This window comes from Haloglomus halophilum (genome assembly GCF_024298885.1).
In the GTDB taxonomy this organism is placed as follows: Archaea; Halobacteriota; Halobacteria; order Halobacteriales; family Haloarculaceae; genus Haloglomus; species Haloglomus halophilum.
The window spans coordinates 896152-952944 of the sequence record NZ_CP101166.1 but is presented as its reverse complement, the minus strand read 5'-3'; the positions used below and the strand labels follow the sequence as shown (position 1 = coordinate 952944).

Here is a 56793-nt window from a genome sequence, read left to right as displayed (position 1 = left end):
TTCGTCGCTGGCGCCGCCGAGGATTGGGATGACCTCCATCCGGACGTTCCACTCCCGCGGGACGATGACCTCGGCGCCGCCGAACAGCGCGACGGTGTTGACGGTCGCGGGGCGGCTGGCGAGTTCGGCCTCCCGGAGGTCCAGTTCCGCGCCGCCGAAGACGGCCGTCAGGTCCGCGCCGGTGAACGCCTTCGAGGTGTTCCGCCGCTCGACGCCGCCGAACGCCGCGAACAGCGAGTTGTACGAGTCGTCGGTCGCGCGCGCCTTCGAGCGGTAGGTTCCGAGGACCACCGAGAGGCCGAACGCGATGATCAGGACGGGCCAGAACGCGACGACCGCGCCGACGGTCGTGTAGCCCAGCGCGACGGCCTGCCACGCGCCGGCCACCACGATGAGGACGGTCGGGCCGACGAAGCCGCGCAGTCCGGCGCGGACGAGCGCCCACACGCCGAGCAGGACGAACAGCGACGGGACGTAGACGAGGTAGTCGTCGACGCGGAACACGCCGGTCGTGTCCAACAGGAGGAGGACACCCAGCAGGACGACGATGGCGCCGAACAGGACCTGTACGGACGGGAACCGCCGGGGAGACGTGGTGGTACTCATGATTTATATACGCCGATGAAAGATATAAATATAGACGCTAGTGGCCGGGCTTCGGGAAGCACCGTCCACTCCCGATGCGGGCCGCCCGAAAGCGTAATCGGCCGTCCGGACGCCTCCCGCCCATGCGCATCCCCTTCGTCCCCTCGCTCCCTGGGCCGGCCCCCGCGGTGGTCCGCCGGTGGCTGGCCGACGGGGCCCTCGCCGACCGGGAACGGCTCCCCCGACCGCCGGCACCGGGCGTCGCGTCGGCCACAGCCGACAGCCCGGGGCGTCACGGACCGGGTCGTGACAGCCCGGGCGCCGACCCCCGGCTCGCGACGCCCCCACTCCGGGTGGACCGCTCCTCCGACGCCGACCGGAACCCCGTCCTGACGGCCGGCGACGTGGACGATGTCTCGCACGTCTCGTTCGTCGCGGACCCGTTCGTCGTCCGGGCGGGGTCGGACGAGAGCGACGACATCCGCGACGACGGCCCGTACCACTGCTTCTTCGAGGTGAAGCGCCGCGACCGCCACCCGCTCCTGGGCCTGCGCGACACCGGGGCGCGGTTCGACATCGGCCACGCCACCAGCCCGGACGGCCGGGACTGGTCGTACGAGGGCGTCGTCCTCCCGGCCGCGCAGGCCGAACACACCTACCCGCACGTCTTCCGCCACGACGGTGACTGGCTCATGGTCCCCTCACCCGCCGGCTCGACGCCGAACGAACTCCGGATCTACCGCGCGACCGACTTCCCGACCGACTGGGAACTGGTTGACACCGCGCTCGCCGGCGCGGTCCGCATCGACCCGACACCCTTCGAGTACGACGGGACGTGGTTCCTCGTCCACCAGGCGCCGGACTACACCGTCCGCCTGCGCTGGAGCGAGCGACTCGTCGGCGGCGACTGGGAGGAGCATCCCGCCAGCCCGCTGTTCGCCCCCGGCGGGAACGACATCGCCCCCGGCGGCCGGCCGCTGGTCGACGCGACGGCGGGCACCGTCGACCTGTTCTTCCGGCGTGGCGACCCCGGCATCGTCGAGGCCTGGCGCGTCGTCGACCCCTCGCGCGAGGACTGGCCGATGCACGAACTCCCCACGTCGCCCGTCGTCTCCGGGTCGGGCGAGCCGGGCGCCTGGGACGAGCGCAACGTCCACCACGTCGACGCGGGGCTGGCCCGGGCGACGGGTAGCGACCTCGTGCTCGTGGACGGGCAGGACGCCGCCCGCGACTACCGGCTCGGCGTGGCCCGGACCCGCGAGTTCGGCGGCGGCACGGAGGGCGTGGAACGGGCAGCACTGGCCAGCCGCACGGTCCATCCGGGCGAGCGGGCCGTCCTCTCCGTGACGGGGACGCTCACCGTTCCGGAGGGCGGCTGGTACCGCGTGTCGGTCCGGCCGCAGGTCGAGAGCCCCGACCCGGTGGCCGTCGAGACGACGTGCTCCGCGGGAGCTGCGAGCGCGAGCGGGACGTTCGACGTCGCCGCGGACGGCCGCGGCCACGTCGCGCTGGGTCCGGTTGTGCTGGCACCCGGTGACCGTCCGGTCGTCGAACTGCAGCACGACGGCGGACGGCCCGTCCGCGTGACGGGTGGGGCTGTTCGGCTCCGGGGCTGGTGAGCCCGAAGAGGGGCGCGTGGGCGTCTCGGCGGTGGTCGGGGGACCGGTCCCCGGCCGTCTCACGCCGCGGTGGCGTTGTACGCGACCCGTCCGACCAGCACGAGGAGGTACACGACCGCGAGCCCGACCGTCACCGGCCCGCGCCCGAGGAGGGCGATACAGGCGACCACCAGCGGCCCGGTGAGCAACAGGAGGTCGAACACCCTGTCGTCGGGACCGACCCGTCGCAGCGCCCCGAGGACGGGGATATCGTCCGGGGTCATCGACCCAGCCCTCCGTAGAGGAGCCCCCGGAGGAGGACCAGCACCGGGATTATCTCCAGCCGGCCGATCCACATGTTGAACAGGAACATCGTCTTCGTGGCGTCGGGCATCCCCGGGCCGGTGATGCCCGAGGAGAGGCCGACGTTGCCCTGGGCACTGGCCACCTCGAAGACGACGTTCGCCAGCGTGTAGTCGTCGGGGAGCGCCAGCAGCAGGGTCAGCGTCCCGACGCCGAGGAACAGGAACCAGAGGAAGGCGACGATGGCGGCCTCCTCGAACTCGCGGGCGGCCTCCTCCTCCGACAGGGCCCGCCCGTTCAGCCGGAAGTACCGGACGGCGTCGGCGGGGTAGAACACGCCCGCGATGCGGAACAGGATACCCTTCGACAGGGTGAGCGCACGCACGAGCTTGATGCCCCCGACGGTGGACCCCGCGGCCGCACCGAGGACCATCCCGAGCGAGACGGTCAGCTGTGCCTCGGCGGTCCAGTCCGTGCCCAGGCCGCCGGCGGTCTGGAACCCGGTACAGGACATGGCGGAGACGAACTGGAACGCCCCGTAGCGGACCGCCGCCTCGACCGAGTCGTAGGTGCCGTTGACAACGAGCAGCCCGACGAGCACGGCGGTCCCGACGGTGAACGAGAGGAACACCCAGCGGGTCTGGAGGTCCTCGTACAGGTGCGAGAGGTCCCCGCGCAGGACGAGGTAGTGGATGGGGAACGCGATGCTCCCCAGCGTCATTATCGGCAGCAGGGCGTAGTCGATGAGCGCGCTGTCGTAGGTGGCGATGCTGTTGTCGGTGATGGAGAACCCGCCCGTCGCCAGCCCGGTCATGCCGTGGTTGATGGCGTCCCAGAGCGGCATCCCGACGAGCCACAGCAGCAGCACCGAGCCGAACGTGAACAGCAGGAAGATCCACCAGATGGTCCGCACCGTCGAGACGATGCTGGGGTGGATCTTCTCGCTGCGGGCCTCGGACTCGTAGAGCGTGAGCGAGCCACTGCCCGGGCGCGAGAGGATGGCGGTCGTCAGGACGATGACACCGACGCCGCCGACCCACTCGATGAACGAACGCCACCACTGGAGCGTCCGGGGCAGCGCCGCCTCGTCGTCGGTCATCGTGAGGCCGGTGCCGGTGAAGCCGGACATCGACTCGAACAGCGCGTTCAGTGGGTGTTCGAACGCCGCCACCGTCGACGCCGCGCGTCCGGTGAGCGTCGGCGCATCCAGCATCATCGGGTCCAGCCGGATGGTCCACGCCACCAGCACGAACGGGAGCGAGCCGAACACCGCGACGACGAACCAGCCGGACGCCGCCACCACCATCCCGTGGAACCGGTCCGGGTTCTTCGCGTCACGGTACCGGCGGGCCAGCAGCGTGCCCAGCGCCAGTGGCACCGCAGCCGAGACGAGCATCGCCGGAACCGCCCAGAGTTCCATCCAGACCATCGGAATCGCCACCGAGACGAGCATCAGCCCGGACAGCGCCTGCAGCATCCGGCCCAGGTCGCGAGCGACCGTCCGGGGATCGCCCAGCGTCCCGAAGTGGCTCATCGCGTCGGCCCTCCGTTGCCCGGCACACGACTGGGCAGACCCTCACCGGCGGATACAACCGCCGGCTCGTGGATCGGAGTGTGAGACTCCGTCCGCACGGTTCACTCCCTGACGCGGCCGATGAATTCCCAGCGCAACCGCTTCTCGCCCGCCTGCGTCGGCGCCGTCCGGACGTGGTAGAGGTACGGCCCGTGGGGACAGCCGGCGCAGTCCTCGCCGCACGGGACCGCCTTCACCACCTCCACGTAACCGTCCCGCTTCTCGACGCGGACGAGTTCCTCGCCGGGATTGGCCTCGATGTCCTCGAGCAACTGCTCGTCGTGGTACTGGAGGAGGTCGCCGCTGAAGGACATGAGCTCGCGGAGCTGGTGGTCCGACAGCTCCCGGACCGTCTCGACGAGCGAGGACGGGAGGGCCGGCGACGGCTCCGGTGCCTCGTCGGTCATGTGGTCGCCCCCTGGGGGTCGAACCGGGCCAGCACCTCCGGTGCGAATCCCGTCCTCGAGAAGACCGTCACCAGGTCGCCGGCCAGCACGGTCGTGTCCCCCCGTGGGGTGAGGACATCGTTGCCGCGCTCGATGGCGACCACCAGCAGGTCGTCCTCCCCGAGCAGGCCCTGTTCGTCGGCTTCGGCCAGCGAGAGCCCCGCCAGCGGGGCGTCCTCGGCGACGGTGATCTCGAAGATCTCCGCCTCGCCCGCGAGGTGGAGCACGTCCTCCACCGAGGGCTGCTTGACCGCCCGGTAGAGGTGGTCGGCGATGAGCTGCTGGGGGTTCTCCATCGTGTTGACGCCGATGCGTTCGAACAGCCCCATGTGCTCCTCGTCGTGGACCACGGAGACCCGCGTCGGGATGCCGAGCTGGTCGGCGAGCAGCATCACCATCACGTTCGTCGCGTCGCGGTCGGTGGTGCTCACGATAGCGTCGGCCTCGTCGGCGCCGGCCTCCTGGAGCGTCTCGGCCACCGTCGCGTCCCGGTTCAGCATCAGGCAGTCGAACGCACGGGCGGCTGCATCGGCTACGTCGGGGTCCTGCTCGACGACGACCACCTCGTTGGCGTCCGCGGTCGCGAGCTGGATGAGCGGCATCCCGATGTTGCCGGCGCCGACGATGATCAGGTACACCGACCCACCTCCGGCGACGGGCGACGGGGCGTACCCTCTGGTCCGTCCATGCCACGGTCGTGTGGGGCACTTGGTAATAAGATATCCGCTATCTATCGGCTATCCTGATATAGTTTATATACTCTGCTACTGAATCAGTATTCTCCACCGAACCAGTTATGATGTTCCCGTCTATCGCCGCAGATATGCAAGCACGCACGTCGGTCCACTCGGCCGTTCTCGGGGCGGGTCACGGGACGGTGACAGCCACATGACGGGGGGACTGCTACGTCGCGTCGTCGTTCCCGTCGCCGACCCGGACGACGCCCGTGCGACGGCCCGGGCACTCCGGGACGCACCGCTCCCGGACGATGCCTCCGTGCTCGTGGTGTTCGTCGTCGAGAAGGCCGGCGGTGCACCGGACAAGGCATCCGTCGAGCAGCGCGAGATGTACGGCCGCGACCTGTTCGAGGCGTTCGAGACGGCGTTCGATTCGGACGCGGCGACGGTCGAGAGCGACATCCTCTACGGGACCGACGTCGCGGAGACCATCGTCACGGCGGCCCACGAGACCGACGCCTCCGCCATCGCGTTCACGCCGCGTGGCGGGAGCAGGTGGGTCAAACTGCTGACCGGCGACGTCGCCACCTCGCTGGTGGAGGGGAGCGACATCCCGGTCGTCGTGCTCCCGGACGTCGACGAGGCGGCGACTGACGGCGGGCCGGCGCCGGGTGGTACGGATGAGTGAGGCCGAGGGCGCGGGTGACCAGGAGCTGGCCCGCGACCTGGGCTTCCTGGAGGCGTACACCATCGGCCTGGGGACGATGATCGGCGCGGGTATCTTCGTCCTGCCGAGCATCGCCGCCGACCAGGCCGGACCTGCGAGCATGGTGTCGTTCGCCATCGGCGGCATCGTGTCGCTGCTGGCGGCGCTCTCCCTGTCGGAACTCGCGACCGGGATGCCCCGGGCCGGCGGGAGCTACTACTACGTCAACCGGGCACTCGGGCCGTTCTTCGGCAGCATCGTCGGCTGGGGGATGTGGGGCGGGCTGATGTTCGCCTCGGCGTTCTACATGCTCGGCTTCGGCCGGTACCTCACCTTCTTCCTCCCGATGGGGGCGACCGGCGTCGCCATCGCCGCGCTCGTGATGGCCGCCATCCTGACGCTGGTCAACTACGTCGGCGTGAAGGAGACCGGTGCGCTCCAGAACGTCATCGTCATCGCCCTGGTCGGCATCATCATCGTCTTCATCGCGTTCGGCCTGCTGAACTACGACGCCGCGACGATGGGCGAGTTCAACCCGTTCGGCTGGGCGCAGGTCGCCGCTACCGCCGGGACGATCTACGTCACCTTCATCGGGTTCGAGGTCATCGCGACCAGCGCCGAGGAGATAAAGAACCCCAGCCGGAACCTGCCGCTGTCGATGCTCGCGGCGGTCGTCACGCCGACGCTGATGTACGTCCTGGTGATGTTCGTCAGCACGGGGAACATCAGCCGGGAGCTGCTCATCAACTCCCGCATCCCCGTCGCGGAGGTGGCGGCGGTGTTCTCCGACATCTCCCTCGCCGGGTTCAACGTCGGTGCGGCGGCGATGGTCGTCGGGGCGGTGCTGGCGACGGTCTCCAGCGCCAACGCCTCCATCCTGTCGGCGGCCCGGGTCAACTTCGCGATGGGCCGGGACCGCATCCTGACGAACTGGCTGAACCAGGTCCACAGCAAGTTCCGGACGCCGTACCGGGCCATCCTCGCCACCGGCGGGGTCATCCTGCTGCTCATCGCGCTCAACGTCGAGATCGGGACGCTGGCCGAGGTCGCGAGCTTCTCCTACCTGGTGACCTACGCCCTGGTCCACGTCGCCGTCGTGGTGATGCGTCGGGCCGACCCGTCCGACTACGACCCCGCGTTCCGCATCCCGGACCCGCTCTACCCGGTCGTGCCGGTGCTGGGCCTGCTGGCCTGCGTCGCCATCCTGTTCCAGATGGACCTCGTCGTTCAGGTCATCGGCGTCGTCATCGTCGGCGTCGGCATCGCCTGGTACGCGCTCTACGCCCGGTCCCGGTCCCGGACGGAGGGGCTGATGGGGGAGGCCATCTCCCCGGAGCCGGCGACGGTCCCCGACGGTCGCGGGACCTACCGCGTCGTGGTGCCGGTCTCGAACCCCGTGACCGAGTCGGACCTGCTGCGGCTGGCCGCCGCCAGCGCCCACGCCAACGAGGACGGCAACGCCGAACTCGTCGCGGTGAACGTCATCGAGGTCCCCCAGCAGACCTCGCTCTCGCAGGACCTCGCCTTCGAGGAGGAGCGGGTCCAGGCCCAGAGCGACCTCCTGGAGCAGGCCCGGGAGGTCGCCGGGGGTCTCGAGGTCGGCATCCGGACCCGCGCGGTCGTCGGGCGAAGTGCCGCCAGGGCCATCCTCGACATCGTCGAGGACGAGGCCGCCGACCAGGTGCTGCTGGGCTGGACCGGGAAGCGGAGCCGCCGCGAGCACGTCCTCGGCTCGACCATCGACCCCGTGGTGAGCCGGGCGCCGTGTGACGTGACGCTGGTCAAGCTCGGTCCCGAGGGGAGCCGCGGCGAGGGCGACATCGCGGCGCTCGCCGGCCAGGGGCCCCACGCGCCGGTCGCGGCACGCCGGGCCCACGAGTTCGCCGACGCAGCGGACGGGTCGCTCACGCTCCTCAACGCGCAGGTGCGCGACGACGCCGAGGACGAAGGCAAGGGCGAGGACGACTACCACGCCGCGGGGATGGAGACGGTCGAGTCGGTCGCCGAAGCGGCGGGACTCGAATCCGACGATTACGAAGCCGAGGTCGTGCCGGCGACGGACCTCGAGGCGGACCTGCTGGCGGCGCTGGAGCGGTTCGACACGGTCTGTGTCGGCGCGACCCGGACCGGCACCGTGTCGCAGGCGCTGTTCGGGTCGCTCCCCGAGACGGTCGGCAGCGAGGTCGAGGGAACGGTGGCCATCGCTCGCGGCCCCGAGGACTCGCCGCGCTCCGTCCGCGAAGCGCTCGTCGAGCGGCTCCAGCCGTAGGCGTATCGGCGGAGTTTTCTCTTAACTGTCGCGATAACCTACATATTCTGCTAAATGTGGGGTAATCCTACCGCTATGCAAAGTATGTCCGCTGACTGGCCGGTAACGGGGGAGCGAGCGGTTGTCGCCCGGGCGTCACTCGCCGCCGAACGCGGCGATGGTCTCGCCCGAGGACGGCTCGCGTGAGAACAGCGTGATGATGTCGCCGGCCTGGATGCGTGTCTCGCCCTTCGGTGTCACCACGTTGTCCCCGCGCTCGATGCCGACCACGAGCGTCTCGTCCGGGAGGACCCCGTCCCGCTTGGCTTCCTCGAGTGTCATCCCGAGGATGGGGGCGCCGACGGAGGCCGTCAGTTCGACGATCTCGGCGTCGCCCGTGAGGCTGATGAAGTCGTTCAGGGACGGGAACTCCCGGTCGCCGTTCGGGCCGAACGGCTCGTACGGCTGGGTCACCTCCTGCTCGACCAGGCGCTCCTCCTCGATAGTGAGCCCCAGCTCCGAGAGCTGGGTGGCGATGCGGGTCAGCTCTCGCGACCCGCCCCCGACCACCGTGACGTGGAGGTTCCGCTGCCCGGCCGTGAGCTGCCGGACGTTCACCACGCCCGACAGGTTGAGCGCCTGGTTCGCGAGGCGTTCGCGGTCCGCGACCGGGGCGGTGCAGACGAACAGGTTCGTCAGCCGCCCCTCGACGCGCTCGTAGTCGATGTCGGCGTGGTAGCCCCGGATGATGCCGGCCGTCTCCAGCTGGTCGATGCGGTTCCGGATGGTTCCCGGCGAGACGTCCACCTGCTCGGCGATCATCGGTGCCGAGGTCCCCCGCGCGTCCCCGGCGAGGGCGTACAGGATGCGCCGGTCCACCTCGTCGACGCGGTCGTCCATACCCGTGGTAGGCCGGGGCGGTATATCGGTGCTCGGGTTCCGCCGGGCGCTGCCCCGGAACCACCACGAGCCTCCCGCCCCGGGCGGTGGCGCGGTGTGCGTCGCGACATCCTGTCGCCGGTCATCGAACGGTAGACGTTTTGGGCCCCCCCGACACACACCCGCCGTGTACCTCATCATCGTCGGGGCGGGCGACATCGGGACGCCGCTCATCGAGATCGCGACCGCCGGCGGCAACGAGGTGGTCGTCGTCGAGCAGGACCCCGAGCGGGCCGAGCGAGCGGCCCAGCGGTTCGACTGCCTGGTCCTGCAGGACGACGCGACGGTGAAGGAGACCCTCGAGGACGCCGGTGCCGGCCGCGCGGACGCGCTCATCTCCACGACGGACCGCGACGCGACGAACGTGATGGTCTGCCTGCTGGCCGAGGAACTCGACGTCCCGGAGATCGTCTCCGTCGTCCACGACCCAGAGCACATGGCGCTGTACCGGCGCATCGGCGTGAACACCATCGGCAACCCCCAGCGCCTCATCGCGGAGTACCTCTACCGCGCGGTCAAGCGGCCCGCCATCGTCGATTACATGCGCATCGGTGAGGAGGCAGAGGTGTTCGAAATCGCGGTGGCCGACGACGCCCCGGTCGCCGGGATGACCGTCGCCGAGGCCGCCGACGCCGGCCACGTCGGTGACGAGCTGCTCATCGTCGCCATCGAGCGCGAGGGGCACGACGACCCCATCACCCCGAGCGGCCCCACGGAACTCCGAGTCGGTGACCTGCTGACGGTCTACTCCGCCTCGGGTGCGACCCCGGAGGTGACGGACGTGTTCGGGGTGTACGGCGACCACGACGACCCGGAGACGCGCCCGGAGCCGGACGACGAGGACGAGAACGGAGGCGCGGGTGGGTAGCGTGGCACGGCAACCGGACCGGTTCGGTGGGTTCCCGGCGGACCTCGCGACGGTCCTCCGGGACGTCGGGTCGCTGCTGCTCATCGAGGCGCTGGTGATGACCGTCACCGTCGGCGTGGCGCTGCTGGCGGGCGAGTTCTACCCCGCACTCGCCTTCCTGCTGGCCGCCGGGGTCACCGCCGGCGTCGGCTCCCTCGCGCGCCGGACGTTCGCCGACGCCCCCACCCCCGTGATGAAACACGGGATGGTCATCGCCGCCGGCGGCTGGTTCACGGTCGCGCTGTTCGGGGCCCTGCCGTTCTTCCTGACCGCACATCTCACGCCGCTGTCGACGATGGCGACGTACGTCCCCGCAGGAGCGGCCTACGACCCTGTCACCGTCGGCGGGCCGGCCACGCAGTCCAGCCTGGGTTACTTCCGGTCGCCCCTGCACGCGCTGTTCGAGTCGATGAGCGGCTGGACCGGCAGCGGCCTGACGATGGCCGTCCACGAGCCGTCGCTCCCCCGGACCATCCAGTGGTGGCGGTCGGTCATCCAGTGGGTCGGCGGCATCGGCGTCATCGTCCTGACTGTCTCCATCCTGGCCCGGCCCGGCTCCGGCTCGGGCAGCTACGCGCTCTACCGCTCCGAGGCGCGCGAGGAGCGCATCCACCCGAGCGTCGTCTCCACCGTCCGGACCATCTGGAAGATCTTCGTCGGTTACACCGTTCTCGCCATCGTCCTGTTCTTCCTCGCGCTCCACTTCTCGGAGTACGGGTCGACGCTGACGCTCGGCGAGCAGGCGTGGCAGTCGCTCAACCACGCGATGACCGGGCTCTCGACGGGTGGGTTCTCGGTCACCGACAACTCCATCGGCACCTACAACGCGCCGCTCATCGAGGGCATCCTCCTGCCGGTGATGACACTGGGGGCCATCGCCTTCCCCGTCCACTACGGCGTCCTCCACGACCGCGACTACCGGGAACTGTTCGGTGACCTCCAGACCCGGTGGCTGTTCGTGCTGCTCGGCCTTGGGACGCTGATACTGGTCGCCCAGAACCTGCTCACCGCGCCGACGAGCGACTACGGTGCCAGCGTCGCCGTCCCGTACGTGGACCGGCTCGCCGCGGACGCCACCCGCGATGCCGTCTTCCAGCTCGTGAGCGCGCTCACCTGCACGGGGTTCCAGTCCTCCCCAATCGGGTCGTGGAGCGACGGCGGCAAGCTCATCATCTCCGTGGCGATGGTCATCGGTGGCGCTGCCGGCTCGACGGTCGGCGGTATCAAGATCATCCGCGCCTACACCGTCGCGCGGGGCATCCGGTGGCAGTTCAGCCGTGTGTTCCTGCCGGCGAGCGCGGTCGTCTCCATCGACATCGACGGCCGCCGCCTCGACCGCGAGGAGATGGAGCGGGAGTTCTCCGAGGCCGCCATCATCAGCCTGCTGTGGGTACTGTTGCTGGCTGCCTCCAGTCTCGTTCTGGTCAACGTCGCGGGCGCCGACTTCGGCTACGCCGACGCGCTGTTCGAGGTCGCCAGCGCCCAGGGCAACGTCGGCCTCTCCTCGGGCATCACCGGCCCCTCGATGCATCCGCTCGCCGAGGCGATGTTCGTCCTCAACATGTGGATCGGTCGGCTGGAGATCATCCCGGTGCTCGTCTTCGGGCGCGCGCTGGTGAAGGGGCTCGACCCCTGAGTGGACGTTCTCACCCCGGGTACTCGCTCGGATGTGGTGGTAGAGGTAGGGGATTGCTTTGTCAGTTGGTCTGATGGATCTGCTGCTGGAAGGAACGTCTTGGAAGCCCCTGGCTGCTCGGCTGTCCGGGTCTCGCTGTCTTCGAAACTCGGAGATTTCTGAGGACGACGTAAGTACCGCAGGGAGCGAAGCGACCGAGGACCGCAGCGAGCCGCGGGGCCCCTCAGCGCCCCGGGGCTTTCTACCGGTTGCTGCTGTCGCCAGGAACACCAAACAAATCGGTACACACGCACGCTCGTTCTCACAGATGCCGAGGGGCCCGAGGAGAGATCCAGAATCTACGACTTCCAGTACCCGCTCGTCAGCAGCACCAGCACCGGCAGGATCTCCAGCCGGCCGATCCACATCAGGAACACCATCAGCAGTTTCGACGTGGCGGGGAACTCCAGATACGAGCCGAACGGGCCGAGCGAGCCAAAGCCCGGACCGACGTTGCCGAGCGTCGCGGCGATTGCACTCATCGCCTCCAGCGTGTTGATGTCGTAGCCGACGCGGGAGACGTCGAGACTGATGAGTACCGTCCCGACGGCGAACAGGAGCAGGTAGAGGAGGGTGAAGCTCATCACGCCGCGGACGGCGTCCTCGTCGACGACCTCACCGGCGAGCCGGATCGGCCGGACGGCCTCCGGGTGGGTGGTCGTGAACAGTTCCCGTCGCACGACCTTCACGATGACCACCCAGCGGACGATCTTGATGGCACCGCCCGTCGAGCCGCCGGAGCCACCGATGAACATCGCGAACAGCAGCAGGTACTTGCCGGCCTCGGACCACTGGGCGAAGTCGCTGGTCGCGTACCCGGTCGTGGTGACGAGACTGACCACCTGGAAGATGGACTGCCGGAGGGTGTTCTCGACGTTCCCCTGGACCACGCCGCCGAGGTCGCCCAGCGGGGGCGCGCCGCCGACGAACAGCACGCCCGCGAGTATCGCCGACAGGACGCCCATGATGCCGGCGTAGGCCCGGAACTCGGCGTCGTCGACCAGCTTCCGGATGTCACCGCGGAAGACGGCGTAGAACAGCGCGAAGTTGGTGCCGGCGACGACCATGAACGGGATGACGACCCACTGGACGGCCGCGGAGAAGGCCGCGATGGAGTCAGCCTCCGGGGAGAAGCCACCGGTCGGGAGCGTCGTCAGGCCGTGCGCGACGGCGTTGTACGCGCCCATGTTCGGGGCCAGTTCCATCCCCAGCAGCGGGCCGGCGAGGTGGAGTCCGTACAGGAGGCCGATCTCCAGCGCGGTGAACGCGAAGTAGGCGATCCAGAGGACGCGGGCGGTCTCGGCGATACGGGGCGTGAGCTTCTCGATGCCGACCCCGGGCGCCTCAGCGTCCATCAGTTGCGCGCCACCGACCGATAGCTCCGGGAGGATGGCGATGGCGAGCACGATGATACCCATGCCGCCGAGCCACTGGGTGAGCTGACGCCAGATGAGGATGGCGTGGGAGTGCCGATCCAGCGAGATCTCGCCCAGCAGCGTCGCCCCGGTCGTCGTGAACCCGGACATCGACTCGAACAGGGCGTTGACGGGGTTCGCGAGCGTCGAAGCTGGCGAGCTCGGCGGCAGGATGCCCGGCACGCCGCGGGCCGCCAGCAGGTACGGCACCGCGGCGACCAGCGCCACGCCGAGCCAGGCACCGGCGACCATCAGGAACCCCTCGCGGGCGCCCAGGTCCGGGTCCGGGTCGAGCCGTTCGAGGCCGGTCCCGACGAGGAGTGTGAACAGTGCGGTCAGGAGGAAGACGAACACGTCGTCGCCGTATACGACCCCGACCAGTAGCGGCACCATCAGCGGCACGGCGAGGTACTTCAGAACGGTCCCGACGAGGCTCAGTGACGCCCGCCAGTCGACGCGGAGGCTCCCTCGTCTGCCGTCCGTCACGCCGAGCAGTGGCACGCATCCGGGATTTCACGGCGGGCGAATCAATCCATCGCTTCCGGTCCCCGGCCCGGCGGTGCTCGTCCGGCGGCGCGTCGCCGGCGAGCGCGGGCGTGCTCCCAATCGTCGGTCTCGACGGCTCGTCGGGGCGTCTCAGAGCAGCTGTGTCATCTGTTCGAGGCTGTCGGTCTCGACGAAGACCACGACATGGTCGCCCACCTCGACGACCGTGTCACCCCGTGGGACGACGAACTCGCCGTTCCGAGTGATGGCGCCGACCACGACGCCGTCCGGGAGGTCCGAAGCGGCCTCGCGGATGGTCCGGTCGGCGAAGACGCTCTCGGCTTCGATTTCGACCTCCAGCACTTCCGCGCGGTCGCCGTCGACGATGGAGACGTTCTCGGCGTGACGGCCCCGCGTGAAGCGGGTGATCTCCTCGGCGGTCGCCTCGCGCGGCGAGACCGCCACGTCGACGCCGACGGCCTCGAACAGTTCGGCGAACTCGACGGTGTCGACGATGGCGACGGCCCGGCCGGCCCCGAGACGCTTCGCGAGCAGCGTCGCGAGAAGGTTCTGCTGGTCGTTCTCCAGGGCCGCGATGACGGCGTCCGCGCGGCCGACGTTCTCGCGTTCGAGAAAGGAGCGGTCGGTGGCGTCGCTCTCCAGCACGGTCGTCTTCGGGAGCTGCTCGGCCAGCCAGCGTGCCCGCCCGGGGTCGTGCTCGACGAGCCGGGGGGAGAAGCCCCGCTCCTCCAGCAGCCGCGCGGTCTGGTAACCGACCTCCCCGCCGCCGACGATGACGATGTCGCTGGGGCGGTTCTCCTGGGGCGCGATGGCCGAGGAGAACGCCCGCGTGCTCTCCGGGCTCCCGATGACCACCACGTCGTCGCCGGCCTCGATGGTCGTGCCGCCGCTCGGGACGATGATGTCGTCCTCGCGGATGATGCCGACGAAGGTGAGCGAGTCGAACCGGTCGGCCTCCTGGACGGTCTGTCCGGCGACCGGCGACTCGGCGGGGATCTCGAACTCGGCCATCTGGACGGCGCCGTCGGCGAACATGTCCACGTCCTGCGCGGTGGGCAGCCCGATGACGCCGACGATGGTCCGGGCGGCCAGCAGGTCCGTACAGACCATGAAGTCGACCCCGAAGGCGCGGTTGTCCCGCTCCCAGGTGTGGAGGTACTGGGGGCTCTTCACGCGGGCGATGGTGAACGGGTCGCCGCCGACGGCAGCGGTCCCGCAGGTGACGATGTTGGTCTGGTCGTCGTCGGTGGAGGCGATGAGCATGTCCGCCTCCTCGATGCCGGCCTCCTGCAGGACGTCGAGGCTGCAGCCGTCGCCCTGCAGGGCGAGGACATCCAGTTCGTAGGTGAGCGTCTCGACGCGGTCGGCGTCGACGTCGATGACGACCACGTCGTGTGCGCCGGAGAGACTCTCCGCGATGGCGGAGCCGACCTCGCCGGCCCCGACGATGATGACGCGCATTCGTCGGTGGTGTGCGGCCCGGAGGCAAATCCGTTTCCATCCCTCCGGCTGCCCCGTTATTGAACGCCTCTGTTAAACACTCCGCGGACAGCCCAAGAAGCTGCTGTATTCGGTGTTACCGTGGACGATTGGACGGTATTGTCAGAACCTCCTTACCTCCACTGACTGATGATTTAGTCACAATGCCTGGTGACGACTCCGGCGTTCCGCGCCGGACCTTCCTGAAGGGTATCGGACTGACGGCGGCCGCGGCGGCCGTCGGCCCGGGCCTGGGGAGTGCCGAGCGGACGAGCATCGACGAGCGGTTCCTCAACTGGCGGGCCGTCGAGGCCCGGAAGGTGTGGGAGCGCGGCCTGCGGGGGCGGCGCGACCGGACGCTCGCGGTGACCGACTCCGGCGTCGACGGGCGCCACCCCGACCTCGGCCCGTGGAACGGCGTCCGGGCCGAGATTCAGGACGGCGAGTTCACGCTGACCCGCGGGGCGGGTGGCGACGGTGGCGCCGCCGAGTTCGAACCGGTGACGGACGACGCCGGCGAGCCGCTCACGGAGTCCGACAGCGGGACGTTCACGCCGGGGGTCTTCGCGGCGCCGAACGAGCAGCTCTCCGAGGTCAGGGGCGCGACGTTCAGGGCGGATGTGACGAGCAAACTGGACGCCGAGCTGTCGTGGACGCCGCCAGGCAACGACCTGGAGTTCCGCATCGACGACGTGACCGACGAGCGGACGGAAGTGGGGCGCGCCGCGACCGCCGACAATCCCGAGACGCTCCGCGTGGACGTCGAGGCCGACCGCGAGTACCAGTTCGTCGTCGAACTGTACGCCAGCGTCGCCGGCCAGTACACCGTGAGCGCGACGTACGTCCGGAAGGTGGGTGGTGAGACCACCACGGATGTCTCGGCCGGCGATATCGAGCCGTTCGCGGGGGTCGGCGACCCGCTCGCGCCCGACGCCGATACGCCGAAGACGCTCGGCTGGTACACCAGCGGCGACTACGGCGGCTTCGAGGAGCCGCTGGACCAGAACGGCCACGGGACGCACGTCTCCTCCATCATGGCCGGCTCCGGACGGGCCAGCACGGTCGAGACGAGCGAGGTCCACGAGCCGAACGCGACGCTCCTGCCCGGCGACTTCCTCACGTACGAGGTCGAGGCCGACGCCGGACAGAGCGTCTGGGCCTCCGGCTTCGGCACCAACGTCAACATCTACATCCTCGACCCGGAGGGGCGCGAACTCGACCAGTCGCCCGTCCGGAAGGACTCCATCATCGTCGAGCACCCCGTCGACGAGTCCGGCACCTACACCGTCCAGGTCCGGCCGCGGGAGACGGAGGTCGTGGTCGAGGGCGCTGCCGAGCAGGCACAGGCGGGCAACCCGACCGGGGGGACGCTGGAGCGCATCGCCGTCGGCGCGACCGCACACGCCGAGACGACGACGGGCCAGGCCGACCCGGACACCGACGTGCAGTCGCTCCACCCGGGCGTCGCCCCGAACGCCGGCATCGTCGGGCTCCAGGGACTCGGTGCCCCCACGACCACCCTCGGCGAGCACGCCGAGGCGTTCAAGCAGGCGTTCAACATCCGGTCGGTGAACATGTCCTGGGGGCCGCTCCAGGGCCTGCCACTCGGGCAGGTCGAGCAGCTCTCCTCCACCCGCGCCGACGTGCGGAAGATCACCGAGGGCGGGATACTGGTCTGTGCCTCGGCCGGGAACTCCTTCACCCCGGCCAACGGGAACGGCGGGCCCGCGGCCGCGGACGAGGCCATCTCGGTGGTCGCGACCGGCCCGTTCGACGGTATCGCGACGTACTCCTCCGGCGGCATCGGCGGCGTGGACGAGCAGAGCGACGAGTCGGCCGAGTCGACCCCGGCCTACACGAAACCGGATCTCACGGCGCCGGGTGGCGATATCGGGCCGGACGCGCTCGCGAACATCGGCCTCGGGCTGGCGACGAACCCGCCGGTCGTCGGGAGCGCTATCGACCTCCCTGTCGGTGTCAACTACCCGGTTCCCTCCATCTACGAACTGGCCCGGGCGGCGAAGAACGGTGACCCGTCGACGGCCTACGGTGACGCGGACGGGACCGCCGACGCCGGCGCCGACGAGCCGTTCGCCCCGCGGGACTACACGGACAAGGCCGGCACCTCGATGTCCTCGCCGTACACGAACGGCGTGGCCGGCCTCGTGGCACAGGCGATGGAGGACGGCCTGCCGGGCCAGGGTGAGCGGCCCGACCCGCTGACGCTCCCGGAACCGGCCGCGACCGAGGAGGCCGACGTCTACCGGCTGAAGGCCCTGTTGCTCGCGACCGCCAGCGAATCCGTCTTCACGGCCGCGCCGTACCACGCCGCGCAGAACCCGCCGAAGGCACCCACCTACGACTTCGGCGGCCGCGACCCCTTCGAGGGGTACGGTCGCGTCAATCCCGATGCTGCCGTCGACGCGGTCACGCGCGACCTCACGCCCGCCGTTGACGACGATGGTACCGGCGAGGCGACCACCAGCGAGGAGCTGGGGCTGTACGTCCCCGATGACTCGCGGGCCGTGGCGGGGTACGTCGAGGCGCCCGCGGGCACGCTGGACGTCTCGGTCGAGCTATCGCACCTCTCGGGCGGGAACCGAGGGATGGCAGCGGACGATCCGCACATCGACCTGTTCGTCTACGACCCCGCGAACCCGAGCGCGCGCGGCGACCCGACCATCGTCGCCCGGGCACAGGGGCTCACTGGCGCCCCCTCGACGACCGTGACCGTGCCGGGCGCCCCCGGCGAGACGACCACCTACGTCGTCGTCGCGAAGCTCGTCAACATTCCCGGCGTCGTCAACGGGCACGACGTGCAGAGCCACTTCGACCTGACCGTCGGCGTGGACGCGACCCTGGAGCGGTTCGGGGTCGAGAGCGGCTCGCGAACCGACGACGGCCGCGTCTTCACGGCCGGCGCCACCGACCAGGTCGACCTCGCGGTGACGAACCCCGACGAGACGGCGACGGTCCGCGATGTCGTCCCGGCGGCGTGGGAGGTGGTCGGCGGCGATGTCGACCGCGTCGAGCAGTCCGCCGAGAACGGCCCGCAGTACGTCTACCTCGACGGCGACGCCGCGCCCGACGGCACGACGGAGTACACCTACTTCGTGGAGGCGCCCGACGCCCTCGCGGACTCGAACCGGTACACGTTCGGCCCGGCCGAGGCGCAGCCGGTGGACGCGGCGGCCGACACGCCGTGGGCGACCATCCCCGGCACGTCGGATACGAACACGGTCGTCGCGGTCGGCACGAGCGCTCCGAGCGGCGACGACCTGCCGAGCGGTGACGACCTGCCCGGCGGCGCGCCGCTCTGAGCCGGGCGCCAGCCCACCGCGCACGGAGGCGTACGGCCCCACATCCCCTTGAGGGCCCGCAGACCGAAGGGGCCGGGTTTATGCACGCGGAGCGGTTCCCCGGGAACGTATGTCAGACAACACGCCGGTCGTGGTTCAGGCGTACCGTACGCCCCAGGGCAAGGAGGACGGTGTCTTCAGCGAGGTCCGGAGTGAGGACCTCTCCATCCCGCTCATCGACGAGATGCTCGCCGAGACGGGCCTCTCGGGCGAGCAGGTGGACGACCTGATGTGGGGCTGTGCCCAGCAACGGAGCGAGCAGGGCAACAACATGGCCCGCGTCATCGCGCTGATGAGCGACCTCGGCGAGAAGACCCCCGCGACGACCATCAACCGCTGGTGTGCCTCGTCGGCCCAGTCCATCATCTCGGCCTCCGACGCCATCCGCGCCGGCCAGCGCGATGTCATCATCGCCGGCGGCGTCGAGAACATGTCCCGCGTGAAGATGGGGCAGAACAGCGCCATCCACCCCGGCCTCAACGACGAGCACAACATCGCCTCGCTCCAGATGGGGATGACCGCCGAGGAGGTCGCCGACCGCTACGACGTGAGTCGCGAGGCCCAGGACGAGTACGCCGCCCGCTCCCAGCAGCGCGCCTGCGAGGCGACCGACGAGGGCCGCTTCGACGACGAGATCATCCCCATCGAGGGCCACGACGACGAGGGCGAGGAGATCACCGTCTCCGAGGACGAGGGCCTCCGGCCGGGCACCACCGCCGAGAAGCTCTCCGGTCTCCCGACCGTGTTCAAGGCCGACGGCACCGTCACGCCCGGGAACGCCTCCCAGGTCTCCGACGGCGCCGCCGCGACGATGCTCACCTCGAAGGCGTTCGCCGAGGACCACGGCCTCGATATCCTCGCGGAGGTCGGCAACAACAACGTCGCCGGCGTCGAGCCCGAGGTCATGGGTATCGGCCCCATCCCCGCGTGTGAGGGGCTGTTCGAGCGCTCCGGGACGAGCGCCGACGACTACGACCTCGTCGAGCTGAACGAGGCGTTCGCCTCCCAGTGTCTCTACTGCCAGGAGCAGCTGGGCTTCGACGACGACATCTACAACGTCAACGGCGGCGCCATCGCCATCGGCCACCCGCTCGGGGCCAGTGGTGCGCGCCTGCCCGTGACGCTCATCCACGAGATGCACAAGCGCGACGACGCCGAACTCGGCCTCGCCACGGAGTGTGTCGGCTTCGGGCAGGGCGCGGCCATCGAGTTCCGGGTCTGAAGGCCGCTCGACACCACGTTCCCCTTCTTTCGCGCCCGGTCGGTGAGCGGCCGGTGACCGTCACGAGCGAGGGTGAGGCGTGACCGGCCGCCGGAACCGGCCGAACGGTTAAGCCCGACCCCACCGACTCGCCGGCATGCGAATCGACGGGTTCGAACACGAGACGGGAGCCCACTGCGGCTCGACCTCCCTGCGCAACCTCGCCGACCACTACGACTGGGACCTCTCCGAGCCAGGCTGTTTCGGCCTGGGCTCGGGCCTCGGCTTCGTCTACCTCGAACTGCCCATTGACCCGTGGCGGATGTTCATCGGCCGCCCGCTGTGGCTGGAGAAGGCCTTCTTCGAGAACCTCTCCATCCCGCACACGGAGCGCCGCGGCGACGACTGGGAGACGGCCTGGAGCGACGTGAAGACCCACCTCGACGCCGGCGACCCCGTCCTCGTGTTCGTCGACCTCTACTACCTCGACTACTACGACACGAACACGCATTTCGCGCCGCACTCGCTGCTGGTCGTCGGCTACGACGAGGACGCCGACGCGACCGAGGCGCCCCACGCCGACGCCGACGCGGGCACCGGCGTCGCGTACATGGCCGACAGCGAGTTCGACGGGGTCCAGCCACTACCGCTCTCCTCGCTGCGCGACGCGTGGGCGTCGAAGGACATGCTCCCGCTGGACAACCGCTACATCGTCACGGAGGGCGACCCGCAGGCCGATGTCGGCGCAGCCGCCCGCGACGCTATCCGGGAGACGGCCAGCTACATGCTCGACCCGGCCACGGCCAGCCGCGACACCCTCGCGGACACGATGGGGATGGGCACTCACGGCCTTGACGGGATGCACGCGTTCGCCGACTCGATGGCCGAGTGGCCCGAGCTGGAGGACCCGACGTGGATCGCGCGGTTCGCCTACCAGAACATCGAGCGGCGGGGGACCGGCGGCGGCGCCTTCCGGGGGCTGTACGCGCCGTTCCTCGACGAACTCGGCGAGGCAGCGGGCCTCGACGACTCGTTCGCCGAGGAGATGCACGGCATCGCGGGCGACTGGTCCTCGCTGGCTGCCGTGCTGTACGAGGCCAGCGAGACGGATGGCGAGATGGCGCCCCTGCTCGAGGAGGCCGCCGAGCGCGTCCACGCCGTCGCCGACCGCGAGGAGCGGTTCTACGAGGACGTGCTCGCGGCGCTGGAGTGAGCGATGGTCGAGGCTGCCGCGGTCGTCGTGGCGGGCATCGCCCTCGTCGCGGCGGCGTTCACGGCCAGCATCGCGTGGCTCGTCCGTGCCGGCGACGCTTCGCTGGTCAGCGGCTACACTCCCGGCGACCTCCCGCCCGCCGAGGAGCGGGTGCTCACACGTCGGGCCGGCGCCGTCGGCTACCTCGCGGCCGCCTACACCGCGCTCGGGGCGCCCATCGCGCTCCTGTCGCTTCCGGACATCGCGTGGCTCGCGTGGACCGCCGGCTTCCTGGGCCTGCTGGTGCCCGCGTACGCGGTCGACCCGCGGCGGTGGCCGCCGGGACGGGAGTGACCGTCCGCGACGAACGCGCCACGCCGCCCGCACATCCGAGGCGGTCCGCCTAAGCCCGCGCCCCGCCAGCGACGGGTATGGACGTCGAGTCGATGTTCGAGTACATGCCGTTCAACCAGGAGGTCGGCATCGAGATCACGCACGCCGCGGACGGCCACGCCGAGGGCCGTATCGACCTCGAGGACCGGCACTCCTCCAGCCCGCTCACGCGCGTCGCCCACGGGGGCGTCACGTACGCGCTCGCGGACACGGTCGGCGGCGCCGCCGTCATCTCGGCGGTCGAGGACATCACCCCCACCATCGACATGCGCATCGACTACCTCGCGCCGGGGACGGGCGAGGTGATGCTGGGCGAGGCCGACTGCACCCGCGTCGGCGAGTCCGTGGCGACCGTCGACGTGGTCATCACCGACGGCGAGGGGGAGCGGCTGGCCACCGCACGGGGGACGTACAAGACGGGCGGCGACTCCAGCGACTCCGCGTGGGACGCCGAGGAGACGCGGAACCGGATTCAGGGGGAGTAGGCTGACTGGCTGCGGGATATCCTCGTCCACACCATCGCTTCGCGTCGACTCAACTCCCGGCGGGCGCCGTACTCCCGAAACGACGGTGCGTGCGTCCCTGTGGAAACCCCCCGCCGCTCAGTCCTGCCAGTCGATGACGCCGCCGAAGTCGAGCGGACAGCCGCCCACACGGTAGCCCTCGAAGCTCCCGTCCGGGCGGGCCCGGAAGACGATGGTCGGTCGGTGGGCCACGTCGGGGCGCTCGCCGGCGACCTGCCGCCACTCGTCGTCGCGGAAGGAGGAGCAGTCCACCAGCAACAGCGCGTTCGGATGCTCGCGCAACTGGCTGTCGTTCTTCGACTTCCCGGTCTGCCGGACGGCGGCGACGGCGGTGTCGGCGCGTCGGCGCGTCGGCGGCCGGGGACGGGTCACCTCGACCAGCTGGCCGTTCACCCGGAAGTCGAGCGCGTGGCCGCTGTCCAGCTGGACCTCCGGTTCGAAGCCGAGACCGGCGTCCGTCAGCAGCTTCGCGGTCGTGAACTCGGACATGGTGGCGGCCATGCGGAACCAGTCGCCGCCCTCCGAGGTGCCGAGCTTGGCCGCCATCGTGTAGCGGTGCTCGTCGAGCGCGCCCGTCGCGAGGAAGGTATCGTAGTAGGCCAGCGCCTCGTCGCGGTCGGCGTCCGGGAACCCCGCGGCGTGGTCGGCGAAGAACTCACGGGTCGTCTCGCGGCCGTCCTTCGAGAACAGGACGGGGAGGAAGAACCGCGAGAGGTGCTCGTGGCGCGCGAGCCACGGCTCCTCGACCTCCAGGCGGGCGAACAGCTCGCTCTCGGCCCACGCGCCCACCTCGGCGGGTGCCTCGCCGAAGGTGTACTTGTCCGTCCGCCACAGCACCTCGGGCGTCTCCGTGTTACCCAGCCAGTAGGCGTCGGGGTTGCCGTCGTCGCCGCTGTGCGTCCAGCAGAACAGGGCGAAGTCGCCGTTGTCCATCTCCAGCCGCCGGGCCTGGTAGCTCTCCGGGGCGAACCACGGGTCCGTGAGCGTGGCGCCGAACCGCTGGTCCAGCGGCTCCAGCAGCTCGCGACGGACCCGGTCGGTCCCCCAGTGCTCTCGCGACCGACGGAAGCGCAGTGGCCCTGCCACACCCCCGCTTCGACACCCGAACGTGTAATCGTTCCCGTTCACCCGCTGGGGACCCCGAGCCCGGTGCTGGAGGTCGTTCGCCCCCCAGCTCTCGGCGGCTGGTATATGAACGCCCGGCTATCCCACACGATAGATTGATTATTGACAACTGATAACGCTCGAGTGTAGTTACCATGTCAATGGGTGCCTATGACGAGGACGAGCACGAGCGCCGCGAAGAGAAGTCGACCACCGTAGACACCGATTTCGACGACGAGCGGAACGAGTACCGGGGGAAGGTGGAGTTCGACTCCGGTGACTCGACGGAGGCACTCCTCGACCAGTTCAAGGAGATCAAGGAGAACAACTGACCGTCCCTCTGCCTCGGGGCGTCTCCGGCCCGAGCTACGCCGTCTCCGTCCGGACCTGCAACAGCACCACCGAGAGGCCACAGACCGTCGTGACGGCGGCGACGTGGGCGACGATGGTCGCGAGCAGGACCGGGAAGTCAGTGATGAACGGCACGAGGAGCAACTGGAGGAGTCCGAACGCGACCGTCTCGAGGTCGGCTCGCTGGAACGCCCGCGCGGTCTCGGGTTCGAACCGGAACCGGGCCGAGCGCCACAGCGCCGTCACCGACGCCCACCAGTTCGTTCCGATGCGGTAGCAGACGTCCCACAGCACCAGCAACGTCATGTAGACCACCAGCACGGGCGGGTCCGGGCCGAACAGTCGCTCCACGAGTGGCGTCCCGCCCGACGCCGGGTCGAACACGAACAGGTGCGTGATGAGCGCGATGTACGCCAGCACCGCCAGCACCACCTCGACGCTGGACCCGAACAGGAGCCGCCGGTAGGACTCGGGCACCGGCACCGCGCGGGTGAGGGTACTGATGCGGAGCATCTCCGCGCTCCCCACCGCGGCGACGAAGACCGCGGCGGTCCCGGCGATGGCGGCGTTCCACAGCCCGTAGTACAGCGCCAGCGCGAGCACGCCGACCTCGAAGATGGCGAGCTGGATGGCGATGGCGACGGGCTGTGAGAGCTCGATCCCCGGCAGCGCCGAGATGATGCTCTCGTACACCCACGTCTCCCCGAACTCGGGTTTCCGGGCACCGGTCGGGGAGGCCATCAGGGGGCACCTCCGTCGGAGTCGCCCGCCCCCGCGGTACCGCCGTCGGGCTCGGCATGCGGCGCGCCCGCTTCGGACGCCGGTGCCGTCTCGACCGGCGAGAGCGCGCGCAACACGGCAGCCTCGAACGGTGTCCGGTCGATGGGGACCAGCGACTCGATGCGCCGGTCCGTGACGACGACCGGGTTCCGGAGGCCCTTCACCAGCGGCACGGCCACCTCGGTCGACACGTCCGTCACGAGGCCGAGCCAGCGCGAGGAGAGCCCCGGCGAGAGGATGGGCGCCGGGAGGATGACCGGCTCGCGCCGCCCGGAGAGGCGGGCGGTCTCCCGGAGCATCGCCTCGTACGTGAGGACCTCCGGCCCACCGATCTCGAACGTGTCCGCCCGGGTCTCGGGGACATCGAGGATGCCGACCAGGTACGCCACCACGTCGTCGATGGCGATGGGCTGGCACGGCGTCCGGACCCACCGGGGCGTGATCATCACGGGGAGCCGGGTGACGAGCTGGCGGATGAGGTCGAACGAGAGCGACCCGTCGCCGATGATGACGGCGGCCCGGAGGACCGTCAGGTCGTACTCTCCCTCCCCGAGCACGCGCTCGACCTCGCGGCGCGATTCGAGGTGCTCGGAGAGGTCGTCGCCCTCGGCGCCGAGGCCGCCGAGGTAGACGACACGGTCGACGCCGGCCGCGCTCGCTGCGTCGGCGAAGTTCCGTGCCGCCCGGCGGTCGCGCTCGGCGAACTCCTCGCCGGCGCCCATCGAGTGGACGAGGTAGTACGCGGCGTCGATACCGTCGAGGGTGTCCTCCCAGCCGGATTCGAGGAGGTCGCCCTGCACCACCTCGACGCCCGACGGCCCGTCGTACCCCGCGGGGTCCCGCACCATCGCGACCACCTCGTGGCCGGCCCGGAGCAGTGCCGGCACCAGCCGCCCGCCGACGAACCCGGTCGCCCCCGTGACCAGTACGCGCATATGGCTACACGAGGTGCGGACGGCGGATAAGTGTGCGTCCCGGGGTCACCGACGCCCTGCGTCGGTCGCTGGTGGCGTGGCCGGTGCCGATTCCGTGCCGCGTCTCCGACGCTGCGTACCCGAACCCGGTGACTCGAGGTAGGCGAGATATGGATAAGTTATCGGAATATTTGATATAACTCTAGATATCGTTCGTTCAGGGTTCACTGGCGGTTCGGTGGATGGGTTCGGGGCAAAATTTTTGTTGGACGCCCGAGTACACTTCTGGTGGAGGTGAGAGTCAGTCATGTCTGTGAGTGCCAACAGTGGTCGCGGGTCGGGGCTGACCCGCTACGATATCGTCCTGCTCTGTATCCCAGTCGCGTTCGTCGTGGCCGCCCTCGCCGGCGTGCTTCTGGATGTCCCCTCGCACGCTACGACGGCGGCTGGCGGACTGGTCAGCGCGTTCGTGCTCGGGGACGCGCTGTTCCGCAACCCGCCGCTCGGCACCTGATTCTCCGATAGTATCGAATATAACTGTCGAAAAACCACTACAGGCAGAGGGAATCTGTTTCTGAGCTGCTGTTCTCGATATACGTGCCGAAACTCTCGTGACAGAGACGGCTCCTGGCGCTATCGGCACCAGCGGGCAGTCGCCACGAAGCCGTGACGCCGCAGCCGTCAGGACGCGGTCGGCGCTGTCGGCGTCCCGGTCGGTTGCGGCGTCGCGGTCCGCGTGGGCGTCGGTGACCGTGTCGCGGTTGCAGTCTCGGTGGTATCGGTCGGTGTCGCGGTCGGTGTCGGTGTTGGGGTTGCGGTCGGTGTCGTGGTCCGTGGCGGGGTTGCCTCGGGCGTCGGACTGGCCGTCGGCGTCCGTGTCGGCGTCGCCTCCGGCGGTGGCGTCGGGGTCGTGGTCGGCGGCATCGGCGTCGGTGTGGCGGTGGCCGTCTCGACTGGCGTCGGCGTCTCCGTCCGCGGTGGCTCCGGGACCGCGTTCAGGTCGACCGTCGCCACGCGCGACCAGTCCGTCTCGTCGAGGACGACCGCCTCGTCGCTCCCGAAGACGAACAGGTGGTCGCCGACGTAGCGGGCCCGGCGGGGGGCCCGCATCTCCACTCGCGTCTCCGTCGAGAGGTCGTCCGTGGAGAGGATGTAGCCGCCCTCGGGCGTCGGGAGGAAGGCGACGCCGTGGCGCGGGTCGTAGGTGAACGCGTGGTGGGTCTGCGAGACGCCGGACCAGTAGGCGTCGAGGATCCGCGACTCCTCGACCCGCGGGTCGCTGGCGTCGCTCACGTCGAAGATGACGGCCTTGACGCGGCCGTCCTCCTCGCCGATGCCCATCACGCGGCCGTCACCGAGCGGGTGGAGGTACGAGGAGTAGCCCGGGAGCTTCACCTCGCCCTCCTCGGTCGGGTTCGCGGGGTCCGAGAGGTCCAGCACGTGGAGCGGGTCCACCTGCCGGAAGGTGACGACGTAACCGCGGTCGCCGTCGAACCGGACGCCGTAGACGCGCTGGCCCTCGCTCATCCCGGTGACGCTCCCGACCTGTTCGAGGCTGGTCGCGTCGAGCGTGTAGACGTCGTTGGCGCTCTCGACGCCCGGGAGCCGCTCGCCGACGGTCGTCGCCACGCGGAGGTGGCCGTCGTGGACGTCGAAGGAGAACTGGTTGAGGACGATGCCCGGGACGCTCCCGGTCGTCGCGTCCTCCAGGTCGTCGACGGGGAAGCGCGCGACGTGGGTGGTCGTCGCGTCGCGCCGGTGCTCACGGAGGTACTCCTCCCAGTCCTTGCGGAGGTCCCGCCGAGCGTCCTCGCGCTCTGCGGGCGCGAGCGTGCCGAGCCAGCGCTGTACGGTCGCCTCGACCTCCTCCTCCTCGGCGCGCGGCGAGAGGTCGTAGTCCCGGACGGTGCGGAGTCGCTCCTTCACGCGCTCGGGGACGACGTCGCTGTCCAGCAGGAACTCCGTCCGGAGCGCCGAGCGCCGCTCGCTCGTCGTGTAGGTGGCGTAGACGGCGTCCGGCGAGACGTACACCGTCGACTCGCGGCTCCCGACGAACGTCGTCCGCTCCTCGACGCTACCGTCCTCGGCGTTCACGGCCAGCACGGAGTAGGTCACGTCCGCCGGGACCGGTCGGTCCGGGTGGCGGATGTCGGTACACGCCACCGTCTCGTCGGCCAGCGGTCGCACCCGGCAGGGTTCGCCGGGCCGGGGGATGTCGTTCGCGACGACCAGGAGCACCCGGCCGTCGGACAGGCGGGCCGAGACCACCCGCCCTCGGACCTTCTGCTCCCACGCTTCCGACGGCGCGTCGGGGTCGCTCACGTCGTATCCAGTCAACACCCGCTTGCGGGCCGCGCGGTCGTCCTCGTCGGCGACCATCGAGTCGACAGCGCCGGTGACCGCGCCGGCCGGGCCGCCTCGCCGCGGTTCCGGCTCGACGGGGCGCCGCACCGCCCGTCGGTCCGGCAGCACGACGACGCGGTTCTCACCGACGAGCATCCGGCCGCTCCGGTCGATGGTCGCGGTCACGCGGGCGTCGGCCGGCGGCGTCGCGGCCACGACGCTCGTCCCGGCCGCGGCCAGCGAGGGACCCGCCCGCTGGACGTAGAACCGGTCGCCCACCGTCTTCACCACGTCCGGCTCGTCGACGCCGACGACCTGCACGTTCGTCCCGCCGACGCGGCGCGAGGGTGCGCCCCCGCCGGCGTCGCCACCGCCGCCGTCACCGCCGGCTGCGGCGGCCTGCCCGGTCAGGGACACGGAGCTGTCGGCCGCGACGGCCGTCGCCATCGGGGCCTCCGTCACCCGGGTCGGTCGCCCGCGGTCGAACTCGACGCCGTGGTAGCCACCGCCTGCCTCGCGCTGGGCCCGTTCGAGATACGACCGGAACGCCGCGTCGGAGTCGGCCGTGGTCAACTGCATCGCCTCGCGGACGGTGCTCCGGTTGTCGGTCACCGGCCGGTCGTCCGGCTCCGCTTCCGGCGTCGGGCTCCGGTCCGCGGAGTCCTCCAGCACGACGGCGCCGGTCACGGACGCGGCGAGGACCAGCACCACGACCGCGACGGTTCGTGGAATCATGGACTCCCCTACGGGGGCATCCACACCCATCGTTACGTAATATCAAAGGCGTCTTTGAGTGACCGGGATACCAGCTCCCGACAGCGGTTTGCCGACGCCGGCCGAACCGCGGGGCATGACACGAGAGCCGTGTGACGGCTGTGGCCGCTCCGTCCAGATCGCCGGCGGCATCGCCAACCTCTGGTCGTTCGGCGGCGACCGGACGGAGGGGCTGACGCTCGAACTGGCCGACGGCTCGGAGTTCCTGCTCTGTTACGACTGTATCGAGCGCCTTCCCGACGACCACGACGTCACCGCCGAGGACGTGGCGGCGCTCCCCTCCCACGAGGACCGGACGTCCTCCGGGGATGACGGGGGCGACGAGGCGTAGTCGGCGCGGCCGCTCGGGGGAGACGCGGGAGCAGAACGGACGGCTGCAGTCGCCCGCCTACAGGAGGCCGTCGTCGTCGTCGGACGGCGTCGACGTACTGTCGTCGCTGGTGCTGTCGTCGCTGGTACTGTCACCGCTCAGCGTGTCGCTCGTCGAGTCGACCGTATCGTCGACCGTGTCCGTCGTGTCGTCGACCGTGTCCGTCGTGTCGTCGACCGTGTCGTCCACGGTGTCGGTGGTCGAATCGGTCGTCCCGCCGGTGGTGTCGTCGATGGTGTCCGTCGTGGAGTCGGTCGTGTTGTCGATGGTGTCCGTCGTGGAGTCGGTCGTGTTGTCGATGGTGTCCGTCGTGGAGTCGGTCGTGTTGTCGATGGTGTCGGTGGTCGAGTCGGTCGTCTCCTCCACGGTGTCCGTGGTGTCCTCGACGGTGTCGGTCACTCCCTCGGTCGTCCCGTCGGTGCTGTCGCCGGTCGTGGTGTCCACCGTGTCGGTCACGTCCTCGGTGACGCCCTCCGTGGTCTCGCCGGCCACGTCGGAGAGGTCACCCGTCGAGTCCTCGGCGGCGTTCTGTGCGTAATCCGCTTGGTCGAGGTCGGCGGTCACGTCACCGACCGGGCCACCCACCACGTCCTCGCTGTCGGGGCGGGCGAGCGTCCGGGCCACGTTGCTGTCCGGGTCGTCCAGTTCGTACATCGGACCGCGCATCGTCTCGGCCAGCTGGCTGTCCGGCTGGAGCTGTCCGAACGGGCCACGGAGCGTCTGGACGAGCGGGCTGGTCTGGTCGTTCAGGAAGTCCATCCAGTCGCCGTCCTCGGCCGCGTCGCTGCCGCCGGCGTCAGCCGCCGTGCTCCCGCTGGCGGTGGTCGCTGGTCCGTCGGTCACGTCCGCGGCATCGGTGTCCGACCGGTCGTTCGATGCGAAGATGCCCTGCGGCTCGGGCGTCCCGACGCTCGACTGGGCGCCCTGTGAGGTGTCGCCGCCGTTGCCGGCATCGGCTGCTGCCGCCGCACTGTCAGCGGGAGTGTCCGCCCCGTTCCCGGGACCAGCGCTGTCGCCGGGGCTGGCACCGCTATCGACACCCGGCACCGCCCCCGCTCCGACCCCGAAGAACGGGTTGAAGATGATCCCAACTGTCAGGAACGCTATCAGTCCGAGCGACGGGAGTACCTTCTTCGTGAACGGCTGGGTCGTCGGCGATCTCCCCTCGTTTGTCCGGCTGGCTGTGTGTTGTCCCACCATAAGTGAGGGCAAGTTATACAGGGGGTTATATGTTCCGGCCCCTGTGGGTGGCATATAAAGTATGGCGAATATCCGTGTATAGGCGGGTAATCAAGAATATTTTCGCTCATAAGTGGTCCTGGAAGTAACCGTCACATACCGGATATCGTTCGGTAACCGTCAGTAGACGGGTGACTGCTCTGGTATCAGCACACTGACCGGTCATTCAGCCCGGTCGGCGCAGCTCGCGCGCGCCGGGGCCGTCGGGCCCGGTGGGGTGTCCGAGTCCGGTGCGGTTATTGTCGCCGACGCGGACATGGGCACGTGGACCCCGCCCGTATCCAGTCCGAGTTCCCGGCCCCTTCCTACCGGGGGGCACAGGAGACCGCCCTCCAGCGGATTCGAGCGGCCTTCGAGGACGGGAACGACGTGGTGCTGGTGCGTGCGCCGACGGGGAGCGGCAAGTCCCTCCTCGCGCGGGCCATCGCCGGCTGTGCCCGCCGGCCGGGCGAGGCCGAGCCCCACCAGCCCGTCGGCGCCTACTACACGACGCCGCAGGTCTCGCAACTCGACGACGTGGCGGGCGACGAACTGCTGGAGGATTTGAGTATCATCCGCGGGAAGTCGAACTACAAGTGCATCCTCCCCGGGGAGTCGGACACTCCGGTCGACGAGGCGCCGTGTGCCCGCGAGCGCGGCTACAACTGTCCCGTCGAGCACCGGTGTCCGTACTTCTCCGACCGGGCCATCGCCTCGAACCGCTCCATCGCGGCGATGACGCTGGCGTACTTCATGCAGACCGCCGGGAGCGACGTGTTCGGCCAGCGCGACGTGGTCGTCGTCGACGAGGCACACGGCCTCGCGGAGTGGGCCGAGATGTACGCCACCATCGAACTGACGCCGGGGTGGGTGCCGTCGGCGGTGTGGGAGGCGACCACCCCACCGAACATCGAGAACCTCGGCGACGCCGCCGACTACGCCGAGCGGCTCGAGGCCGCCTGCGACCGCCGGCTTACGGAGCTCCGGTCGGAGGCCGAACTCGACCGCGAGCAGGTCGCCGAGCGCGACCGGCTCACCGACCTCATCCGGGAACTGGGCTGGTTCGTCGAGGACCTCCGCGACACCGAGTCGACGACGACCTGGGTCGTCGACCAGCCCGACGGCGCGGGGACGGCGGTGACCATCAAGCCGATGGACCCCGCGCGCTACCTCCATCACACCGTCTGGGACCGCGGGACGAAGTTCGCCCTCCTCTCGGCGACCATCCTCGACAAGGACGCCTTCTGCCGCGGCTCCGGCCTCGACCCGGCGAACGTCGCGCTGGTGGACGTGCCCCACACGTTCCCCGTCGAGAACCGCCCGCTGTACGACACCGCGCAGGGGAAGATGACCTACGAGCACCGCGACGAGACCATCCCGAAGATCGCCCGGCTCGTCGTCCGGCTGATGCAACAGCACCCCGAGGAGAAGGGCCTCGTCCACGCGCACTCGTACGCCATCGCCGAGCGCCTGCGCGAGCACCTCGAGGACTTCGGCGTCGGCGCCCGCGTTCGCGGCCACGACTCCGACACCCGGGACGCCGCGCTCTCGGGCTGGAAGCGCTCCTCGGGCGCCGACGTGTTCGTCTCGGTGAAGATGGAGGAGGCGCTCGACCTGAACGGCGACCTCTGCCGGTGGCAGGTCCTCTGCAAGGCGCCGTACCCGAACACGCGTGACTCGCGGGTCGCCCGCCGACTCGAGGACGGGCAGTGGGGCTGGTACTACCGCACCGCCCTGCGCACGGTCATCCAGGCGTGCGGGCGCGTCGTGCGCGCACCGGACGACTACGGGGCGACCTACCTCGCCGATTCGAGCCTGCTGGACCTGTTCGAGCGCGCGCGCCACGACATGCCCGGCTGGTTCGCCGAGCAGGTGGACCTGATGTCGACGCCGGACCTGCCCGCGTTCGACCCGCAGGCGGCCGTCGGGGACGGCGGCGGTTCCGGTGGCACCCGTGGGGGGTCGCGCCGCCGGACCGGGGACGGTGGGTCGGGGAGCCGGTCCGGGGGTCGGTCGGGGCGCTCCGGCAGTTCCGGGTCGCAGGACCCCGCCGACCACCCGCTCTCGGACGTGTGGGGCGAGTAACGAGGACGACCAGGCCACCCCGGGCGGACGGGACGCTGGCAGCGCTCGGGGCGTGCTGATTCCGCGGCGGACGGGACGCGCAGGGCTAGAGGAAGAACGCCAGGCCGTACACGACGGACGACCCGATCATGGCGATGACCATGAGGAGCGCGAAGATCTGTTGTCGGTCCATACCTCACTCTACGCATCCTGCGGTATAAGTCGTCGGGGCTGTCGGCGCGAGCCGTTGCCGGTGCTCGGGCTCGGGGTCGGCGCCCGAACGGTGGTTACGGGGAGGTCGTGTCCGTGCGTGACGACCCCGCGGGGCTTTTGCATGCGCCGCCCGTCCGGCCGAGCAATGCGAACGCTGCCCGCCCTGCTGGTCGTTGCACTCGTCGTCCTCGCCGGCTGTTCGACCGGGTTCACCGGCGGCGGCCCGCTCGGCGACGACGCCGCGCCCACGCCGACCGCGACGCCGACCCCGACCGACGCCGGACCCGGTGACGGGGAGGAGCCGACGGACGGGTCGACACCGACGCCCACCGCCGACGGCTTCGACTTCGCCGACCCCGCCGAGGACCGCCTCGGCTGGGAGGGCGGCTACTGGTACAACGAGTCGCTCGCGTACAACGCCAGCGACGGCCTGAACGAGACCGAGCGCCGGGCGCTCGTGGCGCGCTCGATGGCCCGCGTCGAGCACCTCCGCGAGCTGGAGTTCCGCGAGCGCGTCCCCATCCGGGTCATCAACCGCTCGACCTACCAGGCCGAGTACGCGAGCGGTGACGCCAACTACACCGACGCCTTCCGCACCTTCGACAACGCGAAGTTCGAGTCGCTGTTCCTCATCGGCGAGGACCGGGACTCGCTGAACGTCCAGAACTCCAACCGCGGGTCGAACGTGCTGGGCTTCTACTCGCCGAAGAACGACTCCATCGTCGTCGTCTCGGAGTCGACGCCGCCGAAACTGCGCGACGAGCTGACGCTGGGCCACGAACTCACCCACGCACTCCAGGACCAGGTGTACAACCTCTCGAACTACACGCGTCCCACGCGCGAGACGTACAACGCCTACAACGGGCTGTTCGAGGGCGACTCGCACTACACCGAGCAGCTCTACCGACAGCGATGTGGCGGCGAGTGGAACTGCCTGTCGCTCCCCAGCGAGGGCGGTGCCGGCGGCGGGAGCGACATCCACTTCGGCGTCTACTTCCTCAACTTCTTCCCGTACAGCGACGGGCCACCGTTCGTCCGACACCACCGCGACGCCGGCGGCTGGGACCGCGTCGACGCGATGTACGACGACCCGCCCGCCTCCTCCGAGCAGGTCATCTATCCCGAGAAGTACGGCGAGGACCAGCCGACGAACGTCTCGCTGACCGACCGGAACGAGGGTGTCTGGGAGCGGGTCCGCCCGGAGCCACCCCGCGAGGGACAGACCCGCCCGGCGTACGCCAGCCTCGGCCAGTCCGGGATGAGCGCGATGTTCGCGTACACCATCGCGGACCCGTACAACCGCTCGGCCGTCGACGGCGCGCGCGAGTTCATCAACCGCGACGGCGGGCAGGTCGACCGACAGGACCCGTTCAACTACGACCTCCGCTGGACCAGCGGCTGGGACGGTGACCGGATGCATATCTACCGGAACGGGACCGCTGCTGCGGAGACGAACGGCAGCACCAACGCCACGGCGTACGTCTGGAAGTCCGTCTGGGACTCCCCCGAGGACGCCCGGCAGTTCGCGCGGGGTTACCGGCTCCTGCTCGAACACTGGAAGGGCGAGCGGGTCTCCGGTGACCGCGTCGAGTACGTCTACGCGGTCGACCGGCTCCCGTTCGAGGACGCCTTCCGGGTGCGGGTCGACGGCGACACGGTCGTCATCACGAACGCGCCGACGGTCGACGACCTCGAGGAAGTGCGGCCCGACCTCGTTACGAGCGGCGTGACCGCCGACGACTCGGGGAGCGGTTCGGGCGACGGCAGCTCCGACTCGGGCGAGACCGCGGCGGAGATGGGGGCAGCGTGACGACGGCGCGCCACCGTCTCCTCGCGGTCTCGCTGGCGGCCCTGCTCGTGCTCGCGGGCTGTAGCGTCGGCGGGCCGCTCCAGGGTGGTGAGCGCGAGGACCCGGCGAACGACCAGCTCGGCTGGGAGGACGGCTACTGGCACGACGACCCGGTGGACGTGACGTTCGACGACGGCCTCAACGAGACCGAGCGCCGGCGTGTCGTCGCCCGGACGATGGCCCGCGTCGAGAAGATCCGGGGGCTGGAGTTCGAGAGCCGCGTGCCGGTAGAGGTCATCAGCCGGGAGGAGTACCGCCAGCAGCGCGGCGACCGCGCGAGCGACCCCGACAGCGAGTTCAACCGCTGGAACGATCAGGTCTGGGAGGCCATCTTCATCGTCGACGAGGACGAAAGCGTCGCACAGACGCTGGATTCGGTGTTCGGCTCCTCCGTGCAGGGCTACTACTCCCCCTCGAAGGACGAGATCGTGCTCGTGAGCAACAGCGAGACCCCGACGGTCGACCGGACGACCCTCTCGCACGAACTGGTCCACGCGCTCCAGGACCAGCACTTCGGGCTCGGTACCAACCCCGAGACCCAGGACGCCCAGCTCGCCGAGGACGGCCTCATCGAGGGCGACGCGAACTTCGTCGAGAACACCTACGAGCGCCGCTGTGGGGGCCAGTGGTCCTGTCTGGAGCGCCCCGAGAGCGGCGGTGGCGGTGGTGGCGGCGGCCCGTTCAACCGGGGCCTGTTCACCACCGTCTTCGCGCCGTACGCGGCCGGTCCGGGGTTCGTCGAGGAACTGAAGCAGCGTGGTGGCTGGGACGCCGTCGACGACGCCTACGACCAGTACCCGACCTCGACGGAGCAGGTCATCCACCCCGAGCGCTATCCGGGCGACAAACCCGCCCGGATCACGCTGAACGACCGGTCCTCGGCCGACTGGGAGCGCTTCGACGTCGACCCCGAGTACGACACGGTGGGCGAGGCGTCCATCTACGCGATGTTCTGGGCCAACGACCAGCTCGGCGACCATCCGCAGTACGACTACGCCCACCCGTACTCGACGGGCTGGGACGGGGACCGCGTCGTCCCGTACGAGAACGACGGCGAGTACGGCTACGTCTGGCGGAGCGAGTGGGACTCGGCCGACGAGGCCCGCGAGTTCGTGACGGCCTACCGTGACCTGCTCCGCTCGCACGACGCCGAGGCACGCGGCGACGGCGTGTTCGTCGTCCCCGAGTCGGACCCGTACGCCGACGCTTTCCGCGTCCAGCGGTCGGGGGCGACCGTCACCATCGTGAACGCGCCGACCACCGGGCAACTGGACGACGTGCACTCGCGGTAGGCTCGGCTCCGTGTTCGCCGGGGTGGCGTCGAATCTCGGTCATCTGTCTCATAAGATGTTCCATATGTGATTTATGCTCTATAATATTGCAATTTCCGCGTTGTTTCTCCTCGAAAAGCAGGGAGAACGCGAACGCAACCGCTTAGTGCCATCCGGCGGACCTCCGCCTCATGACCGACGTAGCCATCCGGGCGGCGACGCCCGGTGAGGCCGAGGCCGTCCGCGAACTCGCGCGGGCGGCGTGGCACGAGGCGTACGACGACATCATGGGCCCCGACGAGGTCGACGAGCGGCTCGACAACTGGTGGCGCGCCGAGGAGCTGCGCGATGTCATCACGAACCCGGACCACGTCTTCCTCGTCGCGGTCGATACGGGCGCCGTGGGCGGCGGGTCGGGCGAGGGTGCGGCCGAGACGGGCGCGGGTGCGGACCCGGTCGGCGTCGTCCACGCCGGTCCCAGCCCGTCGGGTGCGTACGTCGTCCCGCGGCTGTACGTCCATCCGGAGCGGTGGGGCGAGGGTATCGGGACCGAACTGCTCGACCACGTCGTCGCGCGGGCCCGCGATGAGACCGACCGCCTGCAGGTCGTCCTGCTCGCGGGCAACGAGGTCGGGGTCGGCTTCTACGAGTCGCACGGCTTCGAGCCGGTGAGCGAATCGGGGCTGGTCGACGCGGGCGAGCGGGAGGTCGTCTACGAGCGGGCGCTGGACTGACGCGTCTCACCGGCTCGAACGGCCGTCTCGGGCGGAGCTGTGCCCGTTCGGCTGCGCGCCTCGTCACATCTGTCCCGGACCGGCACCCTCTTACCCTTCGACCGCAAGGTGTCACGCGTAACCATGTCGGATTCCGACAACCCGGAGGATAGAGGAAGTCGCCGCGAGGCGGCTGGGTGTGAAATTCGTGGGCTCTTCTGACCCCACACCCAACACCGACGCATCGAACTCGTTCCTGTTCGGCGACCACCCAGCGACACGCTCGCTGACCGAGGCGACCGGCGTGGAGTTCCTCGACACGACGCTGCGCGACGGGGAGCAGGCGCCGGGCGTCTCGCTGACGCCCGAGGAGAAGGCCGACATCGCCCAGCGCCTCGACGACGCGGACGTGTCGGTCATCGAGGCCGGCTCCGCGTGTACGGGTCCGGGCGAGCGCGAGACCATCCAGAAGGTCACGTCGCTGGACCTCGACGCGACGGTCACGTCGTTCTGTCGTGGCGTGAAGAACGACATCGACCTCGCACTCGACTGCGGCGTCGACGGCGTGGACATCGTCGTCCCCGCCAGCGACCGCCACGTCGAGACGAAGGTCGGGACGACCCACGAGGAGGTCATCGCCGACACCGTCGAACTCGTCGAGTACGCCGCCGACCACGGCCTGTGGGTCGAGGTGCTCGGCGAGGACGGCTCCCGCGCCGATCTGGAGTTCCTGGTCGAGCTGATGTCCGCGGCGATGGACGCCGGCGCCGACCGTATCTGCGTGCCCGACACGGTGGGCCACGCCACACCCGACCGGATGCTGGAGATCTACGCCGCGCTGGACGACATCGGCCCCACCAGCACCCACACGCACGACGACCTCGGGCTCGCCGTGACGAACGCCCTGGTCGGCGTCGCCGCCGGCGCGGACCTCGTCCACGGCACCATCAACGGTATCGGCGAGCGTGCGGGCAACGTCGCCATCGAGGAGGTCGCCATCGCGCTCGACCACGGCTACGGCGTCCAGACGCTCAAGACCGACGAGCTGTACGGGCTCGCCGAACTCGTCGCCAACAGTATGGGCGTCCCCATCGCGCCGAACAAGGCCGTCGTCGGGGAGAACGCCTTCACCCACGAGTCCGGCATCCACACGGACGGCACGCTGAAGGACGACTCCATGTACGAGCCGTACCCGCCGGAGAAGGTGGGCCGCGAGCGCCGTCTCGTGCTGGGCAAACACGCCGGCCGTGCCGGCGTCGAGGCCGCGCTCAACGAACACGGCGTCGACATGACCGACGAGGAGCTCACGGATGTCGTCAGCCGTGTCAAGCAGCTCGGCGACCGCGGCAAGCGCGTCACGGATGCCGACCTGCTGGCCATCGCCGAGGAGGTCAGCGGGCAGGAGCGCGAGCGCCGGGTCGAACTGCTCGACCTCACGGCCGCCTCCGGCTCCGGCACGCCCACCGCGAGCGTCCGGCTCCGCGTACAGGGCGAGGAGCGCACCGCCGCGGGCACCGGCTCCGGCCCGGTCGACGCCGCGCTCTCCGCGGTCCGCAACGCGCTCGGCACCGCCGCCGACGCCCAGCTCGACGAGTACCACGTCGACGCCATCACGGGCGGCACCGACGCCGTCGTCACGGTCGAGGTGACGATGTCCCGGGGTGACCGCACGGTCAACGTCGCCGCCAGCGATTCCGATATCACCACCGCCTCGGTGCGCGCGATGGTCGACGCGCTCGACCGCCTGCTCGCCTACGACGAGGATCCCGTCATCGCGGACGACTAGGCAGGTCTGTCGGTTTCGAAGGGACTCACTGTGGTTTCGAGTCCGCATCGGCTCGCCACACATTCTGTCCGGGTGGGACTTTCGACAACTGGACGGCGCCGGCAGCGACCGACGGGAGCGGGTAGAAAGCCCCCGGCAGTTCGACCGTCCGGGCCTCGTTGCGGTGCTTACGTCGTCCGGGACGGGTCGAACTGCCGGGCCCTTTCAGTCCCACCCGAGCAGAGCGCGTAGCGAGCCGACCCCGACCCGAAACCACGGCGTGTACGACTCCAGACCGACCCCTTTACCCGGCCACACGTCCAAGCGCGGCCGATGACAGAGCCGCGCGTACCCGGCGGGCGCGGGACGGAACTCGACCTCCCGTGTGGCGAGACGGTCACCCCCCACGAGCTCGACCTGGGGCTGCGGGAGTACGCCTGTGACTGTGGCGAGCGCCACGCGGTCGTGATGGACGTCCACCCGCTCTCGCGGTGGGTGCCCGAGGAACTCGTCCGCACCCTGGAGGCGGCCATCGAGACGGCCGACGAGTTCGGCCAGTTCGGCACGCCCCACGTGATGGGGATGGTGCTGGAGGAGTTCCCCGAGGCCGTCGTGAGTGCCGACGTGAGCGACGACGGCTCCGTGGGCTACGCGATGGTGTGGGTGGCGGACTTCGACGCTCGCCGGCTCCACGAGATCGTCGTCGAGCTGCTGGTCGAGCTGATGGAACACGCGCTGAGCCACGCCGAGGACGAGACGGCGGCCAGGCAGTTCGAACAGGAGATGCTCCAGTTCGATGTCGCGGAGTTCGTCGAAGCGTATCGGGCCGAGCGCGACTTCGAGGACGAGTTCGATCAGCCGGCGTGAGCGTTCGGTCCTCCGGTCCCTCGTCGATGTTTCCGGGCGGAGAAGGTGGTTCCGAGGCGGCTGCAGCTACGCCGCGGCGGAGTTGATACCGCTCTGGACCCAGTACCAGCTGATGATGCCGAAGAAGAGGAACAGCAGGAACACCGGCATCGCGTCCTGGTCGGTGAGCGGCTCCGAGGCCTTCGATATCTGCCAGAAGACGATGATGTTCACGAGGGGGATGAACGCCAGGATCGGGCTGAGGTCCTGATTCGTCCCCCGGTCGAGCATCTTCGCGGTCTTGTACGACCACCATATCGGGTAGAGCCCGAGCGTTATGATGGTGAATACGACCTGGAGTCCGAGCGACTGGCTGCTGAACGCCGAGCGGTCGGTGATCTCGACTGTATCCGACATGCATATCATTGTGTATTCATTATCTAAATAAAATTTTCCCCGGTTGGTGCAGCGATAGAGCCGGAACCGAGCGATGTCGACGACAACCGGCTACGTTACTGATGAAGAGGTTCCCATGTTCCGCAGTTGTGCCTGGTCGGTGTCGGTATCGTTCCGGGCATCTCCGTATCTCGTGAGACCGTTCGGTCGGTCGGTACTCGCCATATATTGCTCCCGACCGCAACCATTAGTACATCCCCCGATGCACCGCTGGGTGGTACGAGCGACCTCGGTGAGCGGCCGACGGACGATTCGTCGGACGGTCCACCCTGGCCGCCATCGCTGAGCCCTCCTGCGGTTCTCGACAGCCGCGCGTCTGACGATTGTCTGACGGGGTTCTATGATAGTTGGAGTGTTATGTATGCACATGCGCTTACGCCGGGGTGAGTTCGAGCGGATCCGGTCGGTCATCACCGACGCCGATGCGGAGCAGCCCCTGACCGCGCGCGAGATTCTCGACCTGCTGGAGGAGCACGGCGAGGAGTTCGAGAGTGCCCACCGCATCGCGACGGTGCTCGGCCGGCAGGCCGAGGCCGGCGAGGTGGAGGTCATCAGGGACCACCCCTACCGGTACCGACTCGACGAACCGCAGTGAACGTGTCCTCCGGTCGTTCCCGTCCGTCCCACCACTGCCCCCAGCTGCGGGCGTAAAGACACTTACCGGACGGGCCGTTCCTCTCGACCGATGCCCTCCACGACCGGTACCGACTCGGCCGACCAGCGGCCGCCCCGTCGACGGCGGCTCACCGTCCTGTTCGTGGCGCTCATGGCCGTTCTGACGACGATAACGCCGTTCGTCGCCGTGGCCGGCGGCGCCGGTAGCGGCGGCCCGAGCGCGACGACAGGTGCCGTCGAACCTCACGAGAACGCTACCGGCGGGAACCTGACGCTGCTCGTCGGGCCGGGTCGCTCGTACGACGCACTCGAGGGGGTCGACGACGTGACCACGGCCCACCGGGCCGGGGAACTGGAGACCGACGACCGCGTGCGGGTCGGCGAGACGCTGGTGGTGGCGTTCACGGCCGAGCGGCTCGGTGCCGAGTACGCCGACACGACGGGACCGAACGCGACGGTCCGGTTCTTCCAGGCACTGGACGCGACGGACGCGAGCCTGAACGTCACCAGCCCGTCCGGAACCTCCTGTGAGCGGCTCCGTATCGACCTCCGCGAGAGCCGGCACCGGGTGCTCGCCGACGCCGAGAGCGGTTCGTTCCGACTCCTGCTGGATACGGCTGGGCTGGAGGTAGACGGTGGCTGCGACGGGGAACTCGACGTGCCGGGCCGGTACCAGGTGGCGCTCGAACGGTCGACGCGGAACGGTACCAGCCGCCGGACCGAGTGGTTCGACCTCCTCGACCGGCCGGTCGACCCCGGGCCGGATCGGGAGATCGCCACCTACCGCGCGGCGCCCGCGCTCGCCGGCGAGCTTCGCACTGGCGGGGAGATCCGGCGAGGAATCGGGGCGAGGGAACTGGAACAGTCATCGGTCGTCGTCCCCGACGAGGTGGCGGTGCTGGAGTTCCGTTCGGCACGGCTCGGCCGGGCGTACGCGAACGCCACCGGGTCGAACGCGACCCAGCGACTCCTCCGTGCGGCGAACGCCACTGGGGGGCGCTTCGCCGTGATCGCCGAGCGGCCCGGCGGTCCGGAGCCGGTCGATAGCAGCACCGAGACGGAGGCCGACTCCGGCGCCCCGCCCGGTGTGGCACTCCTGGGCCCCGGCGTGTCGACCGTCGCGGACCGGGGGAACGACACGTTCTACGTCGTGCTCGACACCGGCCGGGTACGGCTTCGCCAGGGGGACGAGACCGTCCGGCTGGCGACCCAGTCGAGGACGTTCCTGCGTCCGTCGCTGACCGTCCCCGGCGGCGACCCGGAGCGATACCAGGGTCGGCTCGTCGTCGGGACGCCCGATGGCGTCGTCGCGGTCGCGCGGAACGCGTCGGTCGATGGGGCCCGGGAGCTGGCCGTCGTCGGGACGGACGGTGCGTTCGTCGCGCGGGTGGGGTCGAACCTCGCGGTGAACTCGGAACTGACGCTCCGGGTCCAGTCGGGGAACGAGACGCTGGCCCAGCGGACGTTCCCGGCCGAGCGAGGAACCCTGGACCGGCCGGAGGGCACTCCCGACGCCACGTTCGACCTCGGATCCCAGCCGGCCGGTCGAATGCTGACACTGACGCTCGCCCGGAACGGGACGACCTTCCACCGCGCGGAGGTGCTGGTGGGCCAGCGGCCGACGCTACGTGACGCGACCGTCCGCCGGGTTCGTCGCGGGCCGGAGGGCTCGACGATCCGATTCGGGGTCACTGCCCGCTTCCCGGCGCCGGGATTCGTGGTCGTGCAGAACCGGAGCGGCGGGTACGCCGCGTTCCCCGTCACCGCCGGTGAGCCGGTCCGGGTGAACGGGACGATCCCGATACAGCCACGCGACGAGGAGGCGCCGCGCCCGGTTCGGCTCATCGCCGTCTACGACAGCAACCGGAACGGGCAGTTCGACGGTCCCGGCGGGGACGGGTCCACCGACAGGCCGTTCCCGTCGGAGGACGGGCAGCTCCTCGCCCGGACGGTGCAGCTCCCGCCGCCGTCGCCGACCCCGACCGTCACCGCGCCACCGCCCGGAACGACGCTCTCGGTGACGGACGCCGGGGCACCCGGGTTCGGGCCGCTCGCGGCTCTCCTCGGGGTGCTCGGGCTGGTGGGGCTGCTCGCGGCCCGCCGGGGGCGCGGTGGGTCGCCGTAAGGTTTGCGAATTTCGAAACGAGGTTCCGAGATTCGTAACGTTTCGTCGCCCTTATTACGATGTGCGGACCAGGTCGCGGTAATGAGCGTAACCGGCGAGGACCGGACCATCCTACTCATCGGGAGCGGACCGATTCAGATCGGACAGGCCGCCGAGTTCGACTACTCCGGCGCGCAGGCGTGTCGCGCCCTGCAGGAGGAGGGCGCCCGAGTCGTCCTCGTCAACTCGAACCCCGCGACCATCATGACCGACCCGGAGATGGCCGACGAGGTGTACGTCGAGCCCATCACCACCGAGGCCATCGCCGAGGTCATCGAGGAGGAGCGCCCGGACGGCGTCATCGCGGGCCTCGGGGGGCAGACGGGACTGAACGTCACCGCCGAACTCGCCGAGGAGGGCGTCCTCGAGGAGTTCGACGTGGACATCATGGGGACGCCGCTGGACACCATCTACGCGACGGAGGACCGGGACCTCTTCCGCGAGCGGATGGAGTCCATCGGCCAGCCCGTGCCCGAGTCCGTCACCATCAACAGCATCGAGGAGATCGACGACGCCGTCGACACGGTCGGCGGGCTGCCCGCCATCATGCGGACGACGTACACGCTGGGTGGCGCGGGGTCGGGCGTCATCCACGAGATGGACGAGATGCGCGAGCGCGTCCGCAAGGGCCTGCGCCTCTCGCGCAACAGCGAGGTGATGATCACCGAGTCCATCGACGGCTGGGTCGAACTCGAGTACGAGGTGATGCGCGACGCGGACGACTCGTGTATCATCATCTGCAACATGGAGAACCTCGACCCGATGGGCATCCACACGGGGGAGTCGACGGTCGTCACGCCCAGCCAGGTCATCCCGGACGAGGGTCACCAGGAGATGCGCGACGCGGCGCTCGAAGTGATTCGCGAACTCGGCATCCAGGGTGGCTGTAACATCCAGTTCGCGTGGCGCGACGACGGGACCCCGGGTGGGGAGTACCGCGTCGTCGAGGTGAACCCCCGCGTCTCGCGCTCCTCCGCGCTGGCGTCGAAGGCGACGGGCTATCCCATCGCCCGCGTCACCGCGAAGGTCGCGCTGGGCAAGCGCCTCCACGAGATCGAGAACGAGATCACCGGCGAGACCACCGCGGCGTTCGAGCCGGCTATCGACTACGTCGTGACGAAGGTCCCGCGCTGGCCGAAGGACAAGTTCACCGACGTCGACTTCACGCTCGGCACGGCGATGAAATCGACCGGCGAGGCGATGTCCATCGGTCGGACGTTCGAGGAGTCGCTGCTGAAGGCGTTGCGCTCCTCGGAGTACCAGCCAGCCGTCGACTGGGTGGACGTGAGTGACGAGAAACTCGAGCGCGACTACCTCGAGACGCCGACGCCGGACCGCCCGTACGCGATGTTCGAGGCGTTCGACCGTGGCTACTCCGTCGAGGAGGTCGTCGAGCTGACTCGCATCAAGGAGTGGTACGTCGAGCGGTTCGGGACCATCGCGGACGCCGCCGCGGACGCACAGAACGGCGACTTCTCCGGCGCGGCCAACATCGGCTTCACGGACCACCAGACGGCGGCCATCGCCGACGGCGCCGGGACCGCCCCGGAGTTCGCCTCCGAGGCCAACCCGCAGCAGGGGCCCATCGATGCGGTCGAGGACGAGTCCATCGACCGCCGGTTCAAGCAGGTCGACACCTGCGCCGGCGAGTTCGCTGCCAGCACGCCGTACTACTACTCCGCCCGCGACCCGGTGTCGGGTATCTCGCGCGACGAGGTGCAGGTCGAGCGCGACAACGAGTCCGTGGTCGTGGTGGGCGGCGGCCCCATCCGCATCGGGCAGGGTGTCGAGTTCGACTACTGTGCGGTCCACGCGGTCCGCGCGCTCCGCGAGTCGGGCATCGACGCGCACGTCGTCAACAACAACCCGGAGACGGTGTCGACGGACTACGACACCTCCGACGGCCTGTTCTTCGAGCCCATCACGGCCGAGGAGGTGGCCGACGTGGTCGAGGAGACGGACGCCGACGGCGTGATGGTCCAGTTCGGCGGGCAGACCTCCGTCAACATCGGTGAACCGCTGGCCGACGAGATAGAGCGCCGCGGGCTGGACTGCGACATCATGGGTACGTCCGTCGAGGCGATGGACCTCGCCGAGGACCGCGACCGCTTCAACCGCCTGATGGACGACCTGGGCATCTCCCAGCCCTCGGGCGGGACCGCTACGAGCGAATCCGAGGCGCTCGACCTGGCCAGCGATATCGGCTACCCCGTCCTCGTCCGCCCGTCGTACGTGCTGGGCGGGCGTGCGATGGACGTGGTCCACTCCGACGAGGAACTGAAGACGTACATCGAGGAGGCGGTGCGTGTCTCCCCGGACAAGCCCATCCTCGTCGACGAGTTCCTCGCGGACGCCGTCGAGCTGGACGTGGACGCGGTGGCCGACGGCGAGGACGTGCTCATCGGCGGCATCATGGAGCACGTCGAGACCGCCGGCGTCCACTCCGGCGACTCGGCCTGCATGATTCCGCCGCGCTCGCTGTCGGAGGACACGCTGGAGCGGGTCCGCGAGGTCACGAAGGACATCGCGGTGGCGCTGGACACGGTGGGCCTGCTGAACGTCCAGCTCGCGGTGCGCGACGGCGAGGTGTTCGTCCTGGAGGCGAACCCGCGCTCCTCGCGCACGGTCCCGTTCGTCTCGAAGGCGACGGGGGTGCCCATCGCGAAGCTGGCGGCGAAGGTGATGGCCGGCTCCTCGCTGGAGGAGCTGCGCGCCCACGAGATGGTGCCCGAGCACGTCTCCGTGAAGGAGGTCGTCCTGCCGTTCGACCGCCTGCCCGGCAGCGACCCGCGTCTCGGCCCGGAGATGAAGTCCACCGGCGAGGTCATGGGCACCGCCCGCTCGTTCGGGAAGGCCTACCTCAAGGCCCAGTCCGCGACGGGCAAGGCCATTCCGACGGAGGGTGTTGCCCACGTCGACCTGGAGTCGGTGCGCGAACTCTCGCAGCTGGACGAGGACGTGAGCGAGGTGCAGGCGGGCTTCGAGCGCCACTTCGAGGTCAAGCAGTTCGACGACCTCGAACAGGCCATCAAGGACGGCGAGGTCGACCTCGTGGTCTCGCGCGAGCGCGAACCGCTCGAGGTCGCCGTCGAGGAGACGATCACCTACTTCTCGACGTTGCCCTCGGCGAAGGCGGCGCTGGAAGCCATCGAGACGAAGGACGAGCCGCTGGACGTGGAGTCGCTGTCGGACCGCCCCCGCGAGCGTCGCAAGTGGGGCGTGCGTGAGGAGTAGGGTGTAGAACCGGAGTTTTCGTCTGCTTCTGGCGGGTTTGGTACTTTGAATGGCGGGGAGTTCTGTTGTAGTGGCTATATTCTCAGAGAGTCTGCTGGCAGAGGCGACTACGAAGCCCTCACGCGCTCCGGGCCCCTGACTCGCTGCGCGCTCGGTCGGTCGCTTCGCTCCCTCCCTGCGGTGCTTGCGTCGTCAGTTGACCCGGAGCGCGTTCGCCCTTCGATTCCACCGAGGGCCGCAGGTCAGTCAATCGACCACCGTGAGCCTCGGGCCTCCCCAACCGCTTGCGCTTCTCGGCCTCGCTCCGCTCGGCCTGCGATGCTCAGCCCTCGCACGCGATAGAGGCGGCTGGCCTGCGGCACAGCCGCCAGCGCGCGCCACCTCGACTGACGGCGGTGTGCGACCGCTCCAGTCCACGGGCCGGGAGCGCGTGGTGAGGCCCGGATGGGCCGAACCCGCGCGACCCGGGGAAGGGCAGGGGCGCCGCTCAGTGACACATTCTACGTCCTGGCGGACTCGAAGGGCGAGCGCTCTCGAACCCTCCCGGCCGACGTAAGCACCGGAGCGAAGGGAGCGCAGCGACCGGAGCGAGGAGCGCAGCGAGGCCCGGAGTGGTCGAGAGCGCGAGGGCTTCGGAGGCGGTTGTGTCGTCGGTGTCGCCGTGTGAGAGCGCGAGGGCTTCGGAGGCGGTTGTGTCGTCGGTGTCGCCGTGTGAGAGCGCGAGGGCTTCGGAGGCGGTTGTGTCGTCGGTGTCGCCGTGTGAGAGCGCGAGGGCTTCGGAGGCGTCTCCGTAGCTATCTTCGTTGCCGTCCTGCTACCGCCATCGATAACCACCCTCCAAATCCCCGAGCCCTCTCCGCCTAGCAAATATTGCCGTAACTGTGGGTTATAGATTTCTAGAGATATATGCACGACACACATGAACGACGAGCAGTCGGATGCGAATCTCGCCGACCTCGGCTTCGGCACCCGCTGTGTCCACGCGGGCCACGAGCCCGACCCCGAGACGGGCGCCTCCGCGACGGCTATCCACCAGACCTCCTCCTACGAGTTCCCGGACGCCGACCGTGCGGCCGACCTGTACGCGCTGGACGAGGTCGACCACATCTACTCGCGCATCAGCAACCCCACCACGCGCAAGCTGGAGCGCCGTCTCGCATCGCTCCACGGCGGGTCGGACGCGCTCGCCACGGCCAGCGGCATGGCCGCGCTCGACGCCGCCACCTTCGTCCTCGCCGAGGCCGGCGACAACATCGTCTCCTCCTCCTCAATCTACGGCGGCACGCACTCGTACCTCTCCGGGACCGCCGGCCGTCGGGGTATCGAGGCGCGGTTCGTCGACACCCTCGACCCCGACGCGTACGCCGCGGCCATCGACGAGGACACCGCGTACGTCCACGTCGAGAGCATCGGGAACCCGTCGCTCGTCGTGCCGCCGTTCGAGGCCATCGCCGAGGTCGCCCACGACCACGGCGTCCCGCTGCTGGTCGACAACACGTTCGCGACGCCGGCGCTCTGTCGCCCGTTCGAGCACGGCGCGGACCTCGTCTGGGAGTCGACGACGAAGTGGATTCACGGCTCCGGCACCACCGTGGGCGGCGTCCTCGTCGAGGACGGCAGTTTCCCGTGGGCCGACTACCCCGAGAAGTACCCCGAGGTCGGTGGGCCGAACCCCTCGTTCCACGGGCTGAACTTCGCCGAGACGTTCGGCGACGGCGCGTTCACGATGGCCGCGCGCCAGCGCGCCGTGCGCTCGGTCGGGAGCCAGCAGTCCCCGTTCGACGCGTGGGCCACGCTGCAGGGGTCCGAGACGCTCTCGCTCCGGATGGAGCGCCACTGCGAGAACGCCGCGCTCGTCGCGGAGTTCCTCGCGGACCACGAGGACGTGGCCTGGGTGACGTACCCGGGCCTCGAATCGCACGAGACCCACGACCACGCCCGGCGCTATCTGGACGGCGGCTTCGGCGGGATGATCGCGTTCGGGCTGGAGGGTGGCTTCGAGGCCGGCAAGCGCGTCTGCGAGAACGTCGACCTCGCACGCTTCCTCGCCAACATCGGCGACGCCCGCACCCTCGTCATCCACCCCGCCAGCACGACGCACGCGCAGTTGAGCGAGGAGGAGCAACGCGCCTCCGGCGTCACGCCGGACCTCGTCCGCCTCTCGGTCGGCATCGAGGACCCCGCCGACATCGTGGCCGACCTCGGACAGGCCATCGAGAGCGCCTCGCGAGCGACCGACGGGGGCGCCCGGACGGGCGCGGGAGGTGACTGAGATGGAGGGCGTCCCGCACGAGGCCGACACCGTCTCCGTCGGCGAGTTCACCTTCGAGTGCGGCGAGTCCATCCCGGACCTCGAACTCTCGTACGAGGCGTACGGGGAGTTCACCGGTGACAACGCCGTCCTCGTCTGTCACGCGCTCACCGGGAGCGCCCATGTCGCGGGACGGCGCCGCCGGAGCGGTGGCCCAGACACGGCCGGCCAGGCACGGGCCTGGTGGGACGACATCGTCGGCGCCGGGAAGGCCATCGACACCACCTCCTACTACGTCGTCTGCGTCAACGTCCCGGGCTCCTGCTACGGCTCGTCGGGCCCCGAATCGCTGGACGAGGACGGCGAGCACTGGGGCACACGGTTCCCACCGGTCACGGTCGGGGACTGGACCCGCGCGCAGCGCCGCCTGCTCGACCACATCGGCGTCCCCAACCTGCACGCCGTCGTCGGCGGTTCGGTCGGCGGCATGAACGCGCTGGACTGGGCGAAGCGCCACCCCGACCACGTCGACCGCGTCATCCCCGTGGCGACGGCTGCTCGTCTCGACCCGCAGATCGTCGCGCTCGACGGCATCGCCCGCCGTGCCATCACCTCGGACCCGGCGTGGCAGGGCGGCGACTACTACGGCGAGGGGCCGCGCCCGGAGAACGGCCTCGCTATCGCCCGGCAGATCGGCCACGTCACCTACCTCTCCAAATCGTCGATGAGCGACAAGTTCGGCCGGCGCTCGGCCTCCAGGGACGCCGCCCGCGACACCTTCCCGGTCGACCCCGCGGCCGACTTCTTCCCCTACCGGGACGTGGAGTCGTACCTCGACTACCAGGGCGAGAAGTTCGCCGAGCGGTTCGACCCGAACTCGTATCTCTACCTCTCGCGGGCGATGGACAACTACGACCTGGCGTCGGGCTACGAGTCCGACGCCGACGCGCTCGCCGCGTTCGACGGGGAGGCGATGGTCGTCTCCTTCACCGGCGACTGGCACTTCACCGTCGAGCAGGGCGAGGAGCTGGCCGACGCGTTCCGGACTGCGGGCGCACGCACTGCCCACCACGTCATCGAGAGCGACCACGGCCACGACGCCTTCCTCGTCGAACCGGACCGTGTGGGGCCGCCGCTCGCGGACTTCCTCGCCGACGGCGTTCGCGGCAAGTCCGTCACGGACACCCGCGACGACGAGGAGCGTGAGAGCGAGTTCGCGCCCGTCCATACGAGCCTGTTCTCGGACTGAGGCGGCTCAGCTCCCGCCGTCGCGCTCGCCCTCGGCGACCGTCTCGGCCAGCGTCTCGCGGTCCGGGAAGTACGCGGGGGCGTCCCGTTCGACCTCGAACGCGACCACGCGCTCCAGGGCCTCGCCGCCGTCCTCGACATCGTCCAGTTCCGCTGCGAGGTCGGCGTAGCCACCGGCGAGGTCGTTGAACGCGTTCATCCGGGCCTGTTTCGCCTCGACCAGCGTCTGCTTGTGCTCGACGGTCGATACGGCCGACTCGGCGGCGTCCGCGGCTGCTCCGGCCTCGTCGCCGCCCGCCTCGGGTCGCTCGGGCTCGGTCGTCGAGGGCGGGGTCACGATACCCTCGGTCGCGTCGTCGAGGTCACCGCGAAGCGCCGCCAGCTCGTCGTCGACCTCGTCCAGTAGTTCGTCGGCCTCCTCCCCCAGCTGCTGGACGCGCCCGGAGCAGAGTGCGGCCTGGGTCCGACAGTACTCGACGAACGCCGCCACGTCCGGCGGGTCGGATTGGTCCATGCGCCCCTTCGGGTGGGCAGCGGAAAGTCAGTTCCGGGGACTCACCGCAACAGCAGCAGCGTCGCGCTCCCCACGACGACCGCGACCGGATACGCCGGGTGGGCTCGCGAGAACTGCAGGAACCGTTCGAGCGTGACGCCGGCCAGGTCCGGCATCACGCCGGTCCCGGGCGAGAGCGAGGCGACGATGACCCAGGCCGCGACCAGCGCGCCGACCCCCCCAGCCGTCCGGAGCGGGTTGGCCCCGGCCCACAGCGCCAGTCGCCGGGGGCCCCACCGGAGGCCGCGAAGCAACAGTCCGATGCCGAATGCCATACCCGATACTGGGTGGCAGCGGCCGTCAACCCTCGTACGACGTGCGTCTGACGCGCCGGTCGGCCACCGACCGGACCGCCTCAGAGGATGTCGCGCTCGGTCAGCAGCTCCTGTAGCTCGGCCATCGACTCGACGACCACGTCGCAGTGGGGTTCGACGGCCGGCTTGGGCTCGTAGCCCACGGCGAGGCCCGCCACCTCCAGCATCGGCAGGTCGTTCGCGCCGTCACCGACGGCGACCGTGTCGGCCATCGCCACGTCGACCTCGGCGGCGAGGTCCTCCAGCGCCTCGTCCTTGGTCCCCTCGATGAGTGGTCCCTCGACGTCGCCGGTCAGCTTGCCGTTCCGGATGGGGAGCCGGTTGGCGACCACCGTGTCCACGTCCGTGCCGGCGTCGTCCAGTGCGCGGGCGACGCCGCGCTCGAACCCGCCGGTGAGGATGGCGACCGTGTGGCCGGCGTCACGGAGCGCGTCGATGACCTCGGCGGCCCCCGGGCGCAGTTCCACCCGGCCGAACGCGCGGTCGGCCTTCTTCTCCTTCAGCCCCCGCAGCAGTTCCGCCCGCGAGCGCAGGCTCTCGGCGTAGGACATCTCGTCGTTCATCGCCCGCTCGGTGATGTCGGCCATCTCCTCGGCCACGCCCTGCTCGCCCCCCAGTAGCACGGTCATCTCGGAGTCGCTGAGCGTCCCGTCGAAGTCGAACGCGATGAGCATCTGCGCGGTCGTTCGCCGGGTTCGGGCTTGAATCCCCCGCGTTGGAGTTGCCTGTCGTTCGGCCGAGCGACGTGCGTGGTGGTTCCCGCGGAGCGCTCGCGCCCCCACCCCTCCGTGCGCTCCCTGTTCCCGGAACCGAACAATCGTCCCGCAGATCCACCGGCAGAACGTTCATACTCGCACACGCCCCAGGCCGACCCATGCCACCGACGGTCGTCCACGCGGCGCTCGGGGTCATCCTGGCCGCGGCAGCCCTCGGCGCCGCGTTCGACCGACGGGCCGCCGTCGTCGCGGGAGCGGCCGGTGCTGCGCCGGACCTCGACGCCCTCTTCGGGTTGCTCGCGGTGCCCGGCGGCCTCCCCGTTCCCGAGAGCACCCACGGGGCCGTCCTGCACACGCTCTTCATCCCGGGCCTCGCGGCGGCCGTCCTCTACGCCGACGCGCGGCGGGACCGGCGCGTGGTCGACCACCTCGGCGCCGCCGGCGTGCGGCTGGCGTGGGTCGCGGTCGCCGTCTACGCCGTCGCCGGCATCGGTCTCGACCTGCTGAACGTCGCAACCGCCAACCCGTTCTGGCCGCTCCACGACCAGTTCTACGCGTTCGTCGGGAGCATCGTGTTCTCCAATCAGGAGCTGTTCGCCCAGTCGTACGTCCAGTTCGGGACGGAGGGGTACGCCGTCTACGTCGGGCAGCAGGGCGGGACGGCCGAGTTCTTCATCCCCTCGCCACTCAACCCGGTTCGCGGGCCGAACGGGAACTCCGAGCGTATCGTCGATATCGTCGAGTCGGGCTGGCAACTGCTCGTGCTCGCCGCGGCGCCGCTCGTCGGCTGGCTCGCCGCCCATTCCGACGCGGCCAGCCGGACCACCGCGTCGTCGGCTGACGGCGCGGGGAGCGAGGCTGCGGGCGGCTCGGCGTCCGACCCCGTCTCGACGGATGACTGAGGTCGCGTGTGGCTGGTTCCCGGGACCCCCCGGCCGGAAACTACTTTCGGCGGCCCCGTGTTCGGCCGAACGGAATGTCAGTCTCAGTCGGCAACAGGGAGATCCCGCTTGCGGTCGGCGCCGCCGCCGGTGCCGCCGCGGAACTGGTCGGCTACGCCCTCGTCTTCATCATCACCTCCGGCAGCATCCGCGACAACATCCTCCGTCAGGCGACCGACATCCCGACGTGGAAGGCCGTCGGCTGGGTGTTCTTCAACGCCCACTTCGTCGAGACGATGATCGACCTGGGCTTCTTCGGGAGCGGCACCGGGAGCTTCATCGGCGGCGACGACGGGTTCACCACCCTCCTCTACGCCATCCCGCCGCTGGTCCTCATCGCGGCTGGCCTCGCCGTTGGACAGTACGGCGATATCGACGAACCGGTCGAGGCGCTGACGGGCGCCGCTGGCGTCGTGCTCGGCTACCTCGCGCTCGTCCTCGTCGGACTGTTCCTGTTCCCGGCACAGGGAACCGGGCCGGTGTTCGCGACGGGCATCCTCCTCGCGGGGCTGGTCTACCCCCTCGTGTTCGGCACCGTCGGTGGCCTCATCGCGACGGTCACCGACTGACGGCCGACGGCCACGCGTGCGCTCGCTCCCGCCCGGCTCAGAGGTCACGCGCCACGAGTTCGCCCCATCCGGTGAAGCCGTGGCGCTCGTAGAAGGCGCGGGCCCGCTCGTTTTCCGTGTCGACATCCAGCAGGAGCCGGTCCAGCGGCAGGGTCTGCTCGCGGGCGTGCGACAGCACCCCCTCGAACAGCTCGTCCGCGAGCCCCGTTCCCCGGTTGCGCGGGGCGACCCACAGCTCGTTCAGGACGGCGGCGTCCCAGACGAACGCGAGCCGTTCGGGGAGCAGGAACGCGTAGCCCGCGAGCGGCGGCCCGTCTGCGACCTCGCGCTCCGGGACCGCGACCAGCACACAACCCGGGTCGTCAGTCGCACAGCGCCGGACCCAGGCGAGCCACCGTTCCCTGTATCCCTCGGTCAGTTTCTCGGCGTACGCGGCCTCCTTCTCCGTGTCGCCGGCCTCGCCGAGCCCCAGTTCGAACACGCGCTTGCCGGCCCACAGCGCCTCGGTATCGCGGTCCGGGTGGTACGGTCGGACCGTCGGGTTCGGGTCCGCGGTGGGACTGGTCACGCTACATCCCCCTCGTCGCCGGGCGAATCGGTGGAATCCGGGTCCGTGTCGTCGCTCGCGTCGTCGACCCGGCGGACCGCGGGCTCGGCGTCGCCGTCCGTCTCGGCGGGGACGGGCGTCGTCTCGGCCATCGCCACCTCGGGCGAGAGCCGGGCGCGGATTGTCAGGCCGACGACGCTCGCGACGACGAGCAGGAGCTGCCAGCCCCGGAAGACGACCGGGAAGACCCGACGGACGTCCTTCGGCTCGCGGCCCTTGTCGGGGTCGATGCCGCTCCCGACGTGGTAGTCGCGGGTCGACCCCTGCCCGCCCACGTCGACGCGAGCACCGCCGCCGCCGCCACCGCCGCTCGGCTCCGGTGTCGCGGTCCCGACCTCGACGAACGACTGCTGGAAGCCGGCCCGGGTGGAGTAGTTGGCGGCGCCGTCGAACGCGTAGAACTGGTCGTGGAGCGGGTAGAGGATGTTCACCCCGGCGGGGTTGGTGAGGTCGAGGCCGATGCCCGAGACGACGACGGCGGCGATGGCCGCCCACGCCACCCGGACCCCACGGTCCCCGTACCGCTCGCGGACCAGCGAGCGCTCGCCCAGGCGCGTCTCCGCGTACAGGTAGGTCGCGGCGAACAGCGGGAGGAGGACCGTGTGGAAGAGTGCGCGGTGGGTCGATTCGAGGACGAGACTCGTGACGGTGTCCAGGTCGACGAAGACGACGGCGGCGGCGACCGCGAGCAGGGCCCGGCGGTCGAAGTAGGGCCCGAGCACGGCTGCCGCGACGAGGAGTCCGAAGGCGACGTGGACGACCGTCGATGGCACGCCCGGAGGGCGGGCCGCGGTGGGCAAAGCGGTTTCGGCGGGTGTGGTGGCCGCGACCTACCGGCGGCCCTTGGTACCCAGTCCGGGGATGGCGACGCGGTCCTCGACGTAGCTCATGAACGCCGACGCCGAGACGACCAGCGCGATGTAGAACAGCGCGGCGACGGTGTAGATCTGGACGTACAGGTAGGTGTCGTTGCCGATGGCTTCGGCCCGGAAGAACAGCTCCCGGACCGTGATGAACGAGGCCAGCGAGGAGTACTTGATGAGGTAGACCAGTTCGTTCGACCAGCCAGGGATGGCGAATCGAAGCCCCTGGGGCAGGACGACGTGGCGGATGGCCTCGACCTTCGAGAGGCCGATGGCGCGCCCGGCCGTCAGCTGGCCCGAGTCGACCGAGAGCAGCGCCGACCGGATGTACTCGGACTGGTAGGCCGCCGAGTTGATGGTGAAGCCGATGAGCGCCACCATCACCGCCGTGTCGGGGAGGACGCCCACGCCGACGCCGGGAATCACGCGGACGTACTGGGTGAGTCCCAGCCCGAAGTAGAGGACGAACAGCTGCGCGAGCAGCGGCGTCCCGCGGATGAGTTCCGTCGCTGCGAGCGCGGGGTACCGGGTCACCCGGTTGCCGTAGACCCGGGCGACGCTCAGCGGCACCGCCAGCACCAGCCCCGCCAGGATGGAGACGACGGTGAGGACGATGGTGACCCAGGCGCCCGCCGCCAGCTGCGGGAGCGCCTCGATACCGAAGGCGATGAAGTCCAGTCCGCCGGCGAACCAGTCGAGCAGGCCCGCGAGGGGGGCCGGCGCGGCCGTCTCCCGGAGCACCTCGCCCGCCGACACGAACGGCTGCGTCGGGAAGAACGTCTCCCGAGAGGTCACGTTCGTCCCCGGGACGACCACCCAGTCGTACACCCACCGGACGACGAGCCACGCCCAGAACGGACCCAGCACCGCGTAGAACAGCGGCCGCCGGCCGAGTTCGACGCCGACGGTGCCGCGAGTGGTCGCGGAACCCCCCGGCTCGTCGGCGGTCTCGGCGCTCATCCGTGCTGGCCTCCGTGGAGGCTGGTCAGTCGCTCGAGGAACTCACCCGTCCGCTCGTGTTCGGGCGCCTCGAACAGCTGCTCGGGCGGCCCACGCTCGACGACGCTCCCCTCGTCGAGGAAGGAGATGGTCGAGGCCGCCTCCTGTGCGAACCCCATCTCGTGGGTGACACACAGCATCGTCATCCCGTCGTCGGCGAGGTCGCGCATCACGCGCAGCACCTCGCCGATGAGTTCGGGGTCGAGTGCGCTCGTGGGCTCGTCGAACAGCATCAGCTCGGGGTCCATCGCCAGCGCACGGGCGATGCCGACGCGCTGTTTCTGCCCGCCCGAGAGCTCGGCCGGGTAGGAGTCGGCCTGGTTCGCGAGGCCGACGCGTTCCAGTTGCGACATCGCCTCGGCACGGGCCTCCTCCTTCGAGTGGCCCAGCACCTCCCGGAGCCCGAGGGTGACGTTGCCGAGCGCGGTCCGGTGGGCGAACAGGTTGAAGTCCTGGAACACCATCCCGACCCGCCGCCGGAGCGCGTTCACGTCGGTCTCGGGGGTCGTGACGGGGTCGCCATCGAGGTAGATGGTGCCCGAGTCGATCTCGGTGAGACGGTTCACGCAGCGCAGCATCGTCGACTTCCCCGAGCCGGAGGGCCCGATGACGACCTCCACGTCGCCACGCTCCATCTCGAAGTCGATGCCGCGGAGCACCTTCTCCTCGCCGTAGGACTGGTGGACGTCCTCGAACTCGAGGAGCGCGTTCGCGTCGCTCATCGTTCACCCCCCGTGCCGGGGATGGCGAAGCGCCGCCCCAGCAGTTCCAGCCCCTGGTTGGTGAGGACGGTCAGGACGAAGTAGACCGCCGAGACCGCGAGGATGACCTCCAGCACGGAGGTGGACTGGCCGGGCTGGGTGAACAGGTTGAACCCCCGGGTCAGCAGCTCCGCGAGGCCGATGAAGAAGGCGACGCTGGTGTCCTTCAGGACGATGGTGAACTCGTTCTGGAACCCCGGAATCGAGCGCCGGAGCGCCTGCGGCACGACGACGTGCCGGATGGCCTCGAACTGGCTCATCCCGACCGAGCGGGCGGCCTCCATCTGTCCCTCGCCGACGCTCTGGATGGCGCCACGGAAGATCTGTGACTGGTAGGCCGCGCTCCGGAGCCCCAGTCCGAGCGTCGCGGCCTCGAACGCGCCGACGTTGATGGGGTTGACGAAGAACGTGAACGCCAGGATGACCAGGAGGGGTGTCCCCCGGAGCAGGACGCCCGCGCGGTTCACCGCTGCCGCGACGGGGCCGGAGCCGTACACCTCGACGATGCCGGCGGGGAGCCCCGCCAGCAGGCCGAGGACGACGCTCGTCAGTGTCAGCAGGACGGTGACGCCGGCGCCGTACAGCAGGAACCGGCGGTTCCGGTAGACGAACTCCCAGTCACCGGCCTGGAGCACCACCCCGGGGTCGACATTGCCGGCGGCCGCCGCGAGCACCACGTCCGGCGCGAGCGCGGGGCTCATCGGTTCAGTTCGAGCCGAACCACTCGTTGCGGAGCTCCTCGTAGGTGCCGTTGTCGCGGACGGCCTGGAGTCCCTGGTTGATGGCCTGCTGGCGGTCGCTGTCGCCCTCGCGGACGCCGAAGCCGTAGCGCTCGCCCGTCTCGTAGACGAACGAGACGACGACGGCCCGCTGGTCGGCGAACGTCGCGCCGACCGGCTGGTCCAGCACGATGGCGTCGATGTTGCCGTTCTCGAGGTCCTGCACCGCGAGCGTGTAGTTGTCGTAGGCGTTGTAGTTGGACTCCTCCAGCTTGTTCTCCTGGATGAGCTGCTCCTGGATGACGCTCTCGCCGGTGGTCCCCTTCTGGGCGCCGATGGGGTGGCCCGAGAGGTCGTCCAGCGAGGACGGGCTGAAATCGCCGCCCTCGCGCACGATGACGGACTGGTCGGCGCTGTAGTACGGGTCCGAGAAGTCGATGGCGTTGTCGCGCTTGTCCGTGATGGTCATCGCCGCGGCGATGGCGTCGATCTTGTCGTCCCGGAGCGACGGGATGAGCGCGTCGAACTCGAACTCCTTCCAGCCGCCGAACTCGTACTCGCTCTCCTCGACGATGGCCTCGAACAGCTCCACGTCGAAGCCGGTCAGCTCGCCGTCCTGCTTGATCTCGAACGGCGGGAAGCCGGGCGCGGTGCCGGCGACGATCTGCGGTGCCGGCTCGTCCGTCGGCGTGCTGTCGTCCCCACCGTCCCCACCGTCCCCACCATCACCGCCGTCGCCGCCGTCCCCGCCGCCATCGCCGGTGTTGGTACACCCAGCGAGCGTGACGACGCTCCCGGCAGCGAGGGCTTTGAGGTACGAACGACGGTCGGTTCCGCGGTCAGTTGGCATACGTTCGTATACATATAACGCGACCATAGTACCTTTCATTCGCTCCCTCCGTGAGAACCGTTCAGTTGGGTATTGCTCTAGTAGTGTCGAAATCACTCGACGCTCGTCAATTGATTGGGTTAGTTGGTGCCGGAGGTTGGCGCAATAGTTCGCTGAAGTGGACGCAAGTGTCGTGGTATCTTATGCCGCGGGGGCGGGAGTCCCTCGTGCGCCGGTCATTCGGTTCGTCGGACCGTCCCTCCGCAACCACTAACCCCGCCCCCCACCTGCCTCCGCTAAATGGATTGGACGGAGAAGTACCGGCCCACGACGCTGTCGGAGGTCCGGGGCAACGACAAGGCCCGGGACAAGCTCCACGAGTGGGCCCGGTCGTGGGACGACCACGGCGAGGCGGTCATCATCTACGGCGCGCCGGGGATCGGCAAGACCAGCGCCGCGCACGCGCTCGCGAACGACATGGGCTGGTCGGTGATGGAGCTCAACGCCAGCGACTCGCGGACCGCCGACAAGATCAAGAAGGTGGCCGGGGGCGCCGCGATGAACCAGTCGCTCACCTCGACGGGGCGCCAGCTCGTCATCCTCGACGAGGCGGACAACCTCCACCAGCACAAGGACCGCGGCGGCGCCGGCG

The 56793-nt window shown here is 69.9% G+C and carries 50 protein-coding genes (2 of these 50 cut by a window edge); 27 read left to right on the top strand and 23 right to left on the bottom strand.

Features of this window, described 5'->3' with window-relative positions; translation table 11 throughout:
• Window positions 1–606, bottom strand: the 5' portion of a protein-coding gene (locus NL114_RS04735) for a LiaF transmembrane domain-containing protein (RefSeq protein ID WP_254823650.1). It extends 87 nt beyond the left edge of the window; the window shows 606 of its 693 coding nt (coding positions 1–606); the start codon lies at window positions 604–606; its stop codon lies off the left edge, out of view.
• A 122-nt stretch (window positions 607–728) separates the two neighbouring features.
• Here NL114_RS04735 and NL114_RS04730 point away from each other — a divergent pair, with 122 nt between their 5' ends.
• Window positions 729–2204 carry a glucosamine inositolphosphorylceramide transferase family protein gene (locus NL114_RS04730; protein ID WP_254823649.1) on the top strand — a complete coding sequence of 492 codons (1476 nt, stop codon included), beginning with the start codon at window positions 729–731 and terminating at the stop codon, window positions 2202–2204.
• Window positions 2205–2263: 59 nt separating this feature from the next.
• Here the strand turns inward: NL114_RS04730 and NL114_RS04725 are convergent, their stop codons facing one another.
• From NL114_RS04725 to NL114_RS04710, 4 genes are all read right to left on the bottom strand, one after another.
• Window positions 2264–2467 carry a hypothetical protein gene (locus NL114_RS04725; protein WP_254823648.1) on the bottom strand — a complete coding sequence of 68 codons (204 nt, stop codon included), beginning with the start codon at window positions 2465–2467 and terminating at the stop codon, window positions 2264–2266.
• Complete coding sequence (locus tag NL114_RS04720; RefSeq protein WP_254823647.1) at window positions 2464–4020, bottom strand: TrkH family potassium uptake protein; 1557 nt, start codon at window positions 4018–4020, stop codon at window positions 2464–2466. Before NL114_RS04720 ends, NL114_RS04725 begins: the two co-directional genes overlap by 4 nt.
• A gap of 101 nt (window positions 4021–4121) precedes the next feature.
• A complete protein-coding gene (locus tag NL114_RS04715; protein WP_254823646.1) occupies window positions 4122–4466 on the bottom strand; it encodes a hypothetical protein in 345 nt (114 codons plus the stop codon).
• On the bottom strand, window positions 4463–5143 hold the full coding sequence (locus tag NL114_RS04710) for a potassium channel family protein (protein ID WP_254823645.1): 681 nt from the start codon (window positions 5141–5143) through the stop codon (window positions 4463–4465). The genes NL114_RS04715 and NL114_RS04710 overlap by 4 nt, the downstream gene beginning before the upstream one ends.
• A 250-nt stretch (window positions 5144–5393) precedes the next feature.
• Here NL114_RS04710 and NL114_RS04705 point away from each other — a divergent pair, with 250 nt between their 5' ends.
• Both NL114_RS04705 and NL114_RS04700 read left to right on the top strand, forming a co-directional pair.
• Window positions 5394–5870, top strand: a complete 477-nt coding sequence (locus tag NL114_RS04705; RefSeq protein WP_254823644.1) for a universal stress protein — start codon at window positions 5394–5396, stop codon at window positions 5868–5870.
• Window positions 5863–8157: an amino acid permease gene (locus NL114_RS04700; RefSeq protein WP_254823643.1), complete on the top strand. Its 2295-nt coding sequence runs from the start codon at window positions 5863–5865 to the stop codon at window positions 8155–8157. The genes NL114_RS04705 and NL114_RS04700 overlap by 8 nt, the downstream gene beginning before the upstream one ends.
• Window positions 8158–8292: 135 nt before the next feature.
• Here the strand turns inward: NL114_RS04700 and NL114_RS04695 are convergent, their stop codons facing one another.
• Entirely contained in the window at window positions 8293–9036 is a 744-nt protein-coding gene (locus tag NL114_RS04695; RefSeq protein WP_254823642.1) for an Lrp/AsnC family transcriptional regulator, read from the bottom strand.
• A gap of 166 nt (window positions 9037–9202) precedes the next feature.
• On the opposite strand from NL114_RS04695, the gene NL114_RS04690 reads away from it, so the two are divergent.
• The gene (locus NL114_RS04690) at window positions 9203–9943 is read left to right on the top strand and encodes a potassium channel family protein (RefSeq protein WP_254823641.1); all 741 of its coding nucleotides are present in this window, start codon (window positions 9203–9205) and stop codon (window positions 9941–9943) included.
• Between the two features lies 1 nt (window position 9944).
• On the top strand, window positions 9945–11618 hold the full coding sequence (locus NL114_RS04685; RefSeq protein WP_434084109.1) for a TrkH family potassium uptake protein: 1674 nt from the start codon (window positions 9945–9947) through the stop codon (window positions 11616–11618).
• Window positions 11619–11956: 338 nt separating this feature from the next.
• On the opposite strand, the gene NL114_RS04680 is transcribed toward NL114_RS04685, so the two are convergent.
• Window positions 11957–13573 carry a TrkH family potassium uptake protein gene (locus tag NL114_RS04680; RefSeq protein WP_254823640.1) on the bottom strand — a complete coding sequence of 539 codons (1617 nt, stop codon included), beginning with the start codon at window positions 13571–13573 and terminating at the stop codon, window positions 11957–11959.
• 135 nt (window positions 13574–13708) lie between these two features.
• A complete protein-coding gene (gene trkA / locus NL114_RS04675; protein WP_254823639.1) occupies window positions 13709–15040 on the bottom strand; it encodes a Trk system potassium transporter TrkA in 1332 nt (443 codons plus the stop codon).
• Between the two features lie 182 nt (window positions 15041–15222).
• Here trkA and NL114_RS04670 point away from each other — a divergent pair, with 182 nt between their 5' ends.
• From NL114_RS04670 to NL114_RS04650, 5 genes are all read left to right on the top strand, one after another.
• Window positions 15223–18378, top strand: a complete 3156-nt coding sequence (locus NL114_RS04670) for a S8 family serine peptidase (RefSeq protein WP_254823638.1) — start codon at window positions 15223–15225, stop codon at window positions 18376–18378.
• Window positions 18379–18487: 109 nt separating this feature from the next.
• Complete coding sequence (locus tag NL114_RS04665; protein WP_254823637.1) at window positions 18488–19639, top strand: thiolase family protein; 1152 nt, start codon at window positions 18488–18490, stop codon at window positions 19637–19639.
• Window positions 19640–19775: 136 nt separating this feature from the next.
• Complete coding sequence (locus tag NL114_RS04660) at window positions 19776–20831, top strand: BtrH N-terminal domain-containing protein (protein ID WP_254823636.1); 1056 nt, start codon at window positions 19776–19778, stop codon at window positions 20829–20831.
• A gap of 3 nt (window positions 20832–20834) precedes the next feature.
• Complete coding sequence (locus NL114_RS04655) at window positions 20835–21164, top strand: hypothetical protein (protein WP_254823635.1); 330 nt, start codon at window positions 20835–20837, stop codon at window positions 21162–21164.
• A 77-nt stretch (window positions 21165–21241) separates the two neighbouring features.
• Window positions 21242–21688, top strand: a complete 447-nt coding sequence (locus tag NL114_RS04650) for a PaaI family thioesterase (protein ID WP_254823634.1) — start codon at window positions 21242–21244, stop codon at window positions 21686–21688.
• A gap of 117 nt (window positions 21689–21805) precedes the next feature.
• Here the strand turns inward: NL114_RS04650 and NL114_RS04645 are convergent, their stop codons facing one another.
• Entirely contained in the window at window positions 21806–22813 is a 1008-nt protein-coding gene (locus NL114_RS04645) for a DUF5784 family protein (protein WP_254823633.1), read from the bottom strand.
• A gap of 173 nt (window positions 22814–22986) precedes the next feature.
• Between NL114_RS04645 and NL114_RS04640 the strand changes: the two genes are divergently transcribed.
• A complete protein-coding gene (locus tag NL114_RS04640) occupies window positions 22987–23163 on the top strand; it encodes a DUF5786 family protein (protein ID WP_254823632.1) in 177 nt (58 codons plus the stop codon).
• Window positions 23164–23197: 34 nt separating this feature from the next.
• Here NL114_RS04640 and NL114_RS04635 read toward each other — a convergent pair whose 3' ends face one another.
• Window positions 23198–23923: a DUF7530 family protein gene (locus NL114_RS04635; protein ID WP_254823631.1), complete on the bottom strand. Its 726-nt coding sequence runs from the start codon at window positions 23921–23923 to the stop codon at window positions 23198–23200.
• The gene (locus NL114_RS04630; RefSeq protein WP_254823630.1) at window positions 23923–24897 is read right to left on the bottom strand and encodes an NAD(P)H-binding protein; all 975 of its coding nucleotides are present in this window, start codon (window positions 24895–24897) and stop codon (window positions 23923–23925) included. The genes NL114_RS04635 and NL114_RS04630 overlap by 1 nt, the downstream gene beginning before the upstream one ends.
• A gap of 286 nt (window positions 24898–25183) precedes the next feature.
• Between NL114_RS04630 and NL114_RS04625 the strand changes: the two genes are divergently transcribed.
• Window positions 25184–25390, top strand: coding sequence for a DUF8015 family protein (locus NL114_RS04625; protein WP_254823629.1), 207 nt, complete (start codon window positions 25184–25186; stop codon window positions 25388–25390).
• A 167-nt stretch (window positions 25391–25557) separates the two neighbouring features.
• On the opposite strand, the gene NL114_RS04620 is transcribed toward NL114_RS04625, so the two are convergent.
• On the bottom strand, window positions 25558–27954 hold the full coding sequence (locus NL114_RS04620) for a beta-propeller domain-containing protein (RefSeq protein ID WP_254823628.1): 2397 nt from the start codon (window positions 27952–27954) through the stop codon (window positions 25558–25560).
• A 115-nt stretch (window positions 27955–28069) separates the two neighbouring features.
• Between NL114_RS04620 and NL114_RS04615 the strand changes: the two genes are divergently transcribed.
• Window positions 28070–28324 carry a DUF7561 family protein gene (locus NL114_RS04615; protein ID WP_254823627.1) on the top strand — a complete coding sequence of 85 codons (255 nt, stop codon included), beginning with the start codon at window positions 28070–28072 and terminating at the stop codon, window positions 28322–28324.
• A gap of 57 nt (window positions 28325–28381) precedes the next feature.
• Here NL114_RS04615 and NL114_RS04610 read toward each other — a convergent pair whose 3' ends face one another.
• Window positions 28382–29563, bottom strand: a complete 1182-nt coding sequence (locus NL114_RS04610) for a hypothetical protein (RefSeq protein ID WP_254823626.1) — start codon at window positions 29561–29563, stop codon at window positions 28382–28384.
• Window positions 29564–29866: 303 nt separating this feature from the next.
• Here NL114_RS04610 and NL114_RS04605 point away from each other — a divergent pair, with 303 nt between their 5' ends.
• From NL114_RS04605 to NL114_RS04580, 6 genes are all read left to right on the top strand, one after another.
• Window positions 29867–31666, top strand: coding sequence for a helicase C-terminal domain-containing protein (locus NL114_RS04605; protein WP_254823625.1), 1800 nt, complete (start codon window positions 29867–29869; stop codon window positions 31664–31666).
• A 337-nt stretch (window positions 31667–32003) separates the two neighbouring features.
• The gene (locus NL114_RS04600) at window positions 32004–33668 is read left to right on the top strand and encodes an Hvo_1808 family surface protein (RefSeq protein WP_254823624.1); all 1665 of its coding nucleotides are present in this window, start codon (window positions 32004–32006) and stop codon (window positions 33666–33668) included.
• The gene (locus tag NL114_RS04595) at window positions 33665–34999 is read left to right on the top strand and encodes an Hvo_1808 family surface protein (RefSeq protein ID WP_254823623.1); all 1335 of its coding nucleotides are present in this window, start codon (window positions 33665–33667) and stop codon (window positions 34997–34999) included. Before NL114_RS04600 ends, NL114_RS04595 begins: the two co-directional genes overlap by 4 nt.
• 170 nt (window positions 35000–35169) lie before the next feature.
• A complete protein-coding gene (locus NL114_RS04590) occupies window positions 35170–35712 on the top strand; it encodes a GNAT family N-acetyltransferase (RefSeq protein ID WP_254823622.1) in 543 nt (180 codons plus the stop codon).
• A gap of 235 nt (window positions 35713–35947) precedes the next feature.
• On the top strand, window positions 35948–37477 hold the full coding sequence (locus tag NL114_RS04585) for a (R)-citramalate synthase (RefSeq protein WP_254824676.1): 1530 nt from the start codon (window positions 35948–35950) through the stop codon (window positions 37475–37477).
• A 312-nt stretch (window positions 37478–37789) separates the two neighbouring features.
• Window positions 37790–38323: a DUF5815 family protein gene (locus NL114_RS04580; RefSeq protein WP_254823621.1), complete on the top strand. Its 534-nt coding sequence runs from the start codon at window positions 37790–37792 to the stop codon at window positions 38321–38323.
• Between the two features lie 66 nt (window positions 38324–38389).
• On the opposite strand, the gene NL114_RS04575 is transcribed toward NL114_RS04580, so the two are convergent.
• Window positions 38390–38719, bottom strand: coding sequence for a DUF4234 domain-containing protein (locus tag NL114_RS04575; protein WP_254823620.1), 330 nt, complete (start codon window positions 38717–38719; stop codon window positions 38390–38392).
• 406 nt (window positions 38720–39125) lie between these two features.
• Here NL114_RS04575 and NL114_RS04570 point away from each other — a divergent pair, with 406 nt between their 5' ends.
• From NL114_RS04570 to metX, 5 genes are all read left to right on the top strand, one after another.
• Window positions 39126–39353 carry a hypothetical protein gene (locus tag NL114_RS04570; protein WP_254823619.1) on the top strand — a complete coding sequence of 76 codons (228 nt, stop codon included), beginning with the start codon at window positions 39126–39128 and terminating at the stop codon, window positions 39351–39353.
• A 90-nt stretch (window positions 39354–39443) separates the two neighbouring features.
• Complete coding sequence (locus tag NL114_RS04565; protein ID WP_254823618.1) at window positions 39444–41498, top strand: hypothetical protein; 2055 nt, start codon at window positions 39444–39446, stop codon at window positions 41496–41498.
• 81 nt (window positions 41499–41579) lie between these two features.
• On the top strand, window positions 41580–44771 hold the full coding sequence (gene carB, locus NL114_RS04560; RefSeq protein ID WP_254823617.1) for a carbamoyl-phosphate synthase large subunit: 3192 nt from the start codon (window positions 41580–41582) through the stop codon (window positions 44769–44771).
• Between the two features lie 919 nt (window positions 44772–45690).
• The gene (locus NL114_RS04555) at window positions 45691–47043 is read left to right on the top strand and encodes an O-acetylhomoserine aminocarboxypropyltransferase/cysteine synthase family protein (RefSeq protein ID WP_254823616.1); all 1353 of its coding nucleotides are present in this window, start codon (window positions 45691–45693) and stop codon (window positions 47041–47043) included.
• Between the two features lies 1 nt (window position 47044).
• Window positions 47045–48271 carry a homoserine O-acetyltransferase MetX gene (gene metX, locus NL114_RS04550; RefSeq protein WP_254823615.1) on the top strand — a complete coding sequence of 409 codons (1227 nt, stop codon included), beginning with the start codon at window positions 47045–47047 and terminating at the stop codon, window positions 48269–48271.
• A 6-nt stretch (window positions 48272–48277) separates the two neighbouring features.
• Here the strand turns inward: metX and NL114_RS04545 are convergent, their stop codons facing one another.
• The 3 genes from NL114_RS04545 to serB all read right to left on the bottom strand — a co-directional run bounded on the left by NL114_RS04545 (window position 48278) and on the right by serB (window position 49811).
• Window positions 48278–48784: a hypothetical protein gene (locus tag NL114_RS04545; RefSeq protein WP_254823614.1), complete on the bottom strand. Its 507-nt coding sequence runs from the start codon at window positions 48782–48784 to the stop codon at window positions 48278–48280.
• A gap of 41 nt (window positions 48785–48825) precedes the next feature.
• Window positions 48826–49098, bottom strand: a complete 273-nt coding sequence (locus NL114_RS04540) for a hypothetical protein (protein ID WP_254823613.1) — start codon at window positions 49096–49098, stop codon at window positions 48826–48828.
• A gap of 80 nt (window positions 49099–49178) precedes the next feature.
• On the bottom strand, window positions 49179–49811 hold the full coding sequence (serB, locus tag NL114_RS04535) for a phosphoserine phosphatase SerB (protein WP_254823612.1): 633 nt from the start codon (window positions 49809–49811) through the stop codon (window positions 49179–49181).
• A gap of 200 nt (window positions 49812–50011) precedes the next feature.
• On the opposite strand from serB, the gene NL114_RS04530 reads away from it, so the two are divergent.
• Window positions 50012–50755, top strand: a complete 744-nt coding sequence (locus NL114_RS04530; protein ID WP_254823611.1) for a metal-dependent hydrolase — start codon at window positions 50012–50014, stop codon at window positions 50753–50755.
• 74 nt (window positions 50756–50829) lie between these two features.
• Window positions 50830–51363, top strand: coding sequence for a phosphoethanolamine transferase CptA (locus NL114_RS04525; RefSeq protein ID WP_254823610.1), 534 nt, complete (start codon window positions 50830–50832; stop codon window positions 51361–51363).
• A 37-nt stretch (window positions 51364–51400) separates the two neighbouring features.
• Here NL114_RS04525 and NL114_RS04520 read toward each other — a convergent pair whose 3' ends face one another.
• Genes NL114_RS04520 through NL114_RS04495 form a run of 6 tightly spaced genes read right to left on the bottom strand, consistent with a single transcriptional unit; the run spans window position 51401 to window position 56162 of the window.
• A complete protein-coding gene (locus tag NL114_RS04520; RefSeq protein WP_254823609.1) occupies window positions 51401–51931 on the bottom strand; it encodes a GNAT family N-acetyltransferase in 531 nt (176 codons plus the stop codon).
• Window positions 51928–52743: a metal-dependent hydrolase gene (locus tag NL114_RS04515; RefSeq protein WP_254823608.1), complete on the bottom strand. Its 816-nt coding sequence runs from the start codon at window positions 52741–52743 to the stop codon at window positions 51928–51930. The genes NL114_RS04520 and NL114_RS04515 overlap by 4 nt, the downstream gene beginning before the upstream one ends.
• 57 nt (window positions 52744–52800) lie before the next feature.
• Window positions 52801–53793: an amino acid ABC transporter permease gene (locus NL114_RS04510; protein ID WP_254823607.1), complete on the bottom strand. Its 993-nt coding sequence runs from the start codon at window positions 53791–53793 to the stop codon at window positions 52801–52803.
• Window positions 53790–54554, bottom strand: a complete 765-nt coding sequence (locus tag NL114_RS04505) for an amino acid ABC transporter ATP-binding protein (RefSeq protein WP_254823606.1) — start codon at window positions 54552–54554, stop codon at window positions 53790–53792. The genes NL114_RS04510 and NL114_RS04505 overlap by 4 nt, the downstream gene beginning before the upstream one ends.
• Window positions 54551–55294, bottom strand: a complete 744-nt coding sequence (locus NL114_RS04500) for an amino acid ABC transporter permease (RefSeq protein ID WP_254823605.1) — start codon at window positions 55292–55294, stop codon at window positions 54551–54553. The genes NL114_RS04505 and NL114_RS04500 overlap by 4 nt, the downstream gene beginning before the upstream one ends.
• Before the next feature lie 4 nt (window positions 55295–55298).
• Complete coding sequence (locus NL114_RS04495) at window positions 55299–56162, bottom strand: basic amino acid ABC transporter substrate-binding protein (RefSeq protein ID WP_254823604.1); 864 nt, start codon at window positions 56160–56162, stop codon at window positions 55299–55301.
• Between the two features lie 279 nt (window positions 56163–56441).
• Between NL114_RS04495 and NL114_RS04490 the strand changes: the two genes are divergently transcribed.
• On the top strand, window positions 56442–56793 hold the beginning of the coding sequence (locus NL114_RS04490; RefSeq protein WP_254823603.1) for a replication factor C large subunit. Its footprint extends 1118 nt past the window's final position; only the first 352 of its 1470 coding nucleotides appear in the window; the start codon lies at window positions 56442–56444; the stop codon falls past the right edge of the window.

What these genes read in the sequence shown, in the direction of transcription:
- NL114_RS04730 (WP_254823649.1), top strand. Translation starts at nt 729, where the DNA reads ATGCGCATCCCCTTCGTCCCCTCGCTCCCTGGGCCGGCCCCCGCGGTG.
- NL114_RS04725 (WP_254823648.1), bottom strand. Translation starts at nt 2,467, where the DNA reads ATGACCCCGGACGATATCCCCGTCCTCGGGGCGCTGCGACGGGTCGGT.
- NL114_RS04720 (WP_254823647.1), bottom strand. Translation starts at nt 4,020, where the DNA reads ATGAGCCACTTCGGGACGCTGGGCGATCCCCGGACGGTCGCTCGCGAC.
- NL114_RS04715 (WP_254823646.1), bottom strand. Translation starts at nt 4,466, where the DNA reads ATGACCGACGAGGCACCGGAGCCGTCGCCGGCCCTCCCGTCCTCGCTC.
- NL114_RS04705 (WP_254823644.1), top strand. Translation starts at nt 5,394, where the DNA reads ATGACGGGGGGACTGCTACGTCGCGTCGTCGTTCCCGTCGCCGACCCG.
- NL114_RS04700 (WP_254823643.1), top strand. Translation starts at nt 5,863, where the DNA reads ATGAGTGAGGCCGAGGGCGCGGGTGACCAGGAGCTGGCCCGCGACCTG.
- NL114_RS04695 (WP_254823642.1), bottom strand. Translation starts at nt 9,036, where the DNA reads ATGGACGACCGCGTCGACGAGGTGGACCGGCGCATCCTGTACGCCCTC.
- trkA (WP_254823639.1), bottom strand. Translation starts at nt 15,040, where the DNA reads ATGCGCGTCATCATCGTCGGGGCCGGCGAGGTCGGCTCCGCCATCGCG.
- NL114_RS04670 (WP_254823638.1), top strand. Translation starts at nt 15,223, where the DNA reads ATGCCTGGTGACGACTCCGGCGTTCCGCGCCGGACCTTCCTGAAGGGT.
- NL114_RS04665 (WP_254823637.1), top strand. Translation starts at nt 18,488, where the DNA reads ATGTCAGACAACACGCCGGTCGTGGTTCAGGCGTACCGTACGCCCCAG.
- NL114_RS04660 (WP_254823636.1), top strand. Translation starts at nt 19,776, where the DNA reads ATGCGAATCGACGGGTTCGAACACGAGACGGGAGCCCACTGCGGCTCG.
- NL114_RS04655 (WP_254823635.1), top strand. Translation starts at nt 20,835, where the DNA reads ATGGTCGAGGCTGCCGCGGTCGTCGTGGCGGGCATCGCCCTCGTCGCG.
- NL114_RS04650 (WP_254823634.1), top strand. Translation starts at nt 21,242, where the DNA reads ATGGACGTCGAGTCGATGTTCGAGTACATGCCGTTCAACCAGGAGGTC.
- NL114_RS04640 (WP_254823632.1), top strand. Translation starts at nt 22,987, where the DNA reads ATGTCAATGGGTGCCTATGACGAGGACGAGCACGAGCGCCGCGAAGAG.
- NL114_RS04635 (WP_254823631.1), bottom strand. Translation starts at nt 23,923, where the DNA reads ATGGCCTCCCCGACCGGTGCCCGGAAACCCGAGTTCGGGGAGACGTGG.
- NL114_RS04630 (WP_254823630.1), bottom strand. Translation starts at nt 24,897, where the DNA reads ATGCGCGTACTGGTCACGGGGGCGACCGGGTTCGTCGGCGGGCGGCTG.
- NL114_RS04625 (WP_254823629.1), top strand. Translation starts at nt 25,184, where the DNA reads ATGTCTGTGAGTGCCAACAGTGGTCGCGGGTCGGGGCTGACCCGCTAC.
- NL114_RS04620 (WP_254823628.1), bottom strand. Translation starts at nt 27,954, where the DNA reads ATGATTCCACGAACCGTCGCGGTCGTGGTGCTGGTCCTCGCCGCGTCC.
- NL114_RS04615 (WP_254823627.1), top strand. Translation starts at nt 28,070, where the DNA reads ATGACACGAGAGCCGTGTGACGGCTGTGGCCGCTCCGTCCAGATCGCC.
- NL114_RS04610 (WP_254823626.1), bottom strand. Translation starts at nt 29,563, where the DNA reads ATGGTGGGACAACACACAGCCAGCCGGACAAACGAGGGGAGATCGCCG.
- NL114_RS04600 (WP_254823624.1), top strand. Translation starts at nt 32,004, where the DNA reads ATGCGAACGCTGCCCGCCCTGCTGGTCGTTGCACTCGTCGTCCTCGCC.
- NL114_RS04590 (WP_254823622.1), top strand. Translation starts at nt 35,170, where the DNA reads ATGACCGACGTAGCCATCCGGGCGGCGACGCCCGGTGAGGCCGAGGCC.
- NL114_RS04580 (WP_254823621.1), top strand. Translation starts at nt 37,790, where the DNA reads ATGACAGAGCCGCGCGTACCCGGCGGGCGCGGGACGGAACTCGACCTC.
- NL114_RS04575 (WP_254823620.1), bottom strand. Translation starts at nt 38,719, where the DNA reads ATGTCGGATACAGTCGAGATCACCGACCGCTCGGCGTTCAGCAGCCAG.
- NL114_RS04570 (WP_254823619.1), top strand. Translation starts at nt 39,126, where the DNA reads ATGCGCTTACGCCGGGGTGAGTTCGAGCGGATCCGGTCGGTCATCACC.
- NL114_RS04565 (WP_254823618.1), top strand. Translation starts at nt 39,444, where the DNA reads ATGCCCTCCACGACCGGTACCGACTCGGCCGACCAGCGGCCGCCCCGT.
- carB (WP_254823617.1), top strand. Translation starts at nt 41,580, where the DNA reads ATGAGCGTAACCGGCGAGGACCGGACCATCCTACTCATCGGGAGCGGA.
- NL114_RS04555 (WP_254823616.1), top strand. Translation starts at nt 45,691, where the DNA reads ATGAACGACGAGCAGTCGGATGCGAATCTCGCCGACCTCGGCTTCGGC.
- metX (WP_254823615.1), top strand. Translation starts at nt 47,045, where the DNA reads ATGGAGGGCGTCCCGCACGAGGCCGACACCGTCTCCGTCGGCGAGTTC.
- NL114_RS04545 (WP_254823614.1), bottom strand. Translation starts at nt 48,784, where the DNA reads ATGGACCAATCCGACCCGCCGGACGTGGCGGCGTTCGTCGAGTACTGT.
- NL114_RS04540 (WP_254823613.1), bottom strand. Translation starts at nt 49,098, where the DNA reads ATGGCATTCGGCATCGGACTGTTGCTTCGCGGCCTCCGGTGGGGCCCC.
- serB (WP_254823612.1), bottom strand. Translation starts at nt 49,811, where the DNA reads ATGCTCATCGCGTTCGACTTCGACGGGACGCTCAGCGACTCCGAGATG.
- NL114_RS04530 (WP_254823611.1), top strand. Translation starts at nt 50,012, where the DNA reads ATGCCACCGACGGTCGTCCACGCGGCGCTCGGGGTCATCCTGGCCGCG.
- NL114_RS04525 (WP_254823610.1), top strand. Translation starts at nt 50,830, where the DNA reads ATGTCAGTCTCAGTCGGCAACAGGGAGATCCCGCTTGCGGTCGGCGCC.
- NL114_RS04510 (WP_254823607.1), bottom strand. Translation starts at nt 53,793, where the DNA reads ATGAGCGCCGAGACCGCCGACGAGCCGGGGGGTTCCGCGACCACTCGC.
- NL114_RS04505 (WP_254823606.1), bottom strand. Translation starts at nt 54,554, where the DNA reads ATGAGCGACGCGAACGCGCTCCTCGAGTTCGAGGACGTCCACCAGTCC.
- NL114_RS04500 (WP_254823605.1), bottom strand. Translation starts at nt 55,294, where the DNA reads ATGAGCCCCGCGCTCGCGCCGGACGTGGTGCTCGCGGCGGCCGCCGGC.
- NL114_RS04495 (WP_254823604.1), bottom strand. Translation starts at nt 56,162, where the DNA reads ATGCCAACTGACCGCGGAACCGACCGTCGTTCGTACCTCAAAGCCCTC.